The sequence below is a fragment of the Erythrobacter sp. genome, from assembly GCF_011765465.1.
Lineage (GTDB): Bacteria > Pseudomonadota > Alphaproteobacteria > Sphingomonadales > Sphingomonadaceae > Erythrobacter.
Map to the genome: position 1 here is coordinate 2084112 of NZ_CP050265.1, position 48389 is coordinate 2132500.

The 48389-nt window shown below is 67.6% G+C and carries 42 protein-coding genes (2 of these 42 cut by a window edge); 27 read left to right on the forward strand and 15 right to left on the reverse strand.

Annotated features, from left to right (window positions below; translation table 11 throughout):
• A protein-coding gene (locus G9473_RS09960; RefSeq protein WP_291132960.1) for a TonB-dependent receptor crosses the window boundary here: on the forward strand, nucleotides 1–1419 show its 3' portion. 930 nt of this gene lie to the left of the window's left edge; 1419 of the gene's 2349 nt are visible here — the last part of the coding sequence; its start codon lies beyond the left edge, outside the window; the stop codon is at nucleotides 1417–1419.
• Between the two features lie 87 nt (nucleotides 1420–1506).
• On the opposite strand, the gene G9473_RS09965 is transcribed toward G9473_RS09960, so the two are convergent.
• Entirely contained in the window at nucleotides 1507–1821 is a 315-nt protein-coding gene (locus G9473_RS09965) for a hypothetical protein (protein WP_291132962.1), read from the reverse strand.
• Between the two features lie 127 nt (nucleotides 1822–1948).
• On the opposite strand from G9473_RS09965, the gene serS reads away from it, so the two are divergent.
• The 3 genes from serS to G9473_RS09980 are packed head-to-tail and all read left to right on the forward strand — an operon-like array spanning nucleotide 1949 to nucleotide 5291.
• Nucleotides 1949–3388, forward strand: a complete 1440-nt coding sequence (gene serS, locus G9473_RS09970) for a serine--tRNA ligase (protein WP_291132964.1) — start codon at nucleotides 1949–1951, stop codon at nucleotides 3386–3388.
• The gene (gene surE / locus G9473_RS09975; RefSeq protein WP_291132966.1) at nucleotides 3388–4152 is read left to right on the forward strand and encodes a 5'/3'-nucleotidase SurE; all 765 of its coding nucleotides are present in this window, start codon (nucleotides 3388–3390) and stop codon (nucleotides 4150–4152) included. The genes serS and surE overlap by 1 nt, the downstream gene beginning before the upstream one ends.
• Before the next feature lie 50 nt (nucleotides 4153–4202).
• Nucleotides 4203–5291 carry a TrkA family potassium uptake protein gene (locus tag G9473_RS09980; RefSeq protein WP_291132967.1) on the forward strand — a complete coding sequence of 363 codons (1089 nt, stop codon included), beginning with the start codon at nucleotides 4203–4205 and terminating at the stop codon, nucleotides 5289–5291.
• A 4-nt stretch (nucleotides 5292–5295) separates the two neighbouring features.
• Here the strand turns inward: G9473_RS09980 and G9473_RS09985 are convergent, their stop codons facing one another.
• Nucleotides 5296–5694 carry a DUF1761 domain-containing protein gene (locus G9473_RS09985; protein WP_291132968.1) on the reverse strand — a complete coding sequence of 133 codons (399 nt, stop codon included), beginning with the start codon at nucleotides 5692–5694 and terminating at the stop codon, nucleotides 5296–5298.
• Nucleotides 5695–5763: 69 nt separating this feature from the next.
• Between G9473_RS09985 and rimO the strand changes: the two genes are divergently transcribed.
• From rimO to G9473_RS10010, 5 genes are all read left to right on the forward strand, one after another.
• Nucleotides 5764–7152 (forward strand): 30S ribosomal protein S12 methylthiotransferase RimO, encoded by a 1389-nt coding sequence (rimO, locus tag G9473_RS09990; RefSeq protein WP_291132970.1) that lies wholly within the window; start codon nucleotides 5764–5766, stop codon nucleotides 7150–7152.
• 113 nt (nucleotides 7153–7265) lie between these two features.
• Nucleotides 7266–8732 carry a glucose-6-phosphate dehydrogenase gene (gene zwf / locus G9473_RS09995; RefSeq protein ID WP_291132972.1) on the forward strand — a complete coding sequence of 489 codons (1467 nt, stop codon included), beginning with the start codon at nucleotides 7266–7268 and terminating at the stop codon, nucleotides 8730–8732.
• Nucleotides 8725–10530, forward strand: coding sequence for a phosphogluconate dehydratase (edd, locus tag G9473_RS10000; RefSeq protein ID WP_291132974.1), 1806 nt, complete (start codon nucleotides 8725–8727; stop codon nucleotides 10528–10530). Before zwf ends, edd begins: the two co-directional genes overlap by 8 nt.
• Nucleotides 10527–11501: a glucokinase gene (locus G9473_RS10005; protein WP_291132976.1), complete on the forward strand. Its 975-nt coding sequence runs from the start codon at nucleotides 10527–10529 to the stop codon at nucleotides 11499–11501. The genes edd and G9473_RS10005 overlap by 4 nt, the downstream gene beginning before the upstream one ends.
• 127 nt (nucleotides 11502–11628) lie before the next feature.
• On the forward strand, nucleotides 11629–12498 hold the full coding sequence (locus tag G9473_RS10010; protein ID WP_291132978.1) for a L,D-transpeptidase family protein: 870 nt from the start codon (nucleotides 11629–11631) through the stop codon (nucleotides 12496–12498).
• Here the strand turns inward: G9473_RS10010 and tilS are convergent.
• The 5 genes from tilS to G9473_RS10035 all read right to left on the reverse strand — a co-directional run bounded on the left by tilS (nucleotide 12495) and on the right by G9473_RS10035 (nucleotide 18373).
• Nucleotides 12495–13406 carry a tRNA lysidine(34) synthetase TilS gene (gene tilS, locus G9473_RS10015; protein ID WP_367159809.1) on the reverse strand — a complete coding sequence of 304 codons (912 nt, stop codon included), beginning with the start codon at nucleotides 13404–13406 and terminating at the stop codon, nucleotides 12495–12497. The genes G9473_RS10010 and tilS overlap by 4 nt on opposite strands.
• A gap of 135 nt (nucleotides 13407–13541) precedes the next feature.
• Complete coding sequence (locus G9473_RS10020) at nucleotides 13542–14546, reverse strand: tetratricopeptide repeat protein (RefSeq protein ID WP_291132980.1); 1005 nt, start codon at nucleotides 14544–14546, stop codon at nucleotides 13542–13544.
• A 192-nt stretch (nucleotides 14547–14738) separates the two neighbouring features.
• On the reverse strand, nucleotides 14739–15608 hold the full coding sequence (locus G9473_RS10025; protein WP_291132982.1) for a helix-turn-helix domain-containing protein: 870 nt from the start codon (nucleotides 15606–15608) through the stop codon (nucleotides 14739–14741).
• 154 nt (nucleotides 15609–15762) lie between these two features.
• Nucleotides 15763–18033: a phosphoenolpyruvate--protein phosphotransferase gene (gene ptsP, locus G9473_RS10030; RefSeq protein WP_291132984.1), complete on the reverse strand. Its 2271-nt coding sequence runs from the start codon at nucleotides 18031–18033 to the stop codon at nucleotides 15763–15765.
• Nucleotides 18034–18205: 172 nt separating this feature from the next.
• On the reverse strand, nucleotides 18206–18373 hold the full coding sequence (locus tag G9473_RS10035) for a DUF465 domain-containing protein (RefSeq protein WP_291132985.1): 168 nt from the start codon (nucleotides 18371–18373) through the stop codon (nucleotides 18206–18208).
• A 245-nt stretch (nucleotides 18374–18618) separates the two neighbouring features.
• Between G9473_RS10035 and G9473_RS10040 the strand changes: the two genes are divergently transcribed.
• Entirely contained in the window at nucleotides 18619–18828 is a 210-nt protein-coding gene (locus G9473_RS10040) for a DUF465 domain-containing protein (protein ID WP_291132987.1), read from the forward strand.
• 349 nt (nucleotides 18829–19177) lie between these two features.
• On the forward strand, nucleotides 19178–19651 hold the full coding sequence (locus G9473_RS10045) for a DUF1465 family protein (protein ID WP_291132988.1): 474 nt from the start codon (nucleotides 19178–19180) through the stop codon (nucleotides 19649–19651).
• Between the two features lie 4 nt (nucleotides 19652–19655).
• Here G9473_RS10045 and glpK read toward each other — a convergent pair whose 3' ends face one another.
• A complete protein-coding gene (gene glpK / locus G9473_RS10050) occupies nucleotides 19656–21128 on the reverse strand; it encodes a glycerol kinase GlpK (protein WP_291132990.1) in 1473 nt (490 codons plus the stop codon).
• 108 nt (nucleotides 21129–21236) lie between these two features.
• On the opposite strand from glpK, the gene G9473_RS10055 reads away from it, so the two are divergent.
• Nucleotides 21237–22127 (forward strand): MBL fold metallo-hydrolase, encoded by an 891-nt coding sequence (locus G9473_RS10055; protein ID WP_291132992.1) that lies wholly within the window; start codon nucleotides 21237–21239, stop codon nucleotides 22125–22127.
• A gap of 72 nt (nucleotides 22128–22199) precedes the next feature.
• A complete protein-coding gene (gene nadA / locus G9473_RS10060) occupies nucleotides 22200–23228 on the forward strand; it encodes a quinolinate synthase NadA (protein ID WP_291132993.1) in 1029 nt (342 codons plus the stop codon).
• On the opposite strand, the gene G9473_RS10065 is transcribed toward nadA, so the two are convergent.
• Nucleotides 23225–24157, reverse strand: a complete 933-nt coding sequence (locus tag G9473_RS10065; RefSeq protein ID WP_291132994.1) for a DMT family transporter — start codon at nucleotides 24155–24157, stop codon at nucleotides 23225–23227. The genes nadA and G9473_RS10065 overlap by 4 nt on opposite strands.
• 68 nt (nucleotides 24158–24225) lie before the next feature.
• Here G9473_RS10065 and G9473_RS10070 point away from each other — a divergent pair, with 68 nt between their 5' ends.
• Nucleotides 24226–25341: an alkene reductase gene (locus tag G9473_RS10070; protein WP_291132996.1), complete on the forward strand. Its 1116-nt coding sequence runs from the start codon at nucleotides 24226–24228 to the stop codon at nucleotides 25339–25341.
• On the opposite strand, the gene G9473_RS10075 is transcribed toward G9473_RS10070, so the two are convergent.
• Together G9473_RS10075 and lipB are read right to left on the reverse strand one after the other, a co-directional pair.
• Entirely contained in the window at nucleotides 25338–25706 is a 369-nt protein-coding gene (locus tag G9473_RS10075) for a hypothetical protein (protein ID WP_291132998.1), read from the reverse strand. The genes G9473_RS10070 and G9473_RS10075 overlap by 4 nt on opposite strands.
• Complete coding sequence (gene lipB / locus G9473_RS10080) at nucleotides 25697–26398, reverse strand: lipoyl(octanoyl) transferase LipB (protein ID WP_291133000.1); 702 nt, start codon at nucleotides 26396–26398, stop codon at nucleotides 25697–25699. Before lipB ends, G9473_RS10075 begins: the two co-directional genes overlap by 10 nt.
• Nucleotides 26399–26475: 77 nt before the next feature.
• Between lipB and G9473_RS10085 the strand changes: the two genes are divergently transcribed.
• Nucleotides 26476–27339 (forward strand): hypothetical protein, encoded by an 864-nt coding sequence (locus G9473_RS10085; protein WP_291133001.1) that lies wholly within the window; start codon nucleotides 26476–26478, stop codon nucleotides 27337–27339.
• A 50-nt stretch (nucleotides 27340–27389) separates the two neighbouring features.
• The gene (locus G9473_RS10090; RefSeq protein ID WP_291133002.1) at nucleotides 27390–28733 is read left to right on the forward strand and encodes an MFS transporter; all 1344 of its coding nucleotides are present in this window, start codon (nucleotides 27390–27392) and stop codon (nucleotides 28731–28733) included.
• Between the two features lie 101 nt (nucleotides 28734–28834).
• Here the strand turns inward: G9473_RS10090 and G9473_RS10095 are convergent, their stop codons facing one another.
• Nucleotides 28835–29179, reverse strand: coding sequence for an arsenate reductase family protein (locus tag G9473_RS10095; protein WP_291133004.1), 345 nt, complete (start codon nucleotides 29177–29179; stop codon nucleotides 28835–28837).
• 182 nt (nucleotides 29180–29361) lie between these two features.
• On the opposite strand from G9473_RS10095, the gene G9473_RS10100 reads away from it, so the two are divergent.
• The gene (locus tag G9473_RS10100) at nucleotides 29362–31533 is read left to right on the forward strand and encodes a TonB-dependent siderophore receptor (RefSeq protein ID WP_291133006.1); all 2172 of its coding nucleotides are present in this window, start codon (nucleotides 29362–29364) and stop codon (nucleotides 31531–31533) included.
• 1 nt (nucleotide 31534) lies between these two features.
• Here G9473_RS10100 and G9473_RS10105 read toward each other — a convergent pair whose 3' ends face one another.
• Together G9473_RS10105 and G9473_RS10110 are read right to left on the reverse strand one after the other, a co-directional pair.
• Nucleotides 31535–32074: a (2Fe-2S)-binding protein gene (locus G9473_RS10105; RefSeq protein WP_291133008.1), complete on the reverse strand. Its 540-nt coding sequence runs from the start codon at nucleotides 32072–32074 to the stop codon at nucleotides 31535–31537.
• A 38-nt stretch (nucleotides 32075–32112) separates the two neighbouring features.
• Nucleotides 32113–32892, reverse strand: coding sequence for a class II aldolase/adducin family protein (locus tag G9473_RS10110; RefSeq protein ID WP_291133011.1), 780 nt, complete (start codon nucleotides 32890–32892; stop codon nucleotides 32113–32115).
• 125 nt (nucleotides 32893–33017) lie between these two features.
• Here G9473_RS10110 and G9473_RS10115 point away from each other — a divergent pair, with 125 nt between their 5' ends.
• From G9473_RS10115 to G9473_RS10160, 10 genes are all read left to right on the forward strand, one after another.
• On the forward strand, nucleotides 33018–34436 hold the full coding sequence (locus tag G9473_RS10115) for an MATE family efflux transporter (RefSeq protein WP_291133013.1): 1419 nt from the start codon (nucleotides 33018–33020) through the stop codon (nucleotides 34434–34436).
• A 58-nt stretch (nucleotides 34437–34494) separates the two neighbouring features.
• Nucleotides 34495–36930, forward strand: a complete 2436-nt coding sequence (locus G9473_RS10120) for a chemotaxis protein CheA (RefSeq protein WP_291133015.1) — start codon at nucleotides 34495–34497, stop codon at nucleotides 36928–36930.
• Nucleotides 36927–37379, forward strand: coding sequence for a chemotaxis protein CheW (locus G9473_RS10125; RefSeq protein WP_291133017.1), 453 nt, complete (start codon nucleotides 36927–36929; stop codon nucleotides 37377–37379). The genes G9473_RS10120 and G9473_RS10125 overlap by 4 nt, the downstream gene beginning before the upstream one ends.
• 56 nt (nucleotides 37380–37435) lie before the next feature.
• A complete protein-coding gene (locus G9473_RS10130; RefSeq protein ID WP_291133019.1) occupies nucleotides 37436–37801 on the forward strand; it encodes a response regulator in 366 nt (121 codons plus the stop codon).
• A gap of 8 nt (nucleotides 37802–37809) precedes the next feature.
• Nucleotides 37810–38940 carry a chemotaxis-specific protein-glutamate methyltransferase CheB gene (gene cheB / locus G9473_RS10135; RefSeq protein ID WP_291133021.1) on the forward strand — a complete coding sequence of 377 codons (1131 nt, stop codon included), beginning with the start codon at nucleotides 37810–37812 and terminating at the stop codon, nucleotides 38938–38940.
• A gap of 24 nt (nucleotides 38941–38964) precedes the next feature.
• A complete protein-coding gene (locus tag G9473_RS10140; RefSeq protein ID WP_291133023.1) occupies nucleotides 38965–39831 on the forward strand; it encodes a protein-glutamate O-methyltransferase CheR in 867 nt (288 codons plus the stop codon).
• 132 nt (nucleotides 39832–39963) lie between these two features.
• Entirely contained in the window at nucleotides 39964–41502 is a 1539-nt protein-coding gene (locus G9473_RS10145) for a bifunctional diguanylate cyclase/phosphodiesterase (RefSeq protein ID WP_291133025.1), read from the forward strand.
• The gene (locus G9473_RS10150) at nucleotides 41499–43307 is read left to right on the forward strand and encodes a methyl-accepting chemotaxis protein (RefSeq protein ID WP_291133027.1); all 1809 of its coding nucleotides are present in this window, start codon (nucleotides 41499–41501) and stop codon (nucleotides 43305–43307) included. Before G9473_RS10145 ends, G9473_RS10150 begins: the two co-directional genes overlap by 4 nt.
• A gap of 115 nt (nucleotides 43308–43422) precedes the next feature.
• Complete coding sequence (locus tag G9473_RS10155; protein ID WP_291133029.1) at nucleotides 43423–45297, forward strand: methyl-accepting chemotaxis protein; 1875 nt, start codon at nucleotides 43423–43425, stop codon at nucleotides 45295–45297.
• Nucleotides 45298–45419: 122 nt separating this feature from the next.
• Complete coding sequence (locus G9473_RS10160) at nucleotides 45420–48266, forward strand: DUF3857 domain-containing protein (RefSeq protein ID WP_291133031.1); 2847 nt, start codon at nucleotides 45420–45422, stop codon at nucleotides 48264–48266.
• A gap of 7 nt (nucleotides 48267–48273) precedes the next feature.
• Here the strand turns inward: G9473_RS10160 and G9473_RS10165 are convergent, their stop codons facing one another.
• Nucleotides 48274–48389, reverse strand: the final stretch of a protein-coding gene (locus G9473_RS10165; RefSeq protein WP_291133033.1) for an HD domain-containing protein. Its footprint extends 490 nt past the window's final position; only the last 116 of its 606 coding nucleotides appear in the window; its start codon lies off the right edge, out of view; it ends in the stop codon at nucleotides 48274–48276.

The following is a 48389-nucleotide window of genomic DNA, read 5'->3' on the forward strand; positions in this document are numbered from 1 at the left end:
GTCGAGCTGTCCGATACGATCACGCTCAAGTCGATCACCGGCTACCGCGAGGACCAGTCGACCACCCCGATCGATTTCGACAGCCTTCCCGCCGCCGACCTCGACGTGCCGGCGATCTACGAGAACGACCAGTTCAGCCAGGAACTGCAGCTGCTCTACGAAGGCGACAGGCTGTCGGGCGTGGTGGGCTTCTACTACCTCAACGCCAACGCCTTCACCGCCTTCGACGTGGCGCTGTTCAACACCGGCGCGGCGATCGGCCTTCCGGGGCTGAACGCGCAGACGCTGGGCGATGTCGATACCGAGACCTGGTCGGTCTTCGCCGATTTCACCTATGACCTCACCGACACGATCAGCGTGTCGCTGGGCGGGCGCTACACCAATGACAAGCGCACCAGCCGGGTGCTGCGCACGACCTTCATCGGCGGGTTCTCCGACCTGTTCGACGGGGCGGGCGTGCCGATCGCGGTGACATCCGATTTCGAAGGCAGCGAGACGTTCGAGGACTTCAACCCGCGCGCCTCGATCAGCTGGCAGCCCAATCGCGATCACAACCTCTATTTCACCTATTCGCAGGGCTTCAAGGGCGGCGGTTTCGACCCGCGCGGGCAGACCACCGCAGCACCCGATCTCGACGGCGACGGGGACGTGGATTTCGACGACCAGTTCGAATTCCTGCGCTTCGCGCCCGAAACGGTCGACAGCTTCGAGCTGGGCTGGAAGGCCTCGCTGCTCGACAACCGGGTGAACATCTCGCTCGCCGGCTTCCTCAGCCAGTACAACGACGTGCAGATCCCGGGCTCGGTCGGCGTCGACACCAATGGCGACGGGGTCAACGACAGCTTCATCGGCATCACCTCGAACGCGGCGAGCGCCGACGTCAACGGGATCGAGTTCGAAGGCAACGCGCTCGTCGGCAAGGATTTCGCAGGCGCGGGCAGCCGCTTCTCGGTCAACTGGTCGCTCGGCGTGCTCGATGCGCAGTTCAACACCTTCATCGACGCCTTCGGAAACGATGTCGCGGACCAGCGGGTGTTCCAGAACACGCCCGACATCACCGGGCACATGGGCTTCAACCTCGGCATTCCCGCGGGCGACGGGATGTTCGACGTGATCGGCCTTGCCTCGCTGCGTTCGGATGCGAGCCAGTTCGAAGTGCCCAACCCGTTCCTCGACCAGGACGGCTTCGTGCTGGTCGATGCGAGCATCGTCTACACCGCGGATGACGGGTTCTATTCGATCGGCCTCCACGGCAAGAACCTGTTCGACAAGGAATATATCGTCGCGGGCTACAATTTCGTGAGCGGCGGCACGCCTCCGGGCACGCCTTTCACCCCGACGCTGGGGCTCGAAGGGACGCTGACCGGCTTCTACGGCGACCCGCGCCGGATCTACGTCACCGCGCAGATCAATTTCTGACCTCTCCCTTGGACGGGAGCTGACACGGAAAAGCCCGGAAGGCCATACGCGGTCTTCCGGGCTTTTCTATGCGCACGTCGCGCCGGGTCAGTTGACCGCGGGCGGCCTGCCGTTGGTCTTCTTGATCGCGCCCCCGGGCGGGTTGTCGATCACCGTGCCGGTGTCGCTGTCCGACCCGTCGGTCGGCTTGGCCTTCTTCCCTGCCCCGCCTTCGTCCTTGCGATCGAAATACCGCTTGGCGAGATAGCCGCCCGCGCCCATCGCCAGCATGGCCGGGATGCTGATGCGCTTGATGATGAAGGGAGCGGCGCGCGCGGCGACGACCCCGGTGGCCCCGCCGAGCACGGGATAGCGTTTCGCGAGTTTCGAGCCTGCGGCGGCCCCGATGAGTGATCTGAGCATCTGTCTCCTCCTTTACCCGACCAACCGGTTGGCAACGCGCGCGGTTCCGCCGCTGGGGCGACCGGCACGGCATTCCGTCGCAAAAAGCGGTTTTCTTGGGGGCCGCGAGCAGGCATAGGCGCTGCCCATGCACGATATCCGCCTGATCAGGGACGATCCCGAGGGCTTCGATGCCGGCCTCGCCCGGCGCGGCGCGGAGCCGGTCGCTAAGACGCTCCTCGCGCTCGACGAGCAACGCCGCGCGCTCACCACCCGCCTGCAGGAAGCCCAGAGCCGCCGCAACGAAGCCTCCAAGGCGATCGGCAAGGCGATGGGACAGGGCAACACCGAAGAGGCCGAAAAGCTCAAGGCCGAGGTTGCCGAACTGAAGCAGGCCATGCCCGAAATGGAAGAGCGGCTGGCGAAGGTTTCGGCCGAACTCGACCACGCGCTTGCGATCATCCCGAACATCCCCGCCGCCGACGTGCCCGAAGGCGCTGACGAGGAAGACAATGTCGAGGTCTCCCGCTGGGGAACCCCGCGCGAATTCGACTTCGAGCCGAAGGAACACGCCGACATCGCGCCCGCGCTCGGCATGGAATTCGAGACCGGGGCCAAGCTGTCGGGCGCGCGCTTCACCTTCCTGCGAGGCGACATGGCGCGCCTGCACCGCGCGCTCGGCCAGTTCATGCTCGACAGGCAGGTGGGCGAGAACGGCTACACCGAATGCAACCCGCCCGTGCTGGTCAAGGACGAGGCGATGTACGGGACCGACAAGCTGCCCAAGTTCGCCGAAGACAGCTTTCAGACCGCAATCGAGATCGACCACGCTAGCTTTAAGGCGCAACTAATCGAAATTGCATCAAAACAAGTTGCGGCAAAGCGATTGGGCGACGATGAATCTGAGATCGAGCTTCTTGATCGGCTAGCGGGTATGGCAGCCGATCAGGCTAAGGAATTGCGAAGCGGAGGCCGCCGCTGGCTAATACCCACCGCCGAAGTCTCCCTCACCGCGAGCGTCATGGGCGACATCCTCGACGCCGATGCCCTGCCCATCCGCCTGACCGCGCTCACCCAGTGCTTCCGCTCCGAAGCGGGCGCGGCGGGGCGCGATACGCGGGGCTTCATCCGCCAGCACCAGTTCGAGAAATGCGAGCTCGTCAGCATCGTGAAGCCCGAGGAGTCCGAGGCCGAACATCAGCGGATGCTCGCCTGCGCCCAAGGCGTCCTCGAGGCGCTCGGCCTGCCCTATCGCACCATGCTCCTTTGCACCGGCGACATGGGCTTCGGCGCGCGCAAGACCTATGATCTCGAGGTATGGCTCCCCGGACAGGGCGCATGGCGCGAGATTTCGTCCTGCTCCAACACCGGCGATTTCCAGGCGCGGCGGATGAAGACCCGCTACCGTCCGGAAGGCGAGACGAAGAAGACCGAATTCGTCCATACCCTCAACGGGTCGGGCCTCGCCGTGGGCCGCACCCTCGTCGCGGTGATCGAGAACTACCAGGAAGCCGATGGCAGCGTGGCCATTCCCGAGGCACTCCACCCCTACATGGCCGGCACGACCCGGCTGGAGCCGAAATCCTGATGCGCATCCTTGTCACCAATGACGACGGCTACCATGCCCCCGGCCTTGCCGTGCTGGAGGAGATCGCCGGGCAGTTCTCCGACGACGTGTGGGTCTGCGCCCCGTCCGAGGAACAGTCGGGTGCGGGCCATTCGCTCACGCTAAACCACCCGGTGCGGCTGCAGAAATTCGCAGAGCGGCGCTATGCCGTGACCGGAACACCGACCGACAGCGTGATGCTGGCCTTGCGCGAAGTGCTCGACACGCCGCCCGATATCATCCTGTCGGGGGTAAATCGCGGGGCCAATCTCGGCGACGACATCACCTATTCGGGCACAGTTTCGGCCGCGATCGAAGGGGCGCTCGCAGGGGTGCGCTCGATCGCATTGAGCCAGGTCTACAACGGCGAGACGCACGGGACCGAGGAGGAATTCGCCGCCGCGCGCGAATGGGGACCGAAAGTGATCGCCCCGCTGCTCGACGCGCCGTTTGCCGAGCGCACGCTCGTCAATGTCAATTTCCCGCCCCGCCCGGCGGGCGAGGTGCGCGGCATCCGGGTCGCGCGGCAGGGCTTCCACGATTACAAGCGCGGCACGGTGGTCGAGGGGCGCGACCCGCGCGGCAAGCCCTATTTCTGGTTCGGGCTCGACCCGATCGAGCACACGCTCGACCATGGGACCGATCTAGAGGCGATCGACGACGGTTATGTCGCCGTCACCCCGCTCCAGCTCGACCTCACCCATTACCCGACCATCGGCGCGCTGGCCGACCGGTTCAGCGGATAGGCGCGCCGGGGGGCGGCAATATCGTGGCGGAGGAAAAGCCTCGCAAGCTGATGACCGACAGGTCGAAGTCCGAGCCCAAGGCGCGGGCGCGGCGGCGTTTCCAGCCCCTTCGCAGACAGGTAAAGCTGCCCGTCTGGGGCGATCTCGGCATAAGGCTCGGCCTTGCGCTTTTCCTGATACTCATCGTCATCGGAATCCACTGGTGGGATCGCGAAGGGCTGGTCGACAATTTCGACGGCCACGTGAGTTTTCTCGACGTCGTCTATTTCACGATGATCTCGATCACCACGACCGGCTTCGGCGACATCGCCCCGATCAGCGACCGCGCGCGGCTGATCGAAGCGGTGATCGTCACCCCGGTGCGCTTTGCCGTCCTCTTCATCTTCGTCGGCACGGCCTATAATTTCATCATCAAGCGCAGCTGGGAGAAATGGCGCATGGCCCGAATCCAGGAACAGTTGACCGGCCACGTCGTGGTGCTCGGCTATGGCGTTTCCGGCTCGCAGAGCGTCGAGGAACTGATCGCGCGCGGGACCGATGCCAGCTGCATCGTCGTGGTCGACCCGAGCGAGGAGCGGCTGGCCGAGGCCGAAAAGCTGGGCGTGAACGTCATGGCCGCCGATGCGACCCGCGACGAGACGCTGAAGGCGGTGCGGATCGGCAATGCGCAGACCGTGCTGGTTTCCGCGGGACGCGACGACACCTCGATCCTGATCGTGCTGACCGTCCGCCACCTCGCGCCCAAGGTTCCGATCAGCGTGGTCGTGCGCGCGCAGGACAACGAAGTGCTCGCAAGGCAGGCGGGCGCGAACAACGTCATCAACCCGGTGCGCTTTACCGGCCTGCTGCTGGCCGGCAGCGCCAAGGGCGCGCATATCTCGGACTACCTTGCCGACCTCGCCTCGGTTTCGGGCCGGGTCCAGCTGGTCGAGCGAGTGGTCGACGAGAAGGAATGCGGCCGTCCGATAACCGACCTCGACAGCGGGGGAACGGGCCTCAGGGTTTACCGTAATGGCCGCGCGATCGGCTATTGGGAAGAGGAATGCCAGAGCCTTCAGAAAGGCGACATCATCGTCGAGATCGTGCCGACCGAGAACGGCACGACCAAGGGCGACGGGCACGGCGACAACCGCGAATAGCGCTTCAGCGCAGCAGCAGGAAGACGCCGCCCATCGCCGCCATGCCGACGAGGAAATGGCCCGCATCGATCGCGAAGAGCAGCCCGCTCCTGCGCTGGTAGAGGTAATTGATCCCCACCGCCGGGATCATCACGCCGACAGCAAAGCCCACCGCCATCATCATGACGACGTGCGGTGCCGGGTCGGTCCGCGCGACGAGGTGCCACAGCACCATCGCGACCAGCATCTCGAACAGGAAGGTGAGGGCGAAGATCACCGCCATGTTGCCCGTTCGCACGTCCGCGTCCGAAAGGCCGGCCGCGCGCTGCCATGCCTTTCCGAACAGCACGCCGTACCAGACCGCACCGACGGCGAAGAAGGCGGCGGTCCCGGCCAGCACCGGCCACAAGGCGAAATCGTTCATGCCGTGAAACTCCGAAACAAAGCATCCTGCTAGCGCATAAGCCGCTTTGCGTGTAGAGGCGCGCGCCAAATGGACACCGCCACCACTTCCCCTCCCCGGACGCTTCCCGACCAGAAACGCGTCGGCATGGTCTCGCTCGGCTGCCCCAAGGCGCTGGTCGATTCCGAGCGCATCCTCACCCGCCTGCGCGCCGACGGCTACGCGATCAGCCCCGACTATGCGGGCGCGGACGTCGTGCTGGTCAACACCTGCGGCTTTCTCGACAGCGCGAAGGAAGAAAGCCTCGCGGCGATCGGTGAGGCGATTTCGGAAAACGGGCGGGTGATCGTCACCGGCTGCATGGGCGAGGAGGCCGATGCAATCCGCGCCGCTCATCCGCAGGTGCTGGCCGTGACGGGCGCGCACCAGTACGAGCAGGTGGTCGAGGCGGTCCACACCCATGCGCCGCCGTCGCAAGGGCCGTTCGTCGACCTGATCCCCCAGCCGGACATCAAGCTGACCCCGCGCCACTACAGCTACCTGAAGATTTCCGAGGGCTGCAATCACTCCTGCGCCTTCTGCATCATCCCGCAGCTGCGCGGAAAGCTCGCCAGCCGCCGGATCGACGCGGTGCTGCGCGAGGCGGAAAAGCTGGTCGCGGCGGGGACGCGCGAACTGCTCGTCATCTCGCAGGACACCAGCGCCTACGGGGTCGACATCCGCCACGAACCGCGCGCCTGGAAGGACCGCGAGGTGCGCGCGCACATGACCGATCTCGCCCGCGAACTCGGCCAGCTACGCACCGAAGAGGGCCGCGCGCCGTGGGTGCGGCTGCACTATGTCTACCCCTACCCCCATGTCGACCAGGTCATCCCGCTGATGGCCGAGGGGCTGCTGACCCCCTATCTCGACATCCCATTCCAGCACGCGAGCCCCAGGGTGCTCAAGCTGATGAAGCGCCCCGCCAACGAAGCCAAGGTGCTCGACCGGCTGAAGAGCTGGCGCGAGACCTGCCCCGACATCGCGGTGCGTTCCTCCTTCGTTGTCGGTTTCCCCGGCGAGACCGAGCAGGATTTCGCCTACCTGCTCGACTGGCTCGCCGAAGCGCGGCTCGACCGGGTCGGTGCGTTCCGGTTCGAGCCGGTCGAAGGCGCGGCGGCCAATGCCCTGCCCGATCCCGTGCCCGAAGAGGTCAAGGAAGAACGCTACGCCCGCCTGATGGAGCTCACCGCCCGGATCAGCGCGGAAAAGCTCGCCGCCAAGGTCGGGCGCACGCTGCCCGTCATCATCGACGAGGTCGGCGAGCCCGATGAGGACGGCGACGTGGGCGCGACGGGCCGCAGCGAGGCCGACGCGCCCGAGATCGACGGCGCGGTCCACCTGCGCGACGTTCCCCCGGACCTTCAGCCCGGCGCGATCGTTGAGGTGACAATCGAGGATGCCGACGAACACGACCTGTTCGGGGTGATCGCCCCCTAGGAGGCGGGTCAAGAAAACGTTATCAACGCCGCATTGCCGCCCTCCCCGCGATTGGCTAGCATTGCACGAAAGGGCCCCGCGACAGGCGGCCCCTATCGAGCGGAGAGACCGATTTGACCCAGTTCCACGCCGACCGGCTGCTTTTGTTCGGAGCGACCGGCGACCTTGCGCGACGCAAGCTGCTGCCCTCGCTGTGCGCGCTCGATGCGGACGGACTGCTGCCTGAAAGCCTTGCGATCATCGGCACGGCCCGCAGCGAACTCGACGATGCGGGCTTCCGCGACATGGCCCGCAGCGCGCTGGAGGAGCACCTGCCGGCCGAACGGCGCGGAGGCATGGCGGATTTCCTCAACCGCTTGCGCTACCAGCCGCTCGACGCCTCGACGCTGGAGGGCTTCGACGACCTTGCCGCCAAGGTCGGTCCGTTGGGCGAAGGGTCGGACACGGGCCTTGCGATCTTCCTGTCGACCGCGCCCAGCCTGTTCGGCCCGACCATCGCCGGGCTCCAGCACGCCGGGCTGACGGGCGAGAACGTGCGGATGTGCCTCGAAAAGCCGCTGGGCGACGATCTCGATTCGAGCCGCGCGATCAACGACGCGGTCGCGGAGGCTTTCCCCGAGGACCGCATCTTCCGCATCGACCACTATCTCGGTAAGGAGACGGTGCAGAACCTCCTCGCCCTGCGCTTCGCCAACATCCTGTTCGAGCCGATCTGGAACGCCACCTATATCGACCACGTCCAGATCACCGTCGCCGAAACCGTCGGGCTCGAGGGGCGGGTCGACTTCTACGACGGCGCGGGTGCGCTCAGGGACATGGTGCAGAACCATATGCTCCAGCTCCTCAGCCTAGTCGCGATGGAGCCGCCGACGGGCTTCGGCCCGACCGCGATCCGCGACGAGAAGGTCAAGGTCCTTCGCGCCCTTCGCCCCGCCAAGCCGGGCGAGACCGTCACCGGGCAATACCGCGCAGGCGCGATCGGCGGACAGGCCGTGCCCGGCTACGACGAAGAACTGGGCCGCGAGTCGGACACCGAGACCTTCGTCGCGATCAAGGCCCACGTCGACAACTGGCGCTGGAAGGGCGTGCCGTTCTACCTGCGCACCGGTAAGCGGCTGCCCGAGCGCGTGACCGAAATCCTCGTCCAGTTCCGCTGCGTCCCCCATTCGATCTTCGACGAGGCCGGGGCCGGCGGGATGGTGACGACCCATCCCAATGACCTGCTCATCGGGATCCAGCCGGAAGAGAACATCACCCTCACCCTGATGGCGAAAGTCCCGGGACTCGACGAGGACGGGGTGAGCCTGCGCGAAGTCCCGCTCGAAATCGCCATGCCCGACGCCTTCGTCGGGCAGCATCGCCGGATCGCCTACGAGCGCCTGCTGCTCGACCTCATCAAGGGCGACCAGACCCTGTTCGTGCGCCGCGACGAGGTCGAGGCTCAATGGCACTGGATCGACGCGATCCGCGCCGAATGGGCGGCGAGCGGCCTCGCGCCGCGCACCTACACCGCAGGAAGCTGGGGGCCGAGCGCGGCGATCGGCCTCGTCGAACGCGACGGAGTGAGCTGGCATGAGTAAGCTCGACGACACGATCCACCGGGTCACGCAGCGCGTGATCGAAAACTCGCGCGATTCGCGCTCCGCCTATCTCGAACTGATGAAGCGCGAGGCGGACCGCCGCCCGGACCATAAGGACATCGCCTGTTCCAACCTCGCCCACGCCTTTGCAGGCGCGATGGAGGACCAGGAGGCGATGAAGAACCGCCGCGGACCGAACATCGGGATCGTGACGGCCTACAACGATATGCTATCGGCCCACGCGCCCTATTACCGCTATCCCGAGCGCCTCAAGATCCACGCCCGCGAGGTCGGCGCGACCGCGCAGGTCGCGGGCGGCACGCCGGCCATGTGCGACGGCGTGACGCAGGGCGAGGACGGGATGGAGCTCTCGCTTTTCAGCCGCGACACGATCGCCATGGCGACCGGCGTCGCGCTCTCTCACCAGATGTACGACGCCGTCGCCTGCCTCGGCATCTGCGACAAGATCGTGCCCGGCCTCATGATCGGCGCGCTGCGTTTCGGCCACCTGCCCGCGGTCTTCGTCCCCTCCGGCCCGATGCCCTCGGGCATCTCGAACGCGCAGAAGCAGGAGACGCGGCAGAAATACGCCGCCGGAGAGATCGGGCGCGACGAACTGCTCGAAAGCGAGCTCGGAAGCTATCATTCGCCCGGCACCTGCACCTTCTACGGCACGGCCAATTCGAACCAGATGATGATGGAGATGATGGGGCTCCACGTGCCCGGCGCGGCCTTCGTCCAGCCGGGGACGAAGCTGCGCCAAGCGCTCGACCGGGCGGCGGTGCATCGCCTCGCCGCGCTCGCCGGAACGACGGAGCGCACGCTCGCTCAGGTCGTCGACGAAAAGGCGATCGTCAACGCCGTCATCGGCCTGCTTGCGACCGGGGGCTCGACCAACCACGCCATCCACATCCCCGCCATGGCGCGCGCGGCAGGCATCCGCATCGACTGGAGCGACCTTGCCGAAATCAGCCGCGTCGTGCCGCTGATCGCGCGGGTCTATCCCAATGGCTCGGGCGACGTGAACCAGTTCCACGCGGCGGGCGGCATGGCCTACGTGATCGGCGAATTGCTCGATGCAGGGCTCGCCCATGGCGACATCCTGACCGTGTGGGACGAGGGCTTTGCCGCCTATGCCAAGGAGCCCGTCTTCGAGGAGGGCTCGCTCGGCTGGGCGGGGATCGAGGCGACCCGCGACGACACCATGCTGCGCCCGGTCGCGGACCCGTTCCAGCCGGACGGCGGGATGCGCCTTCTGACCGGCAATCTCGGCCGGGCCTGTTTCAAGAGTTCCGCCGTCGAGCGCGAACGCTGGACGATCGAGGCGCCCGCGCGCGTGTTTGCCGACCAGTCCGAGGTTCTCGCCGCGTTCAAGGCCGGCGAACTCAACCGCGACGTGGTGGTGGTGGTCCGTTTCCAGGGCCCGCGCGCCAACGGGATGCCCGAACTCCACGCGCTCACCCCCTCGCTCGCCGTGCTGCAGAACCGCGGCCACCGCGTCGCGCTCGTCACCGACGGGCGGATGTCTGGGGCGAGCGGCAAGGTGCCCGCCGCGATCCACCTCACCCCGGAGGCGAAGGGCGGCGGCCCGCTTGCGAAAGTGCGCGACGGCGACGTGATAAAGGTTTGTGCCGAGACCGGCGAACTGTCGGTCGCAGCCGACCTCGATACGCGCGAACCCGCCGCGGACCCGCCGACCCAATGGGGCGTCGGTCGCGAACTTTTCCGCATGATGCAGGCTCATGCCGACGGGGCGGAACAGGGCGCCTCGGCGATGCTGGCGCAGGCCGGGCTGTGACCGACACGACCGGGGAGATCGCGGTCGCCGACATAGGCGGAACTCACGCCCGCTTCGCCCGCGCGCGCGTCGATGCGGAGGGGCGCGCGAGCCTCGGCGAACCGGTCGTATTGCGCACCGGCGACTATCCGGACCTTCCCTCGGCTTGGCGCGCTTTTCTCGAACGCGAACCCGGCTTCACGCCCAACGGCGCGGCCTTCGCGCTGGCCGGGCCGGTGGGCGAAGGTCCGTTCAAGCTGACCAATGCCGACTGGCGTTTCGACCCCGACGCGCTCCCCTCCGAACTAGGCGTTGCGCACGTCACCCTGCTCAACGATTTCGCCGCAATCGCCCACGCGGTCGCGGGGCTCGGGGCGGGCGAGCTCGCCCATCTCGCCGGACCCGAGGAACCACTGCCCGAGCAGGGGACCGTCACCGTGATCGGCCCCGGTACCGGGCTCGGCATCGCCCATTTCCGGATGCACGAAGGCCGCGCGCTGGTGCAGGCGACCGAGGGCTCGCATATAGACTTCGCGCCGGTCTGCCCGCTCGACGACGCGATCCTCGCCGCGCTGCGTGAACGGCACGAGCGAGTCTCGGTCGAACGGGTCATCTCGGGCGAAGGCATCGTCCATATCCAGGCTGCGATCGCCGCGCGCGAGGGCCGCAGCCCTGCGCTCACGGAAAGCCTCGACATCTGGACCGCGGGCATGGCGGGCGAGGACGATCTCGCCGCGCAGGCCGTCGCCCACTTCATCGCAACGCTCGGCCGGATCGCGGGCGACTATGCCCTCGCCCACGGAGCGAGTGCGGTGGTGATCGCGGGCGGGCTGGGCCAGCGCCTCCAACAACACCTGAGCGCCCCGGCGTTTCACGAAGCCTTCATCGCCAAGGGTCGCTACATCAAGTTGATGAAAGCCATACCCCTCTCGCTCGTGACGCATCCCCAGCCGGGATTGCTCGGAGCGGCGCTCGCGCATCGTGTAGGATAGGCTGTAGGATTTCGTGTAGGATTTGGCCCGCGAGGCGCTTGTTAAGGATTATCCCTGCGCCGTCCCTGCATCGGACGCGGCGCGCGCAGCACTGGCGCGCGCGCGTTCAAGGCGGCATAAAGTGCCCATGACGAAACTCGCCCCCCGCCTCGCCGTGTCCGGCCTCGCCGCCGCCCTCGCGTTCGGAGCGCTTTCTGCCGCAACGGGCCTCGTCGCCGCGCAGGAAAGCGACGCGCGCGCCTCGGCCGACCGCGCGGTGGAAGCCGCCGGCGAAGTGCGCGAAGCGCTCGGGGAAATCCGCGCGGTCGATCCAGACACGATGGGCCCCTCGCTGGTGGTCGATCCCTCGCTCCCGCAGCCCTATGGGGCCGATCTCGCCCCGGGCGAGCAGCCGCAGGCCGACCTCCCGCCGATCGCCGGGAACGAGGACCGTTCGCCGCGCGGCCCGGCGACGCGTATGGTGGCGAGCCCCGTGGTGCAGGCGCTCCCCGCACCCGAAGCGGCTCCCGCCGCCCCCGCTGCCTCGGACGATCCCTTCGTCATCAAGAGCATCCTGCCGATCGAGGGCACGATCCGCTATGGCGAATGGTTCTGGGACGACAGCGCCGCGCCCGCCGAAGGCCCGCTGGTCATCACCGTCGACCTCGACGCGCGCGTCATCAGCGCCTTTCGCGGCGGTCACGAAATCGGCACGGCGGTCGCCCTGCTCGGCACGAAGCGCCACCCGACCCCGCTCGGCACCTTCCCGATCCTGACCAAGGAAAAGGACAACATCTCCGAGAAATACAACAACGCGCCGATGCCCTGGACGCTGCGGCTGACCTGGGACGGGATCGCCATCCACGGCTCGCCCGTCATCAACGGCTATGCCAGCCACGGCTGCATCGGCGTGCCCGACCCGTTCGCCAAGAAGCTGTTCGAAGCGGCGAAGCGCGGCGACAAGGTGGTGATCACGCGCGGGCGCTATGTCGGCGTGGGCGACAGGATCCTGTCCTAGTGAACCCGGCGCGGCGGTTCCGGCCGGAAGCGCCAGACTCTCACCTCAAGCCCGATTTTCTCGAGCCTTTCGCTTCCCGGCACGGCGAGCACCCCGCCGAGCGAGGCGTTCTCGAAGCGCCATAGCCGGTCGGCGGCGCGGCCCGCTTCGGCGCGGCTGACCTGCCCGCCGAGCTCGGCGACGATCCGGCGCACCGTCTCGACCTGGATCGCGCGCGGGACGTTGGCGTAATAGCGATAGGCGGGGCCGTCCGGGACGTCCTCGCGGTGCACCATCTCCTCGAAATCGAGCTGCGCGTACCATTCGATCGCGCGCCACGCCTCGGCCAGGTGGCCTGCGCTTTCGGCCAGCGCCTGCGGGTCGAGCCAGTCGTGCTGCGCGAGATGGCGGCGCACGCGGACCCGGTCGAACGCCTCGTCCTCGTTCGAGGGATCGCGCGCGGGCTCGATTCCCGCGGCGGCGACCACGGTTTCGAGGTCGCGCTTACGCCATGACAAGAGCGGGCGGACCAGCAGGATCTCGCTGCCCGGAACATGGCCGTGGGCGCGCACCCCGGCGAGGCCCGCGAGCCCGCTCCCCCGGGCAAGGCGCATGAGCAGCGTTTCGGCCTGGTCGTCGGCATGGTGCGCGGTGGCGAGCGCGCCGCAACCCTGCTCGCGCACCCAGCGGGCGAGCGCTTCGTATCTCGCCTCGCGCGCGCGCGACTGGAGATTGCCGCGCGGCACTTCGACGGCGAGCGCGGTGAAGGGAATGCCGCGTTCGGCGCACAGCGCCTCGACCATGGCGACTTCGCCCGCGGCCTCTGCGCGCAGGCCATGGTCGACGCTGGCGACCGCAATCCGCCCCGGCAGGGCGGCATGGGCAAGCAGCAGGAGTGCGAGGCTGTCCGGTCCGCCCGAGACGGCCAGACCGAGCGGCCCCTCGCGCTCCTCTTCCGGCCAGATCCGCGCGAGGTCCGCGTCGAAGCGGGCGATCAGGTCGGGATCGATATTCCCGGCAATGGCGCGTCTCCCCCGAAATCCGGGCCGTCGCGGCGCGGCGGCCTATTCGCAGGTCACCTTGCGGCGGTTGCTTTCGTACTGGTCGGCGAGCCGCCCGGTCGCGATCGCGGGATAGGTCTCCCCGAATTCGGCGAGCGCGATGCAGGCGCGCCGCGTGTCGCCCATTTCGATCATGCTCTCCGCAAGGAAAAGCAGGCTGTCGGGCGCGCGCCGCGCGGTGCGGTCGGCCTGATAATTGCGCAGGAACCAGCGCGCCGCCTCTTCGGCCATGCCGTCGTCGAGGAAGGCGCGGCCCAGCAGGTTGCGCCCGAAAGTGATGAGCGGGTGGTCGGGGTAGCCTTCGACGAAGCTAGACAATTGCTGGCGCGCTTCGGGATAGAAGCCGGCGTCCCACAGTCGGAAGCCGTAGGTGTATTCGTCCTCGCCCGGATCGCCCGTGTCGGGCTTGGTGATGGCCTGCACCGCGGCGAGCCGTTCGGGGCTGGGGCCGGTCGTTTCGGCACTGGCTGTCGCCGAACCGCTGCTGACCGGTGCGGTTTCGATCCGCTGGTCGCCCTCTGCCGCATCCTCGTCCGTCATCGCGGCAAGATTGCTGTCGGTCGCCGCGCTTTCGGCGGGCGCGGGCGTGCGGACGGTCGGCGCGGCCTCGAGCGCGGCGACGCGTTCGTCGAGACGGGACAGGGCGTTGGCGTTTTCTTCCGTGAGGGCGGTGAGGCGCTGCAATTGCAGCTCGAGTGCGTCGAGCCGGGCGAGGATGTCGGTGATCGCGCTGGTAGAGGGGCGGTCGGGCCGGCTTGCGGCCTGTTCGCCCCCGGTGATCTGCGGTTCGAAGAAGCGCCCGTCGCCGCCGGGAAAGACATTGCGCTGGAGCGCGCGGATCTCGGCCTCGATCTTGCGAAGGCGCGCATCGGTGTTGTCCTGCGCCGCGGCCGGGGCCGGCAGGGTCGCGAGGATCGCGCCGGCGACGAGCACGCCGAACGCCTGCGGGATGCGCCGGGCAAAGCGGCGAGGCGCGGGGGCGGCAGCTAGGGCGGGGGCGATTGTCATGGGTCTTGCGAGCTCCCTCTCTCGTCTCTTTCACATGGGTTCGCGCGCGGCCCGGCCGCGTCGGCGGGCATCACGCGCGCGCGTCCCTGCGGGAACGCGGATGAACACCATTCCAATCTGTGCCCGCTGCACGCCCTCAAGTCGAGGGGCGGGTGCTGCCAAAACGGTGGGAAATCGCAGCCCGCAGCGCGTTCAATTGGCCGAGGGACCATCCGCCTCGCCGCGCGCGAGCAGGGCGCGTGCCGAAACCGGTTCGCCGCCCATCGTCTGCGGCCCCTCGGCCAGCGGAGGCACCCTTCGGCCGCCGATGGTGATCGCAAAGGCATCGGGACGCCCGGTGTTTATCAGCGGTTCGCGCGCATCGCCCGGCACGGTAAAGCTTTCGCCGCTTTCCATCTGCGCTTCGTAGAGCCGTTCGCCGCCGCGTTCGTAAAAGCGCACCCAGACACCGTCCTCGGTCGCGGTGAAGACCACTTCGCCCGAAGCGTCGGGTGCGGGGGCCGGGGCGGCATCGGTGTCGGCGGCGGCGACCTGCGGCGCGGGCTCGGTCGGCGCAGCGGGCGCGGTGTCCTCGCGGGTAAGCGGCGGCAAGTCCGCGCCCTGGCCGAAATAGGAACTGGACAAGGCAACCACCCCGATCACCAGCACGATCGCGGCGATCGCGCCGAACCAGGCCAGGCCGTTCGACGGCAGCTTGGCCGGGTCACCCGGCTCCATCGCGCCCGCCCCGTGATGGCGGCGCTCGCCTTCGTCCGACAATTCGGCGCGAACCTTGTCGGCGATCTCTTCCTCGTCCAGCCCGACAACGCGGGCGTAGTTGCGGGCAAAGCCGATGGCGTAGGTGCGCGAGGGCAGGGTTTCGAAATCGCCCGCCTCGATCACTTCGAGATGGTGCATCGGGATACGGGTTTCCGCGGCGATATGGGCGAGTTCGAGGCGCTTGCGCTCGCGCGCGGCGCGCAGGGTCGCCCCGGCCCCGACGGGCTCGCCGCCGAGATCCTCCTCGGGCGCGTCGGCGAGCGTTTCGTCGCCGAACCCGCCGGTCTGTGTGTCGCTGCTCATGACCCGATCCACGCTATTTGCGGTGTGTGCGCCGGTTTCTGCGCTGGTTTTTGCGTTGCATCATAACAATCGCTGTTGCCCGGCGCTGTCAAGGCGTCGCCCCCGGCAATCGCGCGGATTGCCGCAGGCGCGCGGCGGGCTGCCGTATGGCAGCTCAATCGGTTTCGATCTCGCGCGCGCTCGCCCAGGCGGACAATTCTGCCCGGATGTCGGTGGCCGGGTCGGCCAGCCAGGCGGTGAGCGCGGCGGAAAGCTCGTCGAGGTCGATCTTGCGCACCAGTTCCTTGATCGGGCCGACCGCCGCGGGCGTGATCGAGAGGCGGCGGAAGCCGATGCCGAGCAATGCCAGAGCTTCCAGCCTGCGCCCGCCCATCTCGCCGCACACGCCGACATCGACGCCGCTGCCGACGCTCGACTGGATGACGCGCCGCAGGAACCGCAGGATCGACGGGGACAGCCAGTCGTAGCGCTGGGCGAGCTTGGGATTGGCGCGATCGGCGGCGAACAGGAACTGGGTGAGGTCGTTGGTGCCGACCGAAAGGAAGCTCAGTTTCGGCAGCAACAGGTCGAGCACCTCGGCCAATGCGGGCACTTCGAGCATTGCGCCGAAATGGATGCGTTCCGGCCCGAGCTTCTTCTTGGTGCGAAGGAAGGCGTGCTGTTCTTCGAAAACGGCCTTGGCGGCGTCGAATTCCCACACCTCGCTGACCATCGGGAACATGACGTAGAGCGCCCTGCCCCCCGCCGCTTCGAGCAACGCGCGCGCCTGCGCCTTCATCAGCCCCTCGCGTTCGAGCGCGAGCCGCAGCGCGCGCCAGCCCATCGCCGGATTCTCGTCGTTGCGCGCCACGTCCGAGGCGAGGTAGGGCACCGACTTGTCCCCGCCGATGTCGACCGTGCGGAAGATCACCGGCTTGTCCCCCGCCGCATCGAGCACGTCGCGGTAGAGCCGGGTCTGCCGCTCGCGCTGGGGGAGCGTCGCGGAGACGAGGAACTGAAACTCGGTGCGGAACAGGCCGACTCCGTCCGCGCCCGTCATGGCGAGATTGCTCATGTCGTCGCGCAGCCCGGCGTTCATCATCACCTGGATGCGCGTCCCGCAGCGGGTGAAGGGTTCGACATCGCGCAGCGAAGCATAGGCCGCCTGGCGCTCCTTCGACTTGGCGAAGCGCGCGTGGAAGGCATCGGAGACCTGCTGCAGCGGGCGCACGATCGCGTTGCCCGCGGTCGCATCGAGCAGAACCTCGTCGCCTTCGCGGATCACCCCGCGCACGCCCTGCGCCCGGCCGAGCACCGGCACGCCCATCGCCCGCGCGACGATCACGACATGGGCGGTCAATGACCCTTCCTCCAGGATCACGCCCTTCAGCCGCCGCTTGTCGTATTCGAGCAGTTCGGCAGGGCCGAGATTACGCGCGATCAGAATCGTGTCGCGCCGAAGCCCCTGCGAGGCCGCCGTGCCCAATTGCCCCGCGACGATCCGGATCAGCCGGTTGGCGAGATCCTCCAGGTCGTGCATCCGGTCGGCGAGCAGCGGGTCGTCGATCTCGCGCATCCGCATACGGGTGTGCTGCTGGACGCGCTCGATCGCCGCTTCCGCCGTGAGGCCGGAATCGATCGCCTCGTTGATGCGGCGCGACCAGCCCTCGTCATAGGCGAACATCTTGTAGGTCTCGAGCACCTCCTCGTGCTCGCCGCCGACGCCGAATTCGGCCTGGCCTGCAAGATTGTCGATCTGCTCGCGCATCTTGTCGAAGGCGCGGTAGACCCGCTGGCGCTCGGCCTCGATGTCCTCGGCCATGACCTGCGTGATCTGGACGCGCGGCTGGTGGTAGACCGCCTGCCCCGCGCCGAGCCCCTTGACCATGGGAAGCCCGGAGACGTTGGCGGGCGCGGTCTGCTCCTCGGTCAGGCCGCGCGCTTCCTCCTCGTCGACCAGTTCGGCATTGGCGATCAGTTCGGACAGCACCATCGCGGTGGTCTGGAGCGCCTCGATCTCGACATCCTCGTAGCGGCGCGGATCGACGTGCTGGACGCACAACACGCCCACCGCGCGTTCGCGGTAGACGATCGGTACGCCGGCGAAGGAATGGAATTTGTCCTCGCCCGTCTCGGGGCGATAGAGAAAGTCGGGATGCGCCTTCGCCTCGGCGAGGTTCAATGTCTCGACATTGGCCGCGATTGTGCCGGTCAGCCCCTCGCCCACCGCCATGCGGGTGACGTGGACCGCGCTCTGGTTGAGGCCGCGGGTGGCGAACAACTCGAGCATCCCCTCGCGCAACAGGTAGATCGAGCAGACCTCGCTGGTGAGGCATTCGCCGATGATCTCGACCACGCGGTCGAGCTTGCCCTGCGCGTGAAGGCGCGAGGCCATGACCTCGGTCAGGCGGGTGAGGATCTGGCGGGCGGATGCGGCAGCGGTCATGTGTCCCGCCCGGTCTACTGCGGAGCGCGCGCAAAAGCAAAGCGCCGCGTGAGCGCATGGGCTCGCGCTGCTGGAGGCAGAGTCGAACCCGCCGGTCGCGCAGCCTCGCGGGCGCGCCGGATGCTTGTCGCCGGGTCAATCCGGCCGGATCAGGCTGACGGGAGCGCGCGCGTCAGCCGCGCGCGATCTCCTCCTTCAATCGGAGCTTCTGCTTCTTGAGGAACTGGACCTTTGCAGCATCGGGCGCGGGCCGGGCCATTTCGTCGCGCAGGCGGGCTTCGATGCCGGCGTGCTTGGACTGGAGTGCCTGGACGTGCGAGGTGGAAGCTGCAGTTGCCATAGTCGTTACCTCCTTCAAGCCGGGGGGCTGCCCCCGAAAGAAGCGACTCGGACCCTTGCGGCCGAGCCGCAGGTTTGAAGCAAACCACAGGTAAGCTATCTTGCAAAGTCGTTAGAATGCGTGAATCGGCGTCTGCGCGGATGTGCGCGGTGAATCGTTAACGGGATCGGCACCTCGTTCAGGCCCATCGGCGCATGGCCGAAGGGTCTTCGGCGACGGGTTCGGGGAACAGGCAGGCAGGCGGAATGAACGAGGCGGAGCTGCGCAAGAAGCTCGAATTGCTGCGCACCGAACATCGCGATCTCGACGCGGCCATCGCCGCGCTGACCGAGGCGGGGGAGCGAACGGGCTTCGTCGACCAGCTCCAGATCGCGCGCCTGAAAAAGCGCAAGCTGCGCCTCAAGGACCAGATCGCGATCATCGAGGACGAATTGCTGCCCGATATTATTGCGTAGCTTTCTTTGCGATCGCCCATCCGGGCGATCGTCCTCGGTGCTATTGCTCGCTTCGCTCGCGCACCTGCGGGCGCGCGGTCGCGCTTGCGGCGGCTGCGCCGCCGATCAGCGCTCCCCGGCTCGATCTTCGATTTGCCCCCAAGAAGCGCAGGAACGGCCCGGAGGGCCGCAAGGGCGACTGCCCGCCCGCAGCGACGCGCCCGCAGGGCGCATGAGCGAGGATGTCGCGCGCCCGGATGGGCGCGCGCCAATAAAAACGTCCCGCACCGGGACACGTCGATCTTTTACCGGGAAAGTAACCATAGGATAATGGAGCTTCACGCCCCCGCGCCCTAACCCTGTGGGAGTCATGGCCCGCACCAGCGATCTTTCCCGCCCGATCATCGAGGCACTCTACACCGAAGCCCTCGTCCTTGCCGACGAGGTGCGCGCGGTCTTCGCCTCCGGGACGCGGCCTGCCGAACCCGCCGACCCGATGAGCGGCGAAGGCGCGATGATCCGGCTCGCGCTCTCGACCGAGGGGCTCAAGACCACGACGCGAATGATGCACGTGCTCGCCTGGCTGCTCAATCAGCGCGCGTTCTTTTCGGGCGAGCTGTCCGCCAGCCAGGTGCGGCGTCACGGCACGCTCCCGCCCGACCGCGAAGCGGATGCCGAAGCGCTGGCCCGGCTCGAACCGGAAACCCGCGCGCTGATCGAGGAAACGGTCCAGCTGCACCGCCGAATCGCGCGGCTGGATGAAGCATGGCGGCAGGATTTCGCCATGCAGTCGCCCGCGCGCGCGTTCCAGCAGATGATCGGGCGCGAACTGGGGCGCGGCTAGGGCGTCAAGCGGCGGCGAGCGCCTTGCGCCAGCGAGCCAGCCGCTCCTCGCGCACGTCGTCCGGCATGACCGGTTCGAAGCGGGTGAGCTCGCCCTGCATCGCCTCGGCCGCCGCCGCGAGGTCGGGGTAGAGCCCCGCCCCGGTCGCCGCCAGCATCGCCGCGCCGAGTGCGGTCGTCTCGACGAAGCCGGGCCGTTCGACCGGCACGCCGAGCACGTCGGCGAGATCCTGCGCCATCCAGTCGTTCGCCGCCATGCCGCCGTCGATGCGAAGGCTCGCCCAGGCGGTCCCGTCGGCGGCGAAGGCTTGCGCGAGGTCCCATGTCTGGTGCGCCATCGCTTCGAGCGCCGCGCGGGCGAGCTGTGCCTTGCCGCTGGCGAAGCTGAGCCCCGCTATCACCCCGCGCGCATCCGCCCGCCAATGCGGCGCGCCCAATCCGGCGAGCGCGGGCACGATCGTCACCCCGCCGCTGTCGGGGATCGACCGGGCGAGCGCCTCGGTCTCTTCGGCGACATCGACGATGCCGAGCGAATCCCTCAGCCACTGGACGAGGCTCCCCGCGACGAAGACCGAGCCTTCGATCGCGTAGGTCCGCTGGCCCTCAAGCTGGGTCAGCACGGTCGAGAGCAGGCGGTGCGTCGAACGCGGCACGGCGCCGCCCTGGTTGGTCAGGATGAAGGCCCCCGTCCCGTAGGTCGCCTTGGTCTCGCCCGGCGACAGGCAGGCCTGCCCGATGGTCGCCGCCTGCTGGTCGCCCGCGCAGCCGGTGATCGCGATCGGTCCGCCGAACAGGCGCGGGTCGGTCCGGCCGAGTTCACCCGCCATGTCGATGACTTCGGGCAGCGCGGCGCGGGGTACGCCGAAAAGCTCGCACAGCCCTTCGTCGAACTGCGCGCTTTCGAGGTCCATGAGCAGCGTGCGACTGGCATTGCTGGCATCGGTCACATGGCGCTTGCCGCCGGTAAGCTTGAAGATGAGCCAGCTTTCGACCGTGCCGAAGGCGAGCGTCCCCGCCTCCGCTGCCGCCTTCACCGCGGGCACGTTATCGAGCATCCAGCGCATCTTGGTGCCCGCGAAATAGGGATCGAGGACAAGGCCGGTGCGTCGCTGGACCTCCGCCTCGTGGCCCGCTTCGCGCAGCTCCATGCACAAGGGCTCGGTCCGGCGGTCCTGCCACACGATCGCGCGGGTCAGCGGCTCGCCCGTCTCGCGGTCCCAAGCCACCACCGTCTCGCGCTGGTTGGTGATGCCGAGCCCCGCGATCATCGCCGCCCCGCCTGCCCTAGGCACGACCTCGCGCGCGCAGGCCAGCGTCTTGTCCCAGATCTCGGCCGCATCGTGTTCGACCCAGCCGCCTTGCGGGTAATGCTGCGTCAGCTCGGCCTGGGCGCTCGCGACCATGACGCCGTCGCTGGCGAACAGCATGGCCCGCGTCGAAGTGGTCCCTTCGTCGAGCACGAGGATATAATCGCTCATCGTCTCCCCTTTTCCTGCGCCTCTCCCCTAAAGGCTGGCGCGACCCGAAGTCGAGGGGTGCGGCCGCGACCCTCGACAGGCGCGGCGCGCGCCGCCATATGCCCGGGCATGGCAGAGATCCCTCCCAAGCCCTGGCCCACCGGCGAGGCCGAAGCGGTCGAACCGCTGGTCCGCCGCGTGCTCGCCCCCAACCCCTCGCCCTATACCTACACCGGCACACAGACCTATGTCGTCGGCGAGGACGGCGGGCCGGACTGCGCGGTGATCGACCCCGGCCCGGCGGAGGAAGCGCATCTCGACGCGATCGAGCGCGCAATCGCGGGGCGCAGGGTCATCGCGATCATGTGCACCCACACCCACCGCGACCACTCGCCCGCCGCCGCCCCGCTGGCGGAGCGGACGGGCGCGCCGATCGTCGGCTGCGCGCCGCTGGTTCTGGAGGCCGACCTGCCGCGCTCGGACGAGAGTTTCGACACCACCTATGCGCCCGACCGCGTGCTGGAGGACGGCGAGGCGATGAAGGGCACGGGCTGGACCCTCACCGCTGTCGCGACCCCCGGCCATACCTCGAACCACCTGTGCTTCGCGCTCGAGGAATCGGGCGCGCTGTTCACCGGCGACCATGTCATGGGCTGGTCCACTAGCGTCGTCGTCCCGCCCGACGGCGACATGGGCGCCTATCTCGCCAGCCTCGAAAAACTGCTCGCGCGCGAGGACAGGGTCTACCACTCCGCCCACGGCGCAGCGATCACCAAGCCGCGCCAATTGGTGCGCGGGATGATCGGCCACCGCCGCCAGCGCGAGAACCAGATCCTGCGCCTGCTTGGGCAGGAGGCCCGCGCGGTCGGCGAGTTCATCCCGGCAATGTACAAGGGGCTCGACGAACGCCTCGTCCCCGCCGCCGAGATGAGCGTGACGGCGCACCTCCTTGACCTCGAAAAGCGCGGCCTCGTCGCGCGCGGCGAGGAAGCGGGCGTCGAAATCTGGCGCGGAGCCTAAGCTCGCTTTTCGCTCGAAAATCGCGCGTCTGCGCCTATATCGGTCGCTAAAAGGAATAGCGGGGATCCCATCATGAGCATCGAGACGAAACTTCCCACCGGCCAGGACCTGCTCGCCGAGATCGACCGGCTGCGCAAGGAACGTAACGCCGTCATCCTCGCGCATTACTACCAGACCGCCGACATCCAGGACATCGCGGACTTCGTCGGCGACAGCCTCGAATTGTCTCGCAAGGCGGCGGACACCGATGCCGACGTGATCGCGTTCTGCGGGGTCAAGTTCATGGCCGACACCGCCAAGATCCTCTCACCCGAAAAGACGGTGATCCTGCCCGACATGGACGCAGGTTGCAGCCTCGAAGACAGCTGCCCGCCCGAAAAGTTCAAGGCTTTCCGCGAAGCCCACCCCGATCACATCGCGCTGACCTACATCAACTGTTCGACCGAGGTGAAGGCGCTCTCCGACATCATCGTCACCTCCTCCAGCGCGGAGACGATCCTCCAGCAGATCCCCAAGGACCAGCCGATCATCTTCGGCCCCGACCGGCACCTCGGCGGGTGGCTCAGCCGCAAGTTCGACCGCGAGATGCTGCTTTGGCCGGGTGTGTGCATCGTCCACGAAGCCTTCAGCGAGACCGAGCTCCTCAAGCTCAAGGAACAGCACCCCGGCGCGCCCATCGCCGCGCACCCGGAATGCCCGCCGACAATCCTCGACCACGCCGACCATGTCGGATCGACGTCCTCGATCCTGAAATACGCGCAGGAATTCGAAGGCGACACGCTGATCGTCGCGACCGAGCCGCACATCATCCACCAGATGGAAAAGGCGCTCCCGGAAAAGAACTTCATCGGCGCGCCCGGCGCGGACGGCAACTGCGCCTGCAACATCTGCCCCTACATGGCCTTGAACACGATGGAGAAGCTCTACGTCGCCCTGCGCGACCTCGAACCACGTATCGAGATCGACGAGGACATCCGCCTCAAAGCCAAGAAGAGCCTCGACCGGATGCTGGAGATGGCAAGCGGGACCGTGGGCAAGGGCGACCTCGGCAGAGTCGAGATCGAGGAAATGCCCAAGGGCGAGGTGCCCAGCGGGGATTAATCCCTTCTGGGAGCGGGGGCGACCTTACGCTGGCTCGCCCGCGCCACCGCAAGAGCGCTTCCCAACAGCACCATCCCCGCAACGTCGAGCGCGGTGAGCATCTCGCCGAACACGCTCCAGCCGATCAGCGCGGCGACCGCCGGCTGGGTCAGCAGGGCGAGGCCGATCACCAGCGGCGGGAAATGGCCGAGCGAATAGACCAGCAGGCCCTGTCCGACGAGCTGGCTCGATACGAACAGGATCAGGATCGGCGTCCAGTCGGTCGGCCAGACCGGTTCGCCCAGCGCCAGCGCCAGCGCGAGCAGGGTCGGGCAGGCGAACAGGCTCACCCAGACGAGCAGGCTCCACCCGCCGAAACCGCCCCGCGCCCCTTGCAGGTTGAGCAGATAGACCGCGTAGAGCAGCCCCGCGGCGAGGCAGAACAGGTCGCCCACGAAGGTTTGCTGCGAAATCTCGAGACTGCGCCCGAGCAATATCCCGGCCCCTGCGAGCGCGCAGAAAATGGCGAGCCATTCCGCCCCGCGCGGCAGGCTGCGCGCGGCGATGAAGCCCCAGAACAGCAGCACGATGCTGCCCGAATTGCCAAACAGGGTCGCGTTGGCGAGCCGTGTCATGCCGATGCCGGTGTGCCAGCTGGCAAGGTCCAAGGCGAAGGCGGTCGCCCCGATCGCCACCGCGACAAGCGTGCGGCGCGGCATCCCGCCGAGCCGCTGGCCCGCGACCCGCGCGAACACCGCGAGGAAGGGGAGCGCCAAGAGCAGCCGCCAGAACGCCGCCGAGACCGGCCCCGTGTCCGCCAGCCGCACCAGCCACGGCCCCGTCGCAAGCGCGACATTGCCCGCCAGCAGCGCCGCCAGCAGCACCCACCCGCGCGCCCGCCCGAGCGCCTGCGGTGCAAGATTTTCTGTCCCGGCCCCCTCTTTTTCCATGCTTGCGCCCTAGCTCCATCACCGCCAAGTGAACAGCCAAGCGATACGCAACAGGAGGATTTCACGCGATGCACGACGCCCTTTTCCAGCCGCTCACCATGGGCGCGCTCACGGCGAGGAACCGCATCTTCATGGCCCCGCTCACCCGCGGGCGCGCGGCCGAGCCGATGTTCGTGCCGAACGAACTGATGGCGACCTATTACCGCCAGCGCGCGGGCGCGGGCATGATCCTGACCGAGGCGACCGGCATCAGCCGCGAAGGGCTCGGCTGGCCGAGCGCGCCCGGCATCTGGTCAGACGAACAGGTCGAGGGCTGGAAGCTCACCACCAAGGCCGTGCATGACGAAGGCGGGCTGATCGTCATGCAGTTGTGGCACATGGGCCGACTGGTCCACCCCTGGTTCCTCGACGGCGAACCGCCCGTCTCGGCAAGCGCGACACAGGCACCCGGACAGGCCCACACCCCGGTGGGCAAGCAGGACTACGCGCTTGCCCGAGAGCTTTCCAAGGAAGACATCGCCCGTGTCGTCGCCGACTATCGCCACGCCGCCGAAAACGCCAAGAAGGCGGGCTTCGACGGGGTCCAACTGCACGGCGCGAATGGCTATCTCGTCGACCAGTTCCTGCGCGATTCCTCGAACCTTCGCACCGACGAATACGGCGGCAGCCCGGAAAACCGCACCCGCTTCATGCGCGAAGTTCTCGAAGCGCTGGTCGATGTCTGGGGCGCGGACCGCGTCGGCATTCGCCTGTCGCCCAACGGCGAGACGCAAGGGGTCGACGACAGCGACCCGGCGGCGACCTTCGGCGCGGCGGCGAAGGTGTGCGAAGAGCTCGGCCTCGCCTTCGTCGAACTGCGCGAGCCCGGCCCCGACGGGACTTTCGGCGCGACCGACGTGCCCAAGCAGAACCCGGTCATCCGCGCGGCCTATTCGGGCGCGCTGATTCTCAATTCGGACTACACCGCCGAAGCCGCCGAAGAAGCCGTCACCAGCGGCGTGTGCGACGCGGTGAGCTTCGGGCGGCCCTATATCTCGAACCCCGACCTCGAGACCAGGATCGCGCGGGGCGCGCACTGGAACCCGAACAAGGACGTGCCCAAGAGCTGGTATTTCCCAATCCCCGAAGGCTATGTCGATTACCCGACGCTCGCCGAAGAAGAGGCGGAAGGCGCGGCGGCCTAGTCCTCGACCGGCGGCGCGACCGGAAGTCCGGTCGCGGCCGGCGAGGGAGAAGGCTGCGGCGCGGGCACGGGCGCGGGTGCGGGGGTCTCATCCCCCTCCTGCGCCCCATCCGCTTCGACCGCATCGCCTTCATCCCCGCCCTCGGCCCGATCGCCTGGGCTCGTCTCGCGTTCCATCGGCGGGGATTGCGAGCGCAGCCGCTCGAGCGGGAGCATATCGTCGCTGATCGTCCCGCCGAGCACCTCGCCCGCTGCTTCGCCCCCCTGCGCGGTCTCGCGCGGGGCTTCGGCCTCCTCCTCGCAGGCCGACAAAAGCAGCAGCGCGCCCAGCGCCGGGGCTGCGAGTTTCGTGAAAGTCAGCGGCATGAATTGCGTCCCGTGCGGTCCAAGGTGTCGAGGAAATCCTGCGCCCGAGCGATCAGCGCGGCGTCCCAGTCCTCGCGCGACACCTCCTTGCCGAGCCGGGCGAGGCTCGTCACCCCGAATTCCTCGATCCCGCACGGCACGATGCCGGAAAAGTGCGAGAGGTCCGGGTCGAGATTGACCGAGAAGCCGTGCATCGTCACCCAGCGCCGCACGCGCACGCCGATCGCGCCGATCTTCGCCTCGCGCCCGTCGATGTCCCGGGTCCAGATGCCGACGCGCCCCTCGCTGCGCCAGGCCTCGACCCCGAAATCGGACAGGGTGTCGATGACCCAGCCCTCGATCGCATGGACAAAGCAGCGCACGTCCTTGCCGCGGCTGTTGAGGTCAAGCATCAGGTAGCCCACCCGCTGGCCCGGCCCGTGATAGGTGTAGCGCCCGCCGCGCCCGGCCTCGACCACCTCGAAGCGCGGGTCGGTGAGCTCCTTCGGGTCCGCGCTGGTCCCGGCGGTGTAGACCGGCGGGTGTTCGAGCAGCCAGACCATCTCGCGCGCCTCGCCCGCGGCCACGGCGGCATTGCGCGCCTCCATCTCCGCAAGCGCCTCCGCATAGGGCACGAGCGTGTTGGATACGCGCCATTCCACTGCGGGATCGGGCGCGATGCCTGTGGCGGAGTCGGGCGCTGTGCTTGCCATGGCGACTGCGTGGGGGCATTAGCAGCGCATATCAAGAGGCAAGCGAAGGGGCTTGCCGCGAGCCGACGGGGATCGACATGGCCAAGAACGGGGCGGGACAGCCGATGAAGCTCGACATGGGACGCGCGTGGAACGACGCGATGGGCCTGCTTTCGGCCAATTTCGCGGTGATCGCCACGGTCCTCGGCCTGTTCTACTTCCTCCCTCAATTCGCGATCGCGCTGTTCGCGCCGGATGCCAGCGCGACAGCCGCGCCGGACCTGCCGCCCGATGCCTCGCCCGAAATGGTGATGGAGGCGCTGAACGAGACCTTCAGCGCGGCCTATGCCGATATCTGGCCCTACATCCTGCTGACCGCGGTGCTCGGCTATGTCGGCGCGCTCGCGGTGCTCGCCCTGCTGCGGCGCGAGGGCAACCCGACCGTTGGCGAGGCGCTCAAAGCAGGGATCATCGGCACACCGAGCTATTTCGCAACGCAACTCCTGTTCGGCCTTGGCGCGGGCCTGTTCATCGTGCTGCCGGTTGCGCTGGTCGGAGCCATCGCGCCGATCGCGGCGGTCCTCGTCGGGCTGCTGCTCGTCGTGGTGCTGGTCTATGCCGCATTCAAGCTGCTGCTGGTTCCCGCCGTCATCGGTATCGAGGGCGACCTCAACCCCTTCGCGGTCATGGCCCGTTCGTGGCGGCTGACCAAGGGCAACACTTTGCGCATCTTCACCTTCGTTGTGCTGCTGTTCGTCGTGCTCATCATCGTCACGATCATCGTCTCGCTGGTCGCGGGCCTGATCTTCGCGGCAATGGGCGATGAGGCGGTGCGGATCGGCGGCGGCTTCATCAGCGCGCTCACCAATGCGGCGGTCGGTGCAATCTACCTCACCGTGATCGCGGCGATCCACCGGCAGCTTTCGGGCGACCGCGAGAGGGTCATCGAGACGTTCGAGTAGCTGCAGGCGCGATTGCACGAATCCGCCGCCTCGCGTAGCGCGAGGCAGCCATGGCCGATGCCGATCCCCCGTCCCTGACCACTCGCCCCGGCACGATTTCGCGCGGGCGCATGGCGCTGCTTTTCACCGTCATGCTGGTGACCGCGGCGGGCAACACCGCGATGCAATCGGTCATGCCATCGATCGGCACGGCGCTGGGGGTCGAGGACGTCTGGATCAGCCTCGCCTATTCGTGGTCGGCGCTGCTGTGGGTGGTGTGCGCCCCCATCTGGGCGCGGCGTTCGGACCGGCGCGGGCGCAAGGCGATGATGGCGCTGGGCCTGTCGGGCTTCGCCGTGTCGATGACGCTGTGCGGGCTCGTGCTCTATGCCGGGCTGTCGGGCTGGCTCGGCGCGCTGTGGACGCTCCTCGCCTTCGCCGCCGCGCGCAGCCTCTATGGCGGGTTCGGCAGCGCCGCGCCCCCGGCGGTGCAGGCCTATGTCGCCTCGCGCACGCCGCGCGCCGAGCGGACGCAGGCGCTTTCGCTGATCGCTTCCAGCTTCGGGCTCGGCACGGTGATCGGCCCGGCGCTCGCCCCGCTGATGGTCCTGCCGTTCCTCGGGCTCGGCCTTGTCGGGCCCTTCCTGTGCTTCGCCGCGCTGGGGCTTGCCGCGCTCATCGTGCTGCGGCTGCGCCTGCCCAATGACGAACCGCAATTCGCCGCGCGCGGGTTCGCTGCGCCCTATTCGAGCGCCTCGGGCGCACCGAGCGATCCCGATGCGAGTTTCGAGGCCGAGGAGACCGGCGAGCCGCCGCGCCTCAGGTGGACCGACCGGCGGCTGCGCCCGTGGATCGTCGCGGGCTTCTTCGGCGGCCACGCGCAGGCCATGGTGCTCGGCATTTCGGGTTTCCTCGTGCTCGACCGATTGGGTTTGCGCGATACGCCTGCCGAGGGCGCGGGGCCGGTCGGGCTTGTACTGATGAGCGGCGCGATCGCGACCTTGCTCGCGCAGTGGGGGCTCATCCCACGCTTCGATCTCGGCCCGCGCGCTGCGACCTTGTGGGGACTGGTCATCGCCGCTTTCGGGACCACGGTGCTGGCATTGGGGGCGACGATCCACACCATCGCGCTCGGTTATGCCATCGCCTCGTTGGGCTTCGGCCTGTTCCGTCCGGGCACGACTTCGGGCACGTCGCTCGCGGTGACGCGGGCGGAACAGGGGCAGGCATCGGGGATCGTCGCGAGCCTTGCCGGCGCGAGCTACATCTACGCTCCGGCGCTGGGCGTGTGGCTCTACAACCACTCCGACTGGCTCGGCTTCGGGCTGATCGTGGCGCTGTGCCTCGGCGTGCTGGTGCACGGCTGGTTCGCGCTGCAATCCGACCGCGACCTCACCGGCGCGGCGGGCGACTGAGAAGGAAATCCGGCGGCGTCAGCCGCCGCAAGCGTGGAGTCGAAGCCGGAGGCGCAGACGTGCGAAGCACACCTGCACGCGCGCCGGATGGCGTGAGGGAATCAGAGAATCTCCAGCACCCTGTCCTGAGGGCGGCACAGGCGCACGCCCTTCTCCGTCTCGACCAGCGGGCGCTCGATCAGGATCGGGTCGGACACCATCGCATCGAGGATGGTGTCGATGTCGGCCTCCGGGAGCCCGCGTTCCTCCGCATCCGTGCCGCGCAGGCGCAGGCCGTCCTTCGGGCTGATACCGGCATCGATGTAGAGCTGGGCGAGCTTGTCTCGGGTCGGCGGCTCCTTGAGATATTCCACCACCGTCAGATCGACGCCCTTGAGGTTCTCGAGAATCGCGAGCGTCTTGCGCGAAGTGCCGCATTTGGGGTTGTGCCAGATCGTCGCCTTCATGCCTGTCCTCCTGCTGGATCGCCTCGCCGACTAGCCCCGATCCGGCGCGATTGCACGGGCGAAAGGGAGCGGGGCGAAAATAATCACGACTTCGCTTGCTCTTGCGAATAATTTGCATTAGCCGGGCGAGCGAAGGATGCGGGGGCATCCTCGCAAAGACGGAAAACTCCAAAGGAATTCAAATGACCTATCGCCTGACGCGCGCCGCCCTGATGCTGGGCTGCGCGTCGCTCGCCTTCCCCGCTTTAGCGGATACCGGCTCCGAGACGGACAGCGCCGAAACCGCCGGCGCCAACGCTGTCAGCGCGCCCGCCGACAACAGCCCGGCGCTCGACAATATCGTGGTCGAAGGCGACGTGCTCTATTCCGACCTCGTCAACGCGCTCAAATCCCCCACCCCGATCATCGACGTGCCGCAGAGCCTGTCGATCGTCACCGACGAGGAAATCGAGCGCCGCGGCTTCACCAGCATCGCGCAGATCGCCGACTACACGCCCTCGGTCACCATGTCGCAGGGCGAAGGCCACCGCGACGCGATCATCATCCGCGGCATCCGTTCGACAGCCGACTTCTTCATCGACGGCGTGCGCGACGACGTGCAGTACTACCGCGCGCTCTACAATCTTCAGCAGGTCGAGATCCTGCGCGGGCCCAACGCGCTACTGTTCGGGCGCGGCGGAACCGGCGGCATCGTCAACCGCGTCACCAAGAAAGGCGTCTTCGGCGAGACTTTCGGAAGCGCGCAGGTCGCTCTCGACACTTTCGGCGAATTCGGCGTCTATGCCGATTTCAACCTACCCGCAGGCGACAATGCGGCCTTCCGCCTCAATGCGATGTACGAAGGGCTGGATAACCACCGCGATTTCTACGACGGCGAGAGGATCGGGATCAATCCGACCCTGCGCGCCGAGCTCGGCCCGGACACGGTGATCGACCTCGCCTACGAATACATCGACCACGAACGCTTCATCGACCGCGGCATCCCCACCGGCGCGGATGGCCGCCCGGTCGAGGCCTTCGAGGACATCGTTTTCGGCGACCCGGAAGAGAACTTCACCGCGCTGAAGGCGCACACCTTCCGCGCGCTGCTGCAGCATGACTTTTCGGAGAACCTCAAGGTCAACGCGCAGGCCTTCTACGGCGACTACGACAAGGTCTATTCGAATCTCTATGCAAGCGGCTACGACGCGGTGAACACGCCCGACCAGGTCACGCTCGACGGCTATGTCGACGAGGTCGAGCGCGAGAACCTCATCCTTTCGGCCAACCTCGTCGGCGCGTTCGAGACCGGCAGCCTCGCACACACGCTGGTCGCGGGGGTGGAATACATCGACACCTCGTCCGACCAGTTCCGCTTCAACGCCTTCTGGGACACGACGCAGGACGACAACGAGATCTTCACGATCCAGCGTCCGCTCGCCCTGCGCGGCGGGGTCGGCACGAACGCCTTCGGCCAGCGCACGGTCAATGATTTCACCGTCGATCTCAACGACGACACGCGCGTCAACATCGAGGTGTTCTCGGCATACGTGCAGGACGAGGTGAAGGTCGCCGACTGGCTGCGGCTGGTCCTCGGCGCGCGCTTCGACAGTTTCGACATCGGGGTCGACGACGTGGTTGCGGGCACGTTCCGCAGCCGCAAGGACGAGGAAATCTCGCCCCGCCTCGGCGTAATCGTCAAGCCGCGCGAGAACGTCTCGCTCTATGCGAGCTATTCGGAAAGCTTCCTGCCGCGTTCGGGCGAGCAGTTCGACAACATCACCGCGACCGAACAGGCGCTCGACCCCGACCGCTTCAGCAATCTCGAAGCCGGGATCAAGTGGGACGTCGCCGACCGGCTGAGCCTGACGGCGGCGGTGTTCGAGATCGAGCAGACCTCGCCCCAGCCGGCCGACAACGATCCGGAAACGCTCGAAGTGATCGATTCGAAGATCCGCGGCTTCGAGATTGCGGCGGATGGTGCGGTGACCGACTTCTGGACCATCTCGGCGGGCTATTCCTATCTCGACGGGGAACAGGTCGACCGGCTCGGCCCGACCGGCCTTCGCCCGCGCGAACTGCCCGAGCACATGGTCTCGGTGTGGAACGACTTTACGATAGGCGACCGGCTCGGGCTCGGCCTCGGCCTCACGCACCAGTCCTCGAGCTTCGCGGACAACGGCAATAATGCGATCCTGCCCGCCTACACCCGGTTCGACGCGGCGGCATGGTATGACGTGACCGACAGCGTGCGCGTGCAGGTGAATGTCGAGAACCTGACCGACGAGCTTTACTTCCCCAATGCCCACGCGGTGCATCAGGTGACGGTCGCGCCGCCCCTGAACGCGCGCTTCGCGGTGACGGCGAAGTTCTAGCTCAATCGCGTGCGGGCTTCAGCGCCGGGACCGCCCTTGCGGCGTCCTCGGCGCTGACGCCCGGCGGCGGGGCGGCGCTGATGCTCTCACGGCGCTGCTGGACCCGCCCCGCGCGCTCGACCGCGCGCACCAGCCGAGGATAGACCCCGCAGCGGCACATATTGGGGATCGCCTCGAGGATCTCGGCCTCGGACGGCGAGGGGTTGCGCTGGATCAGCGCGGCCGCCGCGATTACGATGCCGGGCGTGCAATAGCCGCACTGGATCGCCTGTTCGGCGACCATCGCCTGCTGCACCGGGTGCGAGCGGTCGGGCGAGAGCCCCTCGATCGTGGTGATGAAGCGCCCCTCGGCTTCGGCCAGCGTGATCCGGCACGATCTCAGCGCCGCCCCGTCGACCAGCACCATGCACGCGCCGACGCAGTCGCCTCCGCAGGCTTTCGTGCCGGTGAGGTTCATCGCGTCGCGCAGGGCATGGACGAGCGGCATTTCCGGGTCGAGGTCGAACCGCACCGGGCGGCCGTTGACCGTCATGCTCGACATGGCAGCGGGGCTTTCCTTTGGCGGCTAGCGGCGCGCGATCAGTGACGCCAGCTGTCGTCGATCCGGTCGATCTTGCGTTTCCACGCCTCGAAATCGAACAGGCCCGCGCCGCCCTGCCCGGCCATCACAGACAGATCGCGCTGGTGGACGTCGACGACCTCCTGCGGGACGATGTTGGGATTGCCCATGCCGAGCGTCGCGACCTGGATCTCGCAGGCGCGCTGCAGCGCCCACATCTTCACGAACATCCCAGGAATGGTCTTGTCCATCACGACGGGCCCGTGATTGCGCAGCATCAGGATCGAATGCTCGCCGAGATTCTCGACCAGCCGCTCGCCTTCCTCGGGCCGCACGGTGACGCCCTCGAAATCGTGGTAGCCGATCTGGCCCTGGAAATTGCAGGCGTAGAAATTGCTCGCAACCAGGCCGTCCTTGTGGCTGCACACCGCCATCGTCGCGGTGGTGTGGACATGGCAGATCGCCGCCGCGCGCTCGCCCAGGTGCTGGTGGAAATAGGCGTGCTGGGTGAAGCCCGCCTTGTTCACCATGTAGGGGCTGCCGCCGACATTGTTCCCCTCGACGTCGATCTTGACGAGATTGCTCGCGGTCACCTCGTCATAGAGCAGGCCGAAGGGGTTGATGAGGAAGGTGTCTTCCTCGCCCGGAACCTTGACCGAAATGTGGTTGTAGATCGATTCAGACCAGCCGAGGTGGTCGAAGATGCGATAGCACGCCGCAAGGTCGAGGCGGGCCTGCCATTCTTCCTTGCTGCACTGGCCTTCGAGGCTCTGCTGGTTCGGCTTGAGCTGGGTCGCCATGGGGAAAGTCCTCTCGTCTCATTGGGCTTTGCGCAGTTTATCGCACGGCTTTGCGCATCGCCGCAAGCGGGCCTTGCATGGTTTGCCTTTGCCAAGCGCCCGCGCGCCCATTACCTCGACAGGCGATGAGCGCGGCTTCCAAAGCAGACAGCGGCCCGGCACGGGCTCCCGCCGACCCGGCGAGCGCGCCCGCCAGACTGGTGACCGGGAGCATCCCGCGCCATCTCGTCGGCCAGACCCTGCCGATGATCGTGGGCGTGGCGGCGATCATGTCGATCGGCCTCGTCGATGCCTATTTCGTCGGGCAGCTGGGGCCGGACGCGCTGGCGGCGATCTCCTTCATCTTCCCGATCTCGGTCGCGCTCGCCTCGCTGGGTGTCGGCCTGATGGTGGGGATCAATTCGGTCGTCGCCCGCGCGCTGGGCGAAGGCGACGCGCACAAGGCCGCGCGGCGGGCCAATTTCGGGATCGCCTTCGCCTGCACCGCGGGGCTCGTCATGGGGCTCGGCCTCTTCCTCCTGCTCGATCCCGTCTTCGCGCTGATGAACGCGAGCCCTGAAACGCTGCCGCTGATCACGACCTATATGCAGCCCTTCGCCCTCGGCTTCCCCATGCAGATAGCAATCATGGGCTTCAACGGCGTGCTGCGGGGACAGGGCGAGGCAAGGAAGACCAGCCTCGTATCGATCACCTATGCCGCGGCGAACTGGGTGCTCGATCCGATTCTGATCACCGGCGCGTTCGGCTTCGAGGGGCTGGGCATTGTCGGCGCGGCCTATGCGACGGTGATCGGCTGGGCGCTGGGCGTCGGTGTCGCGGTGCTGCTGGTCAGGCGCGCGGCGATCCCGCTCGACCTGTCGCTGGTCGTCAAGGGCCGGATGCTCGATCCTGCAAAGGCGATCCTGAGAGTCGGTCTGCCCGCAAGTTTCTCCAATGCGATCAACCCCTTCGGCCTTGCCGTCCTGACCGCGCTGGTCGCGCTCGAAGGCGAAGCGGCGGTGGCGGGGTTCGGCGCGGCAGGACGGCTGCAGAGCTTCGCAACGGTCCCGCTGCTCGGCCTGTCGGCGAGCATAGGTGCGATCGTCGGGCAGAACTGGGGCGCGCGCCAGTTCGGCCGGGCGCGCGAGGCGGCGATGCTGGCGGGCGGCTTCTGCATCGCATGGGGCCTGTTCATCGCAGTCGGCATGGTGACGGCGGGCGACTGGTTCGCCGACCTTTTCACCGACGATCCGCCGGTGATCGCGGAGTTCAAGACCTACCTCAAGATCGCCGCATGGGGCTATGCCGGATTCGGTCTGCTGATCGTCGGCAACGGAATCATGAACGCGATCGACAAGGCCGGTTACGCGCTCGTGCAGTCGATCGGCCGCGTCTTCGTCGTCATGCTGCCTGTCGCATGGCTGCTGCAGGGCGCATGGGGCAGCGAGGCGGTCTATTTCGCCGAGCTCGCCGCCAACGTCTTCGGCGGCGTCTCCGCGATCGGTCTCGTCTGGTACCTGTTCAAACGCAGGCAGGCGCGAGAGGCGCAGCGGACAGGGCGCTAGGCGTTCGTTAACCATCCCCCGGCATAGAGACGCGTGAGCAGCAACTGGGGCGCGCTTTATGGACGACCTGCTGGCGGATTTCGTCGCCGAGACACGCGAGATGCTGGAAGCGAGCGAGGGCGAGATCATCGCCTGGGAAGCCGATCCGGCCGATCGCGCGCGGCTCGACACGATCTTCCGCTTCGTCCACACGGTGAAGGGCAATTGCGGCTTTTTCGATTTTCCCCGCCTCGCCGGGCTCAGCCACGCCGCAGAGGATGCGCTCGCCGATTGCCGAGCCGGTCGGCGCGAACCCGACAGCGCTCTGGTTTCCGCCGTGCTCGCGATCATCGACCGGATCGCGGCGATGGTGGATGCGATCGAGATGGGCGAGGACTTTCCCGAAGGCGGTGACGAGGCGCTGATCGCGGCGCTTGCCGAAGAGCCCGAGATCGAGATCGACGCGCGCGGCGAAAGCGCGACTGCCGATGGTCCGGAAGGCCCAGGCGACGCACCTGCCGAGCGAAGCGAGGCCCGCTCGGCCTCCTCCGGCACGGCGCAGCGCTCGATCCGCCTGCCGGTCGAACTGCTCGACCGGGTGATGAGCGGCGTCTCCGACATGGTGCTCGCGCGCAACGACCTCGCCCACCGGCTGCGGCAGGCGGGCAACCAGCCGACCATCGACGGCCCCTTCGAACGGCTCACCACGATCCTGTCCGACGTGCGCGATGCGATCACCCGGATGCGGATGCAGCGGATCGAGACGCTGTTCTCCTCGCTCCCGCGGCTCGTGCGCGACCTGTCGAGCGAGCTCGGCAAGCAGGTCATGATCGATCTCGAGGGCGGCGACGTCGAACTCGACCGCGAGATGATCGAGGTGGTGCGCGACCCGCTCACCCACATCATCCGCAATGCCATCGACCACGGGGTCGAACCGCCGTCCGACCGGCTTGCAGCGGGCAAGCGCGAGATCGCGCTCCTTTCGATCGCCGCGCGCCAGTCCGGCAACATGATCTCGATCGTGGTCAGCGATGACGGGCGAGGGCTGGACGAGGAGCGGATCGCGGCCAAGGCCGTCGCGACCGGCCTCGTCAGCGAAAGCGAGCGGCGCGAGATGGGCCGCGACAAGATTCTCCAGCTGATCTTCGAACCGGGCTTTTCGACCGCGGAGAAAGTCACCGGCGTGTCCGGGCGCGGCGTCGGTCTCGACGTGGTGCGACAGAATCTCGAACGCGTCGGCGGCAGCATCAAGGTGTCGAGCCAGCCGGGTGTCGGCACGCTCTTCACGCTGCAGATTCCGCTCACCCTTTCGATCATCGCCGGCCTCACGGTCGAGACGGGCGACCAGCGTTTCGCCATCCCGCAAAGCTATGTCGAGGAGATTGTCCATTCCTCGGCCAAGGCGCTCGATTACACCCGCATGGGCGAGACCGCGCTCATCACCTTTCGCGGCCAGCGCGTGCCATGCCTCTTGCTGTCGAACGTGCTCGGGCTCCACTGCAGCGACGTGGCCGAGGGCGATCACACAATGGTCATGCTGCGCCTTGCGAGCGGCGACCTCTTCGCGCTCGCGGTCGACCGGATCCACAGCCACGGCGACCTGGTGGTCAAGCCGCTCGCCCCGGCGGTCATGAAGAGCGGTTTCTATGCCGGCTCCACGCTGCTCGACGACGGGCGGCCGGTCCTGCTGCTCGACGTGACCAACATCGCGGGGATGTACGATCTCGTCTCGGACGCGCGGACCCGCGTGCTCAAGGCCGGGATGGACGAGGACGCGGCGCGCGCGGGCGGCGATATCATGCGCGCCATGCTGTTCACCGATTTCGCCGGTCGTCGCTGCGGTATCCGGCTCGAACTGGTCAAGCGGATCGAGACCGCGCCCGCGAGTGCGATCGACCGCAGCGGGGCCTCGCCGCGCGCCGTCATCGACGGGGTGATCCTGCCGCTGGTCGGCCTGCCGGAGGGACCGCTGCAATCGGAAAAGCTGCGCCTGCTGCGGCTGTCCGACGGCACCTGCGAACTGCTCCACGCGGTTGCCGAGGTGGACGATGCGGTCGAACTCACCGAACCCTTGAAGCCCATCGCCGACGACCCGCTGATCGAGGCGGTCACACTGGTCGGCGGACAGACCGTGACGCTCATCGACGGGCACGAACTCTTCGCCCGCCACGGCGAGCCGCCCGAACCTGCCGCACGGCCGCTCGCCCGCCTGCCCGACAGCGAATGGGCACGCACCATCCTCGCCCCGCTCGTCACCTCCGCCGGATACGAGATCGCCGAGCCTAACGCCGCCGAGGACGAGGTCGCGCTCACCATCATGTTCGAGGACGTCTACGAAGTCGCCGCGGCGCTCGAGCGTCCGGTCACTGGGCCTGTCATCCGCCTGCGCGACCAGCCGGACGGCGGCGATGCTGAGACGATCTACCGCTACGACCGCGCCGCGCTGGTCGAGGCGCTGCATCACGCCCGCACCCGCCCCGGTCGGCGGATGGGCCAATCGGGAGACGCGGCATGAACGACCTTCTCGTCATGACCCAGATCGCCGGGCGGCGCTGCGCGCTCCACGCCCATGACGTGAGTTCGGTGATCGAGATCGGCGCGGTCACGCCGGTCCCGCGCACACCGCCCTTCATCGCCGGGATCACCGCCATGCGCAGCCAGGCGCTGACGGTGATCGACTGCCGCGTCGCGCTGGGGTTCGGCGAGGAAAGCTGGGCGACCGACCACCGCGCCGCGGTCGTTGCTGTCGCGGGCCATTCCTACGCCCTCAGGGTCGACGCGATCGAGGACATCACCACGGGCGCGGCCGAACCGGGCCAGGTTCCGGGCGGCTTCGGCCCAGAATGGTCGCGGGTGGCGACCGGCATGATCGAGACCGCGATCGGCCCAGCGCTGCTGCTCGACCTTTCCGCGCTGATCGCCGGTCCGGCGCGCGCCGCCGAGGACTTCGGGGCCGCGGCTTAATCCAAAACTTACCTCTTATCCCTATCCCAACATGAGAAACCACGGCCGGGGGTCCCATGAAAACGTGCCTTATCGTCGATGATTCGCGGGTGATCCGAAAGGTCTCGAGGCATATCCTCGAAACCCTGGGCTTCACCGTCAGCGAAGCGGAGAACGGCAAGGAAGGGCTGGAAGCCTGCGAGGCGGCGATGCCCGACGTGATCCTGCTCGACTGGAATATGCCGGTGATGACCGGCATCGAATTCATCACCCAGCTGCGCCAGCGCCCCGGCGGCGAAGCGCCCAAGGTGGTGTTCTGCACGACCGAGAACGACGTCGCCCATATCCGCGAGGCGATCTCCGCAGGTGCCGACGAATACGTGATGAAGCCGTTCGACCACGAAACGCTGCAGATCAAGCTCCAGCTGGTCGGCTTTGCGTGAGCGCCGGGATGAGCGCGCCCCCCTCATCATCGCCTGACCGGACCCACCCTGCGAGCGAAGCGCACGGCGCGATCCGGGTGATGATCGTCGATGATTCGCTGACCGTGCGCACGGTTTTCAAGCGAATGGTCGAAAGCGACCGGTCGATGGTCGTCACCGGCACGGCGAGCAGCGCTGAACGGGCGATCGTGCAATTGAAGAGCGAACCGGCAGACGTGGTCCTGCTCGATCTCGAAATGCCGGGCATGGGCGGGCTCGAGGCTCTGCCGCAGATCCTTGCGACGTCGGACAACGTGCAGGTTCTGGTCGTCTCCTCGCTCACCCAGGACGGAGCCGAGCACACGCTCGCCGCGCTTTCGACAGGGGCGGCGGACACCATGCTCAAGCCGCGTCCGGGCGGCTTCAACGAGGACTATCGCAGCCAGCTGCTCGCCAAGATCCGCGCGCTCGGGGGCAGCACCGCCGAAGCGGTCGGGATCGAAGCCGAACTCGCACCGCCCGGCAGCACCGTGCGTTCCGACCCTGCCGCGATCAAGCGCCTGCTGCGCGCCAAACGGCCCGAAGTTCTCGCGGTGGGCGCATCGACCGGCGGAATACACGCCCTGAACCTGATGCTGCGCGGGCTGACGCCGGAATTCGACCTGCCGATCCTCGTCACGCAGCATCTGCCCTCCTCCTTCATGCCGGTCTTCGCCCGCCAGATCGAGGTCGCGAGCGGACGCCGCGCCCATATCGCCGAGGACGGCACGCCGATCCGCCCGGGCGAGATCGCGGTCGCCACCGGGCACGGCCACATGATCGTCGAACGGCGCGGCGAGGAACTCGTAGCGCGTATCAGCGCCGATCCCATGCCGAGCGGCTGCCTGCCGTCGGTCGACCCCATGCTCGCCAGCCTCGCCAAGGCGTGCGAGGGCCGCGCGCTTGCCGTGATCCTGTCGGGCATGGGCCGCGACGGGGTGGAAGGCGCCGCCGCGCTGCACCGCGCGGGCGGCACGATCTACGCGCAGGACGCCGAGACGAGCGCGGTCTGGGGGATGCCAGGCGCAGTCGCCAAGGCCGATCTCGCGACTCTCATCGGCCCGCCCGAAACGCTGGCCGAGGCGATCATGGCGCTGGTTCCCGCCACGCTCGCCCGATAGGCGGCGAAAGGGATTGCCGACCGCATGATCGATTCCAGCCACGCCTCCCACCAGATCGTCGCCGACCTGCTTGCCGAGCGGACCGGCCAGCAGCTTACCGAAAGCCGCCGCTGGCGCGTTTCGAGCGCGCTCGCCGGGGTTTTCCGCGAATACGGCATCAGCAATGTCGACCAACTCGTCTGCCTGCTCGACGAGCCGCGCCGCCGTTCGAGCGACCGCGACCTGGCGACCGAGGTGGTGGAAGCGCTGCTCAACAACGAGACCTATTTCTTCCGCGACAAGCCGACCTTCGACCAGCTGCCCGCCGAAATCCTCCCGCTGCTCGCCGAAAGGCGGGCCGAGACGAAACGTCTGACGATCTGGTCGGCGGGTTGTTCGACGGGCCAGGAAGTCCATTCGCTCGCCATGCTGCTCGCCGAACAAAAAGACCGCTGGGCGGGCTGGAGCATCGACATCCTCGGCACGGACGTTTCGCACAAGGCGATCCGCGCCGCGCGCAGCGGGCTCTACAGCCAGTTCGAAATCCAGCGCGGGCTCGGCGTCGCGCAGATGCTGCGCCATTTCGAGGAGACGCCTGCGGGCTGGCAGATCCTCGAGGAAGTGCGCCGCACCACCCGCTTCCAGCAGCACAACATCCTCACCGAACCGCCGCTGCGGCAGCCGGTCGACCTGATCCTGTGCCGCAACGTGCTGCTCTATTTCGACGTCGAGACCCGTCGCCGCGCCTTCGCCCGCCTGTCGGGCGCGCTCGCCCCCGACGGGTTCCTGATGCTCGGCGCGGGCGAAACCGTGGTCGGCCAGACCGATGCCTTCGTCCCGGCCGACAAGCGCGCGAGCCTCTACCAGCGCGCCCTGCCCGCCCGCCCGGCGAAACTGCTCCACGCCGGCTGACCGGATAAGGCGCCCCTACGTATTTCCACGGGGCTGGCGGGGCATGGTTTACGCTTCCTTAGCCCTTCGCTTTTACGAAACTCTCCGCGCGCCCAAGCGAACGGGAAGGCTGACGGGAATGACCTCGTGTCGATGACAAACAAGCCCTTGCGACTGACCCCGGCCGGGCTTGTGCTGGTCCCGCTTGCAGTGCTCAGCCTCGTTTTCGGGCTGATCACGATGGTCGTGATCGCAAGCGACCGTATTCATTTCCTTGCTCCCGGCTCGCTGCTCATTTCGGGCGCGCTGGTCTATGCCGCAACGCTCGTCCTGCTCGGCAGCACGGGGATCGCCAATGTCCGCGAACTGGAAGAGCTCTCGCTCACCGACGCACTGACCGGGCTTGCCAATCGCCGCGCGCTCACTCGCGACATCGAGCAGCACACCGCTACGGGCGAGGAAGTCGCGCTCGCGCTGATCGACCTCGACAGCTTCAAGGAAGTGAACGATCATTACGGGCACGCGATCGGCGACGAGCTGATCCGCCGGTGCGCGGAGCTGCTGCAAAGAGCCTGCGGGGGCGAGGCGAAATGCTACCGCCTGGGCGGCGACGAATTCGCGGCCCTGATGCACGGGCGGGTCGCGGGCACGATCCTCGAAGGGATCTGCCGCAGCCTCCTCGACACGCTGAAAAGCCCGATCGAACTCGACCTTCCCGCCGGCAGGCGCCAGCTTTCGGTGGGGGCGAGCATCGGCCTTGCCCGGCAGGATACCGACGACCGGCTTGCACCTTCGGAGATGCTGCGCCGCGCCGATGTCGCCATGTCCGCCTCCAAGCGCAGCGGCAAGATGCGCTGCACCTGGTTCAACCGCACGTTCGACCAGCGCCGCGAGGCGGTGCGCGAGATCGAGGACGACCTTCACCGCGCGCTCGCCGAGGGCGAATTCGAAGTCGCGTACCAGCCGCTCGTCAGCGCGCGCGACCAGCGCATCGTCGCGGTCGAATCCCTGCTGCGCTGGAACCGCACGAACGGCCCCGTGATCGGCCCCAACGTGTTCATCCCGGTGGCCGAGGAATCCGGCCTCATCAATCCGATCGGCCTGTGGGTCCTGCGCCGCTCCGTCACCGACGCGCTCGGCTGGGACGACATCACCCTGTCGGTCAACATCTCCGCCGCCCAGCTTCGCAACCCCGAATTCCCGATCAAGCTTGGCGAGATCCTTGAGGAAACGGGCTTCCCACCCGAGCGGCTCGAACTCGAAGTGACCGAGACCTGCCTCGTGCTCGATCCCGTCGTGGCCGAGCGCACGCTGGACGTGATCCGCGGTTTCGGCGTGCGGATCAGCCTCGACGATTTCGGCACGGGCTATGCCTCGATCGGCTTCCTGCGCCAGTTCCGCTTCGAAAAGCTCAAGCTCGACCGTAGCCTCGTCGTGCAGGCGGGCGAGGACGATGGCAGCCGCGCGATGATGCTCTCCAGCATCGCGGTCGCCCGCGCGCTCGGCATGGGCGTGACCGCCGAGGGCGTCGAAACCGAGCCCCAGGCCGATCTCGTCCGCGCGGCGGGATGCGACCAGATCCAGGGCTGGCTCTATTACCGGGCAATGCCGGCTGCCGACATCGACCGGCTCGTCGAAATCCAGAATGCCGATGACGGCGCATACGAAACAAAGGGTGGTAACGCGGCATGAGCGCGCTCCAGGAACTCGCAGTCGATATCGAAGCCGAACGCAGCGGCGAGGAGCGCCGCGAAGGCCGCGCCGCGCCGACCCTGTCCAACCTTGCCGCATGGTTCGGCGCGCTGTCGATCGGGCGCAAGATCTCGCTGTTCTTCTTCGCCAATCTCGGCTTCGCGCTGGTCGCGGGCATTTTCATCGTGTTCGGCTTCATGCGCCTGTCCGACCGGGCTGAAAGCATCAACGTGATCCACGACCACGCGATCGCCGCGGAGCGGCTGGTGGTCGACCTGTCCGAAGCGCAGCGCCATGCCGAAATGCTGGTCGCCGAAGGAGAAGCCGAGCGCGCCGAAGCGGCGATCCAGCGCCTTGCCGCAGCCGATACCAAGGCCGACGACCTGCGCGCGATGCTGCGCAACACCAATGTCGCCGCCTTCGACAAGCTCGCCCTCGTCGAGGAAGCCATTGCCGATTTCCGCCGCCAGCTGGGCCGTTTCGATCCGGGCGCGACCGACGCGCGGCGCGAAAGCCGCGCCGCCGAAGTGACCGCGACCGGCGGGCTGGTGCTCGAAGAGGCCGCCGAGATGGCCGCAATGCTCGGCGCGGATGCCGATGCCATGTCGGATTCGGGCGAAGCGCTGATCTCCTCGCTCTTCTTCATCGTCATCGCGCTGGCCGCCGTCCTGACCGTGCTGACGCTGGTGGTGCAGCGCTATTTCGACCGCAATGTCGGCGGCACGCTCAAGGACATCACGCGCGAGATGACCAAGCTCGCGAGCGGCGATTCCGATGTCACCATTCCGGCCAAGGATCGCCGCGACGAAGTCGGCGAGATGGCGCGCGCGCTCGAAATCTTCCACCGCGCGGGCAAGCGGCTTGAGAAACTCAGCCGCGAACGTGCCGAGCGGGCGAAGAAGGAGCTCGACGAACAGGCGCGGCTCCAGCTCCAGCAGGAGGAAGCCCGGCTCGAACGCGAACGCGTGCTGCGCGACATCGCCGACCAGTTCGAACGGACCGTGGGCGATGTGGTGAGCGGGGTCGCTGCGGCCTCGACCCAGCTGCAATCGACCTCACGCGACATGGCGAACGCCGCCGAGGAAACCAGCCGCCGTACGGGCGATGTCGCCGCCTCGATGGAAGAAGCCAATTCGGGGGCGACCGCTGCCGCTGCGGCGAGCGACGAATTCGCCATGTCGATCGGCGAGATCAGCCGCCAGGCCGCCTCCAGCGCCGAACTCGCGCGGCAGGCCACCTCCTCTGCGACCGAGGCGGACGAGACGATCTCCGCCCTGTCCGACAGCGCGCAGCAGGTCGGCCAGATCGTCGAGCTGATCCAGACCATTGCCCAGCGCACCAACCTGCTCGCGCTCAACGCCTCGATCGAAGCGGCCCGTGGCGGCGAAGCGGGCCGCGGCTTCGCCGTGGTCGCGAGCGAGGTCAAGGAGCTCGCCATGCAGACCAGCCGCGCGACCGAGCAGGTGGCCGAACAGATCCGGGCGATGCAGGACACGACCGGCGCGAGCGTCTCCGCGCTGCGCGCGATCGCGAGCCAGGTGCAGGAGCTCGAAACCACTGCCGTCTCGATCGCCACCGCGGTCGACCAGCAATCGGTCGCGGGACAGGATCTCGCCCGCAGCATCGACCTCGCCGCGCGCGGGACCGAGAAGGTCGCAGGCCACATCGACGACGTGCGCGATCTCGCGCTTTCGACCGGCTCGGCCGCGAGCCAGGTCCTCTCGAGCGCGACCAGCCTCGAAGAGCAGGCATCGACCCTGCGCGCGCAGGTCAATTCCTTCCTTGCCAAGGTCCGCGCCGGCTGATCCGAAAGCCCCCGGAAAGGGGCGGCGAAAAGGTTTTGGAAAGGAATTTCCTTTAGGAATTTCCCCTAGTCACGCGCCCGCCAGGGGGAGCGCACAGGGCTATGGGGATGCGGTCATGAACATGATGTCATTGCAGGAGCAGAGCGAGGAACAGGCGGTTCCCGACCTTCTTTCCGATGCCGACGACGTGTTCGACGAGGACCTGCTGGCCGACGCCGCGAACGAGGCTTCGGGCGCACCCCATCGCCGCACCGTGCTCGAGCGGATGGGCTGGTTCCGCAATCTCAGCCTTCCGGCCAAGATCCACACCGTCTTCGGCACCTTCTTCGCAGCCGGCTTCGCGATGGCGCTGGTGCTCGCCGCGGGCCTGACCGAACTCTGGTACCGCTACAACACCTCGGCCGACGTGCAGGATGCCGTGGTCGCCTCGACCGAGCTGCGCAGCACGACCGGAGAGCTGCGCTACAACACCGCGCGCTTCCTGTTCGAAACCGAACCGGAGATCCTCGTCCGCCAGCGCGAAAGCTACGAGGCCGCGATGGACCAAGTCGAGGCGATCGATGCGATCGTTGCCGAAAAGGCTCCCGCGATCGAGCCCAAGGTCGCCGCGATGCGCGAGGACATCCGCGACTACAACGCGACCTTCGAACGCACTGTCGCTACCTTACGCACCGAGGGGCGCAGCGAAGCCGCGATCGCTCTGGCCTACGAGATTTCCGACAAGGGCGATGCGCTCTTCGCCGAATCGCAGGAATTCGCCGCCGACCTGTCGGACTATTCGGCGAAGCTCGAGAAGTCGGGGATCGACTACTTCTTCACGATGGTCGGCATCGTCGCCGTGCTCGGCGTGTTCGCGGCGGTCGTGCTGCTGTTCGGCCTCGCCTATCTCTCGCGCGATTTCTCGCGCAAGATCACCGAGATCACCCACGGCATGACCCGCCTCGCCCGCGGCGACCGGCGCTTCGAGATCGAAGGCGCGGACCGCAAGGACGAAATCGGCGAGATGCTGCGCGCGCTCGGCAAGTTCAAGCGCGCCAGCCGCCAGCTCGAGGTCTGGGCGCGCGAACGTGCCGAACGCGCCGACGAGGAAGTGCGCCTCCAGCAGGAACGCGCCCGCGAACGCGAGGAAGCCGAACAGCGCAAGGCGAGCCTGCTCGCCGAAGTCGCCAAGCAGTTCGAACGCACCGTCGGCGATGTCGTAACCGGCGTCGCGAGCGCTTCGAGCCAGCTCCAGACCACCGCCTCGCGCATGGCCGAAACCGCCGAGGAAGCGAGCGCGCGCACGAACAGCCTCGCGCAGAACATGGAAGAGGCCAATTCCGGCGCGACCGCGGCCGCCGCGGCGAGCGACGAATTTGCCCTCTCGATCGAGGAAATCAGCAAGCAGGCGACCTCGTCCAGCGAACTCGCCCGCCTTGCCGCCGATGCCACGACCGAAGCCGACACCACGATCTCCGCGCTGTCGAGCTCGGCGGAGCAGGTCGGCCAGATCGTCGAGCTGATCCAGACCATCGCCCAGCGCACCAACCTGCTCGCCCTCAACGCCTCAATCGAGGCGGCGCGCGGCGGCGAGGCGGGTCGCGGCTTTGCGGTGGTGGCGAGCGAGGTCAAGGAACTCGCCATGCAGACCAGCCGCGCGACCGAGCAGGTCGCCGAACAGATCCGGGCGATGCAGGATACGACCGGGGCGAGCGTCTCGGCGCTGCGCTCGATCGCGGGGCAGGTCCGCGAGCTCGAAGCGACCGCCGTCTCGATCGCCACCGCGGTCGACCAGCAATCGGTCGCGGGTCAGGACCTTGCGCGCAGCATCGACCTCGCCGCGCGCGCAACCGAGAAGGTCGCCGGCAATATCGAGGACGTGCGCGCCCTGTCGCTCTCGACCGGCGCGGCGGCGAGCCAGGTCCTTTCGAGCGCGACCAGCCTCGAGGAACAGGCCTCGACGCTCAGCGAACAGGTCCGCGCCTTCCTCATGCGCGTGCGCGAGGCCTGACCCTTCCCCTCGCCTTTCCAAAGCCCAAGAAAAGGCGTGACATTTTCGCGCTTTGTGAAACAATCGCGCAAGATCGGACGGCGTCTTGAAGGTGCAGTCCGCTAACAGGGGAAGGACGGCTTTTGGCACGCAAGTGGTCGCGCACGGGCATTTTCGGTATTCGCACAAAATTTGCCGCCTTGAAGGGCGCGCTCGCCGCCTCGACCGGGCTCGCGCTCGCTGCAGCATCGGCACCGGCGCTTGCCGGTGACGAGATCCTCTACGAACCCGCACCCGATTGGGTCGAGGCAATAGACCTCGCTTCGATCGAACGCGACCCGGCCAACGGGCAAGTCGTTCAGGACAAGCAGGTCCGCATCGAAAGCGGACGGCTGTGGGAATATTTCGACAACGTCTATCGCATCAACTCGCTGCAGGAGATGACGCAGGTCGGCACAATCACGGCGCAATGGCTGCCGGACAAGGGCGACCTCATCGTCCATGAAATCGCGATCCTGCGCGAAGGCGAGACGATCGACGTGCTCGCGGCGGGCGAGGAGATGGAAGTGCTGCGGCGCGAGCAATTGCTCGAACGCCAGATCCTCGACGGATCGCTGACCGCGACCATGTCCGTTCCCGGCCTGCAGGTCGGCGACGAGCTGCGCGTGCGCTATTCGGTGACCAATTCGGACCAGGCACTGGGCGACGAGGTGCAGACCCAGACCATGCTCTGGCGCGACCCCAACAAGCTCGCCGATTTCGGCCGTGTGCTGGTCTCGTGGGAGGACGGCCTGCCGGTCGAATACCGCGCCGGGCCCGATTTCGATCTCGCCACCCCCGAACTGCGCGATGGTTTCCGGCGGCTCGAAGTGACCATGCCGCTGCCCGAGGCGGAAGAATACCCCTTCGACGCCCCGTGGTCCTATCGGCGCCCGCCGATCCTGCAGCTCGGCACTTTCGACGGATGGGGCGAGGTCTCCAGCGTCATGGCCCCCTATTATCGCACCGAGGGCGCACTGGACGGCCTCGGCGATCTCGCCGCGAAGATCGATGCGATCCGTTCGCGCGAGGACGGCGAACTTGCGCGCGCGGTCGCCGCGCTCGAACTGGTTCAGGAAGACATCCGCTACCTGATGAACGGCCTCGACGGGGGCAATTACATCCCCCAGACCGTGGCCGAGACGTGGGAGAAGAAATACGGCGACTGCAAGGCCAAGACGCTGATACTGCTTGCGATACTCGATGAACTGGGGATCGAGGCGGAGCCGGTGCTGGCCTCGATCCAGCGCGGCGCGCTGGTCGAAAGCTCGCTGCCATTGCCCGGCGCGTTCGACCACGTGCTGGTTCGCGCGACGATCGGGGGCAAGCACTACTATCTCGACGGGACCGGCATCGGTGCCAATCTCGAGATCGTGGGCAATGTCCCGCCCTTCCTTTACACGCTGCCGATCCGTCCCGAGGGTGCGGCGCTCGAACGGATCGTGCAGGAGGTTCCCCGCGTTCCCGACGTCTCGATCGAATTCGCGCTCGACGCGCGGCTTGGCGGGGACCTGCCGATGCCGGGGACGATCACGATGAAGCTGCTCGGTGCCGGGGCAGCGCAGATGAACGCCTCGGCCGACAAGCTCACCGACGACGCCAAGCGCGCGCTCGGCGGGCGCTTCGCGAGTTTCGCCGGGGGCGAGGTCAACGTCGTCGATATGCGGATCGAACAGGGTGACGACGACAGCGAGGCAACCGTGGTGGTCGAGGCCCTGTTCCCGAGCCTCGTGAGTTACGATGGTTCGGTGGGCGAGATCGAACCGCAGCTTCCGACCGGTTCCTTCCGTTTCCGGCCCGACCGTTCACGGCGCAAGTGGCGCGACCTGCCGGTGATCGTGCCGCCGCCGCGCTCCTCGATCGGAACCTATCGCTTCACCCTGCCCGAGACGCGGGGCGATTTCGAAATTCGAGGCGAGCGCACGCTCGACATCACGGTTGCGAACCAGCGCTTCGAGCGCGAGGTGACGCTATCGGATGGCGAACTCGTGATCTCGGAAAAGCAGACCAGCCTCGGCGGGGAAGTCGCGCCCGAGGACATAAGGGGCGAACGACGCAAGGCGCTCGGCCTCGCGCGGGCCAAGCTCAAGGTGGTCGTGCCCGAGGATATGCCGCGCCGCTGGCGCTTCGCCGAGGGTGCCGATCGGGGCGGACTGGCCGGGATCGAGGCGATGCTGGCGAAGATGATCGAGCAGCAGCCCGACGAAACGGGTCCGCTTCTAAGGCGCGCCAATTTCCGCTTCGTGACTTATGATTTCCACGGCGCGCTGGCCGACATGAACGCCGCGATCGAGATCGAGGCGACAGCGCAGCTGTTCCAGGACCGCGCCTTCGTCCATGCCGAGCTGCGCGATTTCGAGCGCATGGCGACGGACCTTGAGGAAGCGTGGCTGCTGGACCCGACCCCGGAACGGGCAATCGCCCTCGCGCGGACCCTGACCGACCTCGGGCGGACGGATGAAGCGCGCGACATCCTTGGCGAGGTGGACGGAGACGAGGGTGTGCAGCGCTCGCTGGCTTACGCGCTCGCCGATGTCGAAGCGCTGGAAGGCGACGGGCGCGCCGGGCTCGACCGTTTCGCCGAACTCCTGCTCGATGCGCCCAATGATGGCTCGGTGCTCAATGCGAAGTGCTGGTACATGGGCATCTGGCAGGTCGAGATCGCGGACGCCGTGGCGACCTGCACGCGGGCGGTCGAAAACAGCGAAAACACGGCAGTGGCACTCGACAGCCGGGCGATGATCTTCCTTCGCAACGGGCGGCTCGAGGAGGCTCTGGCCGATGCGGAAGCGGCGCTCGACCTTGACCCCGACCAGACCGAGACCCTGCTACTGCGCGGTCTGATCCTGCGGGAGATGGGGCGCGACGAGGCCGAGGCCGACATCGCCGCAGCCCTCGCCCGCAGCCCGCGCATCCGCGAGGATTACCGGCGCTGGGGTTTCGAGCTGTGAAGAGAGCCTAGGCGCGGGAGGCGAGTTCCTCCATCTCCGCGACCTCGCGCGCGAAGCGGGCGCTCGCCGGGGTAGAGACCCTTTTCGTGAGGATCGCGGCTAGGCTGCGATAATACCAGAGCG

Coding starts and splice junctions, on each gene's coding strand:
- G9473_RS10040 (WP_291132987.1), top strand. CDS start 18,619: ATGAACGAGGCGGAGCTGCGCAAGAAGCTCGAATTGCTGCGCACCGAA.
- G9473_RS09965 (WP_291132962.1), bottom strand. CDS start 1,821: ATGCTCAGATCACTCATCGGGGCCGCCGCAGGCTCGAAACTCGCGAAA.
- surE (WP_291132966.1), top strand. CDS start 3,388: ATGCGCATCCTTGTCACCAATGACGACGGCTACCATGCCCCCGGCCTT.
- G9473_RS10010 (WP_291132978.1), top strand. CDS start 11,629: ATGACGAAACTCGCCCCCCGCCTCGCCGTGTCCGGCCTCGCCGCCGCC.
- G9473_RS10140 (WP_291133023.1), top strand. CDS start 38,965: ATGATCGATTCCAGCCACGCCTCCCACCAGATCGTCGCCGACCTGCTT.
- glpK (WP_291132990.1), bottom strand. CDS start 21,128: ATGAGCGATTATATCCTCGTGCTCGACGAAGGGACCACTTCGACGCGG.
- G9473_RS09980 (WP_291132967.1), top strand. CDS start 4,203: ATGACCGACAGGTCGAAGTCCGAGCCCAAGGCGCGGGCGCGGCGGCGT.
- G9473_RS10035 (WP_291132985.1), bottom strand. CDS start 18,373: ATGGCAACTGCAGCTTCCACCTCGCACGTCCAGGCACTCCAGTCCAAG.
- G9473_RS10145 (WP_291133025.1), top strand. CDS start 39,964: ATGACAAACAAGCCCTTGCGACTGACCCCGGCCGGGCTTGTGCTGGTC.
- G9473_RS10025 (WP_291132982.1), bottom strand. CDS start 15,608: ATGAGCAGCGACACACAGACCGGCGGGTTCGGCGACGAAACGCTCGCC.
- G9473_RS10085 (WP_291133001.1), top strand. CDS start 26,476: ATGGCCAAGAACGGGGCGGGACAGCCGATGAAGCTCGACATGGGACGC.
- G9473_RS10130 (WP_291133019.1), top strand. CDS start 37,436: ATGAAAACGTGCCTTATCGTCGATGATTCGCGGGTGATCCGAAAGGTC.
- nadA (WP_291132993.1), top strand. CDS start 22,200: ATGAGCATCGAGACGAAACTTCCCACCGGCCAGGACCTGCTCGCCGAG.
- cheB (WP_291133021.1), top strand. CDS start 37,810: ATGAGCGCGCCCCCCTCATCATCGCCTGACCGGACCCACCCTGCGAGC.
- edd (WP_291132974.1), top strand. CDS start 8,725: ATGAGTAAGCTCGACGACACGATCCACCGGGTCACGCAGCGCGTGATC.
- G9473_RS10095 (WP_291133004.1), bottom strand. CDS start 29,179: ATGAAGGCGACGATCTGGCACAACCCCAAATGCGGCACTTCGCGCAAG.
- G9473_RS10070 (WP_291132996.1), top strand. CDS start 24,226: ATGCACGACGCCCTTTTCCAGCCGCTCACCATGGGCGCGCTCACGGCG.
- G9473_RS10090 (WP_291133002.1), top strand. CDS start 27,390: ATGGCCGATGCCGATCCCCCGTCCCTGACCACTCGCCCCGGCACGATT.
- G9473_RS10100 (WP_291133006.1), top strand. CDS start 29,362: ATGACCTATCGCCTGACGCGCGCCGCCCTGATGCTGGGCTGCGCGTCG.
- G9473_RS10155 (WP_291133029.1), top strand. CDS start 43,423: ATGAACATGATGTCATTGCAGGAGCAGAGCGAGGAACAGGCGGTTCCC.
- G9473_RS10105 (WP_291133008.1), bottom strand. CDS start 32,074: ATGTCGAGCATGACGGTCAACGGCCGCCCGGTGCGGTTCGACCTCGAC.
- G9473_RS10115 (WP_291133013.1), top strand. CDS start 33,018: ATGAGCGCGGCTTCCAAAGCAGACAGCGGCCCGGCACGGGCTCCCGCC.
- G9473_RS10075 (WP_291132998.1), bottom strand. CDS start 25,706: ATGCCGCTGACTTTCACGAAACTCGCAGCCCCGGCGCTGGGCGCGCTG.
- ptsP (WP_291132984.1), bottom strand. CDS start 18,033: ATGACCGCTGCCGCATCCGCCCGCCAGATCCTCACCCGCCTGACCGAG.
- G9473_RS10150 (WP_291133027.1), top strand. CDS start 41,499: ATGAGCGCGCTCCAGGAACTCGCAGTCGATATCGAAGCCGAACGCAGC.
- rimO (WP_291132970.1), top strand. CDS start 5,764: ATGGACACCGCCACCACTTCCCCTCCCCGGACGCTTCCCGACCAGAAA.
- lipB (WP_291133000.1), bottom strand. CDS start 26,398: ATGGCAAGCACAGCGCCCGACTCCGCCACAGGCATCGCGCCCGATCCC.
- G9473_RS09985 (WP_291132968.1), bottom strand. CDS start 5,694: ATGAACGATTTCGCCTTGTGGCCGGTGCTGGCCGGGACCGCCGCCTTC.
- G9473_RS10125 (WP_291133017.1), top strand. CDS start 36,927: ATGAACGACCTTCTCGTCATGACCCAGATCGCCGGGCGGCGCTGCGCG.
- G9473_RS10120 (WP_291133015.1), top strand. CDS start 34,495: ATGGACGACCTGCTGGCGGATTTCGTCGCCGAGACACGCGAGATGCTG.
- G9473_RS10020 (WP_291132980.1), bottom strand. CDS start 14,546: ATGACAATCGCCCCCGCCCTAGCTGCCGCCCCCGCGCCTCGCCGCTTT.
- G9473_RS10110 (WP_291133011.1), bottom strand. CDS start 32,892: ATGGCGACCCAGCTCAAGCCGAACCAGCAGAGCCTCGAAGGCCAGTGC.
- serS (WP_291132964.1), top strand. CDS start 1,949: ATGCACGATATCCGCCTGATCAGGGACGATCCCGAGGGCTTCGATGCC.
- G9473_RS10065 (WP_291132994.1), bottom strand. CDS start 24,157: ATGGAAAAAGAGGGGGCCGGGACAGAAAATCTTGCACCGCAGGCGCTC.
- G9473_RS10055 (WP_291132992.1), top strand. CDS start 21,237: ATGGCAGAGATCCCTCCCAAGCCCTGGCCCACCGGCGAGGCCGAAGCG.
- G9473_RS10045 (WP_291132988.1), top strand. CDS start 19,178: ATGGCCCGCACCAGCGATCTTTCCCGCCCGATCATCGAGGCACTCTAC.